This window comes from Thermostichus sp. MS-CIW-26 (assembly GCF_054059115.1).
This window is the reverse complement of sequence record NZ_JBSSBV010000002.1, coordinates 1-57,671: the sequence shown is the minus strand read 5'-3', so window position 1 is coordinate 57,671 and position 57,671 is coordinate 1. Positions and strand designations below refer to the sequence as shown.

Below are 57,671 nucleotides of genomic sequence, written 5' to 3'. Positions count from 1 at the left end.
TGGCCTTGGTCGGGGACAGTGCTTCCCACCGCTCGCGCGAACGATCCCCGGCCCGCTCAAGTGGCATGTAGTGCAAACAGGAGGAACCTTTGGCCACTCAACCCCTGCGTTCTGGCCCTGCGCGCGGCCCTATCTGGCAGATGGATTTCAACGCCGTCCCCCTGCGGGATGAGCAGAACCGAAGGGTTTGGGAGCTGTTGGTATGCGATCCCACCGGCCGGTTTCGCCAAGCGCAGTATTGCAGTAACCAAGAGGTGAATAGCACCTGGGTGGCACGACAGTTGCGGAGCTACCTCGAAGCGGCTCCCCAGCCTCCCTCGGCCATTCGTGTGTTTCGAGCCCGCATGAGTTCCATCCTGCAACGGGCCTGCGATGCGGTTGGGATCCCGATGCTGCCCAGTCGTCGCGTTTACACCCTCAAAGCTTGGATGCGAGAACGGGCAGAGCAGGTTTACCCTCAAGAGACTCAGTTTACCTACAGCCCCGAACCTCCTGTGGATCCGGATCCGCCGGATCCCATCCGTCTGCCGGACAAGTTGCAGGGAGAACGCTGGGCCTTCGTGACCTTGCGAGCTGAGGATCTGCGGGAAGCCGACGCCTGGCCGATAGAATTTGGCGAGCTTTTTCCGGTTGCCTGGGACACTTTGACGCCCGACACATTGGCACCAGTGGTGCGGAGCACCCTCATTCCCGGCTTGGTGATTACCTCGCAGCGGGCTTTGCCGATGGCAGCCTGGATGAGCGGTATGGAACCCGCCTACTTGAGTGTGGCAGACGGACGGCTACTGCTCGAGGCGGGCCTCAACGATTGTTATCTGTTTGCACAATTGAGAGATGAAACACTGCGAACAGAGGCAGAAGTCTTTGCCCAGCGCCAGCAGCAGGCCCAGGGGCTCCACTTTCTTGCCATTCAAACCGATCTCAGGGCCCAGTCTTTCGCCGGCTTCTGGCTGATGCAACATCCGCTGTAAGTAGCAGCCGTTACAGCCTGTTTGTAAATTACAGTCATTTCAAACTAGATTGAGACACTCCCCAAACGCTCCGCGCCGCTGCCGCGACCACCCCCAGCTCCTCTCCCAGAGGGAGAGGGGAGTTAGAGACCAATGCGACAGAAATGTTTCATTACCTGTTTAAAAAATGACTACACTACTTGAAATGACTGCGTTTTCGATTCAAACTAGGGCCCTGCATCCGCACCCAAAACCTTGAATGCGCAGGGCCAGAAGGCTTTTCAAGGACTCCGTCCCGCTGGCGCGATCAGTGGCCCAGGCGTCTCACCCTAACCTGAAACGACGCTATTCGCCAAAGAGAGAAGGGATCCTCACTAGGAAAACACAGCCTCCAGCGCCTGCAAGGTCTTTTTCACCTTGGCCTGGGCTGCCTCCACCTCGGGTTGGTCATAGGCTTTGGCGGCAAAGTCTAGTTGTTCTAAGCTGCGGCCCATCTCCTTAGCCAGGCGCAGCACTTCCCGCTTTTGTTTATCTGGCAGGGTAGCCGCCAGGCCGGTCAAGGTCTTACGAGTGAGTCCCATCGGCCCGTGGATGTAGGAGCGGATCTCCAACCAGTCCTCCGCCTCCACCAGGCTTTGCAGCCGCTCTACCTGTTGCTCCAGTTGTTGCAGCTCTCGGGGCAGGCCAGCAGCCGCTTGCACAGAAAGGGATCCCAGCCACAGCCCCAATGTCAGGATGGCAACCAGCAACACACTCCGCCAGCGACAGATCATCACATACCTCCCACATGCCTGCAACAGGCTTGACTTCTTGGCCATGATTGCCATCAGCTTTTTGGCAATCATTTGGTAATCAAATGAATAGTTTACCCGCTGGCTGCACCTCAGCCCCTTGGCTGCCTCTCGAAGAGCACAGCAAATCGGTTAGGCTAGGGATGTAAAAGAATGTAAATGGCACTCTCATGCAACGCATCATCCTCATGACCGGCAAGGGTGGAGTCGGCAAAACCTCGATGGCGGCGGCGACCGGCTGGCGTTGTGCCGAGATTGGCCTGAAAACTTTGGTGCTGAGCACAGATCCGGCCCACTCTTTGGCCGATAGCTTCGATCAGCCCTTGGGCCACGAGCCGGTCGAGGTCAAACCCAACCTTTGGGGAGCGGAGTTGGACGCCCTCAACGAACTGGAGCTGAATTGGGGATCCGTCAAAACCTACATTACCCAGGTGTTGCAGGCGCGAGGGCTAGATGGGGTGCAGGCACAGGAGCTGGCGATTTTGCCAGGGATGGATGAGATCTTTGCCCTAGTGCGGGTGAATCGCCATTACGACGAAGGCAAGTTCGATGTGTTGATCATCGACTCGGCCCCTACAGGCACGGCCCTGCGCCTCTTGAGCCTGCCGGATGTTTCGGGCTGGTACATGCGCAGGTTCTACAAACCCCTGCAGGGGCTGGCGCAAATGCTGCGTCCTATTGCCGAGCCGATTGTGAAGGGGCTGACCGGGATCCCGCTGCCGAATGACCAGGTGCTGGATGCTCCTTATGAGTTCTATCAGAAGATTGAGCGGCTGGAGCGCATCCTCACCAACAACCGCATCACCTCAGTGCGGCTGGTCACTAACCCCGAAAAGATGGTGATCAAAGAATCGCTGCGGGCCCACGCCTACCTCAGCCTTTACGGGGTGGCCACCGATTTGGTGATTGCCAACCGCATCTTGCCCGATGGAGTGGTGGATCCCTACTTTGCCGCCTGGAAGGCAGCCCAACAGAAATATCGCCAGGAAATCCACGAAAACTTTGCCCCCCTGCCGGTCTTCGAGATCCCGCTGTACTCCGAGGAGTTGGTGGGATGGGACGCCCTAGCCCGCCTGAAAAAAGACCTCTGGGGGGATCGCAACCCGGCGGACGTGCTCTATGCCGAGCAAACCCTGAATGTGGTAACCGACAACGGCCAGTACCGGCTGGATCTTTACTTGCCCGGGATCCCGAAAGAGCAGGTGGAATTGACCAAAACCGGGGATGAGCTGAACATCCGCATCGGCAACCACCGCCGCAACTTGGTTCTGCCCCAGACTTTAGCGGCCATGACCCCGGCCCGCGCCAAGATGGAAGAAGACTACCTGCGCATTCATTTTGCTGCTTGAGGCTGTAGCTGCTCTTGGTTGCGTCAGTGTTGAACGGCAACGGGGCAGCGTCAGCGCCAGATGGCACAATGAGGGTGTTCCCTACTTCTAAAGATGGATCGCCGAGGATCCCTTCTCAGAAGAGGATGAGATCATGCCGTTGCTTCGTATCTTCCTGGTGGCTCTGCTCATCGCTTTGACAGGTTGGTTTTCCCCTCCCGCCAGCGCCCTGCTCAACGACGACCGTTACGATGGCAACATCTTTGCCCTCTACGGGGCCAATGGCGGCATGATCCCCCCCCGCGTTTCCTTGAAGCAGGCGAAAGAGCAAGGGATCCCGGCCCTCCTCGTGTATTACATCGATGACAGTAGCGATTGCAAAAAATACGCCGCCACCATTGCCAACCTGCAGGTTCGCTACGGGCTGGGGGTCTATTTCATCCCCTATTCCGTCGATTCCCTCCTGCCCGGCGACGAGCGCGGCCAATACTACACCGGACAAGTGCCTCAAACCCTCCTCTTCGACCCAGAGGGAAATATCGTCTATCAATCCGTCGGCAACCGCCCCATCACCGAGGTGGAAAACGCTATTCGCGCCCTCTTCAAGTTGGATCCCGTTCCCCCAGGGCTGATCAAAGCCAAACCCTTCAACGAGATCCAAACCGGATTTGCCGGATCCCGTTCTCCCCAAGCCTACCCCCCCACAAAAGCCCAGCCGTGACGGCCAATCCCGATCCCTTTGATCCTCTCGAGGCTCTGCAGGAAAAACTCCAGAGTCTCCAGGCTCGTCTTGCCGACCTCAGAGAATTGGAGCGCATAGCCCAGCTTTCCCCTGAACAATGGGCCGAAATCCAAGCTGAAGCCAGTCAACTGGAGCAACGCCTGCAGGCTTATGTGCTAGAGGTGTTTAATCCTGTCCCCGCTACCTTTTGGCAGGTGGTACGCTTCGGCGGCCTTGGCCTGCTGCTGGGCATTGCCCTGCAGCGCTGGGTGCTGAGCTAGCCAGCACACCCCTTAAGATAAAAAAGCTCTTGGATCCCGGAGCCCTTGCCCATGCGCATGCGACGCCCTAGACCATTTAGTCTTGACCGCAAGACTTCGCGCTTTCTGCCTCTGCTGGGCCTGCTTTTGGCGCTGCTGACCCTCCTGCCCCGTTGTCTGCTGGTTGTCCAACCCGGCTACGAAGCCGTCATCTTCAACCGCCTCACGGGAGTGGAAATGACTCCCCGCCGCGAGGGGATCCATCTGCTGATTCCGGTGCTGCAGTTCCCCACCCTTTACGATGTGCGCACCCAAACCTACAACATGACCAGCCGAAGTGAAGAGCGCAGCGTCAAAGCCGACGATACCCTCACCGCTCTCACTGCCGATGGGCAACGGGTGGATCTGGATGTTTCGGTGCGCTATCGCCTGGATCCGGATCGGGTTCCCGAAATCCATCGCAATGTAGGCCCCGATTACCTGAACAAAATTATTCGCCCCGCCTCCCAAGCCGTGGTGCGCAATGTTATCGCCCGCTATTCGGCCATTGGCGTTTATTCTGAGCAACGAGCTGAAATCCAAGAACAAATTGCCGCTGAGCTCTCTCGCCTAATGCAGCCAGAAGGGCTGGTGCTGCAGAGCTTGCTCTTACGCAATGTGGAATTTTCCAAAGAGTTTCAGTCGGCCATCGAAGCCAAACAAATTGCCGAGCAAGAGAAGCAAAGAGAAGTGTTTCGCGTAGAGCAGGCTCAACTCATCAAACAACGAATGATTGTCAAAGCCAGCGGTGAGGCCCAAGCCATCGCCCTCAAAGGGGAAGCGCTGCGCAGCAACCCGAACGTCATCCAGCTCGAGTATGTCCGCAACTTGCCCGACGACATCCAAGCCATCGTCAGCGAGCAAAACACCATCCTCAATCTGGGGGACTTTCTCAACAAGTAATCGATTCGAGAGTCCCAAGTTAGGATTGGATCCATCCAGTTCAGGTGCATCCCCTCCAAGCCCGTTCTCAACAGACCATCAGCCCCAGCCCCTCTCCCAGAGAAGTGTTGCTGCTGTGCCCCTTAATTTCTTGATGGGCCGTAATTCTCGGCCTTTGCATTCATTTTGCATTCATAGAGAACCCAGCACTCTCCGGTACTCCGGGGGCCAAATACCGGGCCCGACACTCAACTGGCAAGCTGACGTAGGAACCTGGGGAGTTGACTGGGGCATCCACTCTCCGGAGCATCTGTATCAGACTAAACAGAAGGAGGCTGCCAGGATATCTAGGCTTTGTACAATTACTCACAAAGCCCTGGGTTGATGGGAGAAAACCCTTCCCTTTCCCGGAGCAGCTCAGTGTAAAGCCTGATGCTCTTTTTTCTCTGATGGGATTACCGTAGAGGTGTTGCTACTGGGATCCTGCAGTGACCAGCTTTTCCTGTGCCCAACTCGCCAAACTCGAGATGCCCAAGATGCCCGTGACAGTTGGGATCCCTGTCACACCTTCTGCGGATGAGGCGGATGAGACAGAGATCGGTCATCTTTTGATCGTCGATGATCAGCCCAACAGCCGCCTGCTGCTGGGGGATCTGCTGGAGAGCATTGGCTATCGGGTCAGCGAGGCCGAAAGCGGCAATCAAGCCCTGCAAATGTTGAAAACCTTCCAGCCGGATCTGATCTTGCTGGATGTGATGATGCCGGGGTTGGATGGGTTCGAGGTCTGTCGACGCATCAAAGCGAATGATGAGACACGCTTGATCCCGGTGGTATTGGTTACAGCGGCCAGCGATCGCAAAAATCGCGTGCGCGGTATTGAAGCTGGGGCAGATGATTTCTTGAGCAAGCCCTTTGACGAGTCGGAATTGTTGGCGCGGGTGCGTTCCCTCGTTCGCCAAAAGCACCTCAATGAAGACTTGGATCATGCTGCCCAGGTTTTGTTCGCCATTGCCCGCAGTGTGGAAAGCCGGGATCCCACCACCGGGGATCACTGTGAGCGCCTGGCACAAATGGCCAAGAGCTTCGGCGAGTTTTTGCATCTGCCCCGTCCCCTGATCAAGGTGCTGATGTGGGGAGGTTACCTGCACGACATCGGCAAAGTGGGCATACCCGATGCCATTTTGGGTAAAACAGGCAAGCATACGCCGGAAGAGTGGGAGGTGATGAAATCCCATGTCTTGATCGGGGAGCAAATCTGCCGCCCACTGCGCACCATGAAAGAGGTGTTGCCCCTCATCCGTCACCACCACGAGCGTTGGGATGGCAGCGGTTATCCCGACGGCCTCAAGGGGGAAGAGATCCCTCTGGTGGCCCGCATCTTTCAGATCATCGACATCTACGACGCCCTCACCTCAGAGCGACCTTACAAGCGAGCGTTCACCGTTCAAGAGGCCATAAGCATCTTGCGGGAAGAAACAGACAGGGGTTGGCGGGATCCCCAGTTGGTGGAGTATTTCTTTGAGTTTCTGCGATCGCAGGCGCTGGATTTGGAGTAGGCTAGATAGGGCTTGCTTGTAGTGTACCAGCAGGATAGAGTCTCTTGCCGGGTGCCGATCCGCTGCGCCGTTGTGTAGGCTGTCGCCAGTTGTTTCCTCGCTCACAACTGTGGCGGCTGGTCAGACAATTTGATTCCCACCAAGTGCTTTTGGATGAGGGTATGGGGCGTTCTGCCTATGTCTGTCGTCGGCTGGAATGTCTGCAGGCAGCCCGACGCAAGCAACAGATAAACCGAGCCCTCAAGGCACCGGTGCCTGACTCGTTGTTTCAACGGCTGCTGGATTCTCTTGAGCAGGATTGCCAGGGGCATCTCCTCCAAAAGCCTGAGCCTCAGAGGTATTCCCAAACATAGGTAAGATATTTAAACGCCCTTTTAGGTTCATCAGGTTGCGAACTACACGACAGCCCCTCTCAACTGTCAGAATGGGAGTTGGCCGGAAAACTGAGGTCAGGCTGGAGGAGCTGCAGAGAGGTTATTCTGGAGGCGCTGTTTCCACCTATTCTTTCCCTGGCTGCCCTACTGGATGTCCCCTGTGGATGTTGCCAGAGCAGCTTCAGACCTGGGTTCCCTTCAGGCCGGATCCCCGGAGGATTGCCGAGCTGTTCTCGATGCGCCGGAGGAAGCCCCCGCAAGCCCGAAAGGTTCGGCTCAACCCAATAACTTGGTTCCCATTGAGTTTGGATAGTAAAACTGACGAGAAGTAAAGGAGCAGAGGCTAGCAGACGAATGACCGATAAAGTTCGAATTTATGATATTGCCCGTGAGATGGGGCGTGACAGTCGGGATGTGCTGGAGGTTTGTGAGCAACTGGGGATCCCTTTCAAAACCCACAGCAGCACCATTTCTCCGGAGCAAGCTGAGTTGGTGCGCAGCAAGCTGGGCGCCCCCCACATTGTGAAACCTCCTCGACCCCGGCCCAAACCCCCATCTGAAAGCCTGCCGCCGGAGCCTCCTGCTGAAGCCAAAGTCGGTGAGCGCCCTCAGCAGAAAGTTCCCGGCACCGCTAGCGCGATCGTCGGCATTCGTCGGCCCGCGCCCGCTCAGCAGCCAGCTCCAGTTGGCGAAGCCAAGACTGCTGAAACTCTGCCGGCTGCCAAGCCCTCGCTGTCTCGACCTGAGCGAGTCTCCCCCGAAAAGGGATCGGCTGGTGGTGCTCAGCTCATAGGCCCACCGCGGCGGCAGGTTACCCCTCTTGTCCGCTCGTCTGAGGCCACCCAAAAGCCGGAGACTGTTTCTCAACCGGCAACCCCTCCCACTCCCTCTGAGTCTGCCACGGCCAAAGCCAGCGGCTCGGAGCCCAGTCCTGTGGCCAAGCGCCCAATTGTACTCTCGCCCCCTCAACGAGCTACCTCCGGGACAAAACCGCCGGCAGAGCGGCCTGAACCGCCGCAAAAAGCTCCCGAGCCCAGTCGCCCCAGCCCCTCAGAAGCACCATCCCCCAGCCACGCCCGCGTTCCTCAGCCTGCGGAAGAAAAAGCTCCTTCTCCTCCACCTGCGCAGCGCCCCCGTCCACAACTGGTGAGCGCACCCGTTCGCCCTGGCACGCGCTCCCCGGCAACCAAAGAAGACAGTGTCAGCAGCAGCAAAGTCGGTGAAGCTCCTCGTCCGCAGCGGCGGATGGAATTGGTGGGGCCCCCTACCCGTCCTGTGGCCAAGCCGGCTCCCCCTGACCCAGATGCTGCCTCTCCCTTGCCAGAAAGAATCCCTGGGGAACGTCCCAGCCCAGTGTTGGCGGAGGCTCCCGTAAGACCTACCCCACCCAAGGTCAAGCGCAAAACGGAAGAAGAAGAGGACGACGAGCTACAAGCTCTCAGTCGGCGGGCTGCCCGCGTCCAAGCCAAACGCAAACGCAGTCGGAGACGGGGGGAAGGAGATGGAGATGGTTTGGATTTGGATCCCATGACCATCATTTCAGCGGTCAAGCAGGCTGAGCTGAACGCCCTCAAGCCCTTGGCTCGCCCCACCGCCAAGCCTCCTTCCTATCGCCCACCCGCGGCAACGGCTGCTCCCCCTGCCCGCCCCCGCCCTGCTGCCCGTTTGCAGCAGCAACCTACCTCCGCTGAGGCTGGTGCTGCCGATCGCGCTAGCGGGACAGAGCCCTTGCCCGAAGAGAAGGTGTTGCTCTTGGATGGCAGCCTCACCGTTCAGGAATTGGCCCATCGCCTGCGCGTGGCCGAAACTGAGATCATCAAAACCCTCTTTTTCAAGGGGGTGATGGTGACCATCAACCAGGTCTTGGATGAGTCGCTGGCCGAGTCGGTGGCCAAAGAGTTGGGCTATGAGATTCGCCGACCCGAGGCAGAACCCGAGGCCAAAAAAACCGAAATGCTGGACGTGGAGGACATCGACCATCTGGTCTCGCGTCCGCCGGTGGTGACCATCATGGGCCATGTGGATCACGGCAAAACCACTCTCCTCGATGCCATCCGCGACACCAAAGTGGCGCAGGGAGAGGCTGGCGGGATCACCCAGCGCATCGGTGCCTACCATGTGGATGTGAACTTTGAAGGCCAGAAGCGGCGCATCGTTTTCCTGGATACTCCTGGCCACCAGGCTTTTACCGCCATGCGCGCCCGGGGAGCCCGCGTCACCGACATTGCGGTTTTGGTGGTGGCCGCCGACGATGGGGTACAACCGCAAACTCTGGAAGCGATCAGCCATGCGCGGGCGGCTCAGGTGCCGATCATCGTGGCCATCAACAAGATCGACAAGCCCGGCAGCCAGCCAGAGCGCATCAAGCAGCAGTTGGCGGAGCACGGCCTATTGCCAGAGGAGTGGGGTGGCGACACGCCCATGGTGGAGGTGAGCGCTCTCACCCGCCGTAACCTGGATGCTCTGCTGGAGATGATCCTATTGGTGGCCGATGTGGCGGAGCTGCAGGCCAACCCCAATCGTCCCGCTCGCGGCACGGTGATCGAGGCCCACTTGGACAAAGCCCGCGGGCCAGTGGCCACTTTGTTGGTGCAAAACGGCACCCTGCGGGTGGGGGATACCCTGGTGGCCGGCGCAGTGCTGGGCCGGGTCAAAGCGATGATGGACGACCGCGGCCAGCGGTTGCAGGAAGCTGGGCCGTCTTCGGCGGTACAACTGCTGGGCTTGGATGAAGTCCCGGCAGCCGGGGATGAGTTTCAGGTTTACACCGACGAAAAAGAGGCCCGTCGCATTGCCCAAGAGCGGGCGGAGGTGCTGCGGCAAACCCGTCTGCAACAGGCGCTGCTGTCTCGTCGCGTGAGCTTGGGTAGCGTTTCCGCCAAAGCCCAAGAAGGTCAGCTCAAGGAGTTGAACTTGATCATCAAGACGGATGTCCAGGGATCCGCCGAAGCCATCCAGACAGCGTTGCGGGACTTGCCCCAAGAGGAAGTCCAGTTGCGGGTTCTGCTGGCGGCCCCTGGCGAGATCACGGAAACCGACGTGGATTTGGCTGCGGCCAGCGACGCCATCATCCTCGGTTTCAACACCACCCTGGCCCCCGGCGCCCGCCAGGCTGCCGATGACAAGGGCGTGGATGTGCGGGAGTACGACATCATCTACAACCTGCTGGACGATCTGCGGGCGGCCATGGAGGGCCTGCTGGAGCCGGAAGAAGTAGAGGAGCCGCTGGGTCAGGCGGAGGTGCGCATGGTGATCCCCATCGGGCGCGGTGCGGTTGCCGGCAGCTATGTGCTCTCGGGCAAGGTGCAGCGCAATGCTCTGGTGCGAGTTCGCCGCAGAGGGGAGGTAGTTTACGAGGGACGTCTAGACTCCCTGAAGCGCTTCAAGGACGATGTGCGGGAAGTGGCTGCGGGCTTCGAGTGTGGGATCGGCATCGACAAGTTCCAATCCTGGCAGGAAGGCGACATCATCGAGGTGTACCAGATGGTCACCAAGCGGCGGACGCTGGCCTCTGTCTAGCTTCATCAAGGCACTTCAGGTTGGCCTGCCGGTCAGGCCTGTGTTCTCGGGCAGAGGATCCCAGACAGGGAGGGAAAATTTGAGCTGATCGCGTAAGCGGGACGGAGTCCTCAGAGGGGGGAATGGATGCAACAGAGCCAGAGACTGAGCCAGATGCTGTTTGTAACGCTGCGGGAGGATCCCGTTGAGGCCGAGCTGCCCAGCCACAAATTGCTGCTGCGGGGCTGCTTTATCCGGCGGCTCTCCCCAGGGATCTACACCTATCTGCCGCTCCTCTGGCGGGTGCTGCAAAAGATCTCGGAGATTGTCCGGGAGGAGATGAACGCCATCGGCGCTCAGGAGTGTCTTTTGCCCCAGCTGCAGCCGGCAGAGATCTGGCGGGAGTCGGGCCGCTGGGAGGTGTACACCCAGGCGGAAGGGATCATGTTTGCCCTTAAGGATCGCCAGGGACGTGAGCAGGCCCTAGGCCCCACCCATGAGGAGGTGATCACCTTGCTGGCCCGGGATCTCATCCGCTCCTATCGCCAGTTGCCGCAGACGCTCTACCAGATCCAGACCAAGTTCCGGGATGAGATTCGGCCCCGCTTTGGCCTGATGCGAGGGCGGGAATTCATCATGAAAGACGCCTATTCCTTCCACGCCAACGAGGAAAGCCTGCGCCAGACCTACCAGGATATGTACCGAGCCTATAGCCGCATCCTCAGGCGCTGTGGGCTGGAGTTTCGCGTGGTGGATGCCGATGCGGGGGCGATCGGGGGGCCATCGGCGGCCTCGCAGGAGTTTATGGTGCTGGCCTCTGCGGGAGAAGATGAGATCCTCTACACGCCCGATGGCTCCTATGCTGCCAATGTGGAAAAGGCTGTCTCCATCCCGCCACCAGCGGCAGAGTCTCCCTACACCGCCTTCCAGGTTCTGGATACGCCGGGAACCGAAACCATCGAGAAGCTGGCCGCTTTCCTAAAAATCTCCTCTACCCTGATCGTTAAAAACGTCCTCTACCAAGCCCTTTACGACAACGGCCTGCGGGTGGCAGTGCTGCTCAGCATCCGCGGGGATCAAGAAGTCAATGAGGTCAAACTGGCCAACCACCTCAGCCGCCTGGCAGAGCGCTACCAAGCCAGCAAATTGCTCAAGCTCGCCTTGGCCGATGCCGAGATCCAGAACAGTTGGCAGGGGGATCCCATCCCGGTGGGCTACATCGCTCCTGATTTGCCGGATAGCTGTCTGGGCCGGCAGAAAAACCTTGCCCCCCAGATCCTGCGCTTGGCCGACCAGACGGCAGCTCTGCTGCAGAACTTCGTAACCGGCAGCAACCACGTGGGGCAGCACGTGGTGGGGGCCAACTGGGGCGAGCAATATCCCCTGCCGGAAGTGGTGGATGTGCGCAAAGCGCAAGCGGGGGATCGGTGTTTGCTCAACCCCGACCAGATCCTGGAAACGGCCCGTGGCATCGAGATCGGCCATATCTTTCAGCTAGGCCTCAAGTTCTCGCTGCCGATGCGGGCCACTTTTACCGACGAGCAGGGATCCGAGCAGCCCCTGTGGATGGGCTGTTATGGCATTGGGGTATCCCGCTTGGCCCAGGCGGCGGTGGAACAGTCCCACGATGCCAATGGCATCATCTGGCCCGTGGCCATTGCCCCTTATCACGTAGTGGTGGTGGTGCCCAACATCTCCGACCCCGAGCAGATGAGCGTGGCAGAGAAACTGGTGCAGGATCTCGCTACTGCCGGCATCGAGACCCTCTGGGATGACCGGGACGAGCGGGCCGGCGTCAAGTTCAAAGATGCGGATCTGATCGGGATCCCTTACCGCATCACCACAGGGCGCAGCCTCAAACAGGGCAAGGTGGAACTCACCGAGCGGGCCAGCGGCCAAGCCACGGAAATTCCCATTGAACAAGTGGTGACCACCCTGAAAGAGCGGATTGAAGCAGCCCTAGCTGTGCCGGACTGAGCGTGGCTTCTCCTGAACCCGATGCTGAACATCTCCATTCTTAAAGAAGACGAATCCTATACTTTTCGCTCTTATTTTGAGATGCCCTACGAGCCGGATGAAATCTTGGCTCAGTTTGGCTATCGACTGGAAATTGGGGAGTGGACATGGCCTGTTGCCCCTGCTCCACCTCAAACCCCAGTTCTGAAAGATCGGATCCGACAATTGTTACCTTTGGTTAGCCTCACCAGCGAAACAGCGCGGCGGGAATTGCTGGTGGCTCCTGTGCTGACCGAAGTGGCTCTCCATTGTCGAGTTCCTTTGCGGCTGGAGTATCCCCTGATGGTCAACAATTGGTTGAAGGGCAGCCTCGATTATCTGTTGCGAGGGAAGAACATCCTGCTGGTGGTTGAAGCCAAAAAGGACGATCTAACGCGGGCCTTTGTGCAAATGGCTGTAGAAATGATTGCCCTGGCGCAGGTGGAGCAGCAGGCTCAGATCTACGGTGCAGTGACGATGGGGTCTATCTGGCAGTTCGGACAAATTCTTGCCCATCAGCAGGTGATCAAACAAGACTTAACGCTGTATCGGGTACCTGAGGAGCTGGAAACCATTGCCGGCATTCTCACTGCCATGGTCAGCAACCCCAGCCCATCGTGAATTTAGTGACCATAAGTCATGAATCAAAAAACAGTCTGGTTTGCCCTGAAGTTGATGCTGGCTGCCGCCGGGATCAGCACAGCCATCAAGTATGGTGGCCCTTACTTGGCCTTGCCGGAGCAAATGCCAGTGGTGGTCGGGATGATCGTTTTGCCCACCTTGATCATGGCCGGGATCCTGTGGCGCTGGCAAATGCAGTCTCCTCTATCCAAAACTCCCCTACAAGCCGGCAAGGGATCCCTGGGAATTGAAGATGATAGAGCCTTCACCCCCAGCCCTTCTCCCAGGGGAGAGAGGGAAGTCTAAACTGCTGGACATGGAAGGCTGCCCAGATCCCTTGATGGGTGGGGGGAAGGCTATCGGGATGGATTGGGATCCCTTGAACCCCTACTGCTGGGTAAGGCGCAGGGTTACCGTTGGGCTGGTTTGGTTGCCGGAAGTGGCCGTGAGATTCACCTGATACACCGTGCCAGAGGCCGGAATGGGAGGCCGAACGGTGATGGTGAAACGGCCCTGGGCATCTGCCTGCACCGTTTGGTTGGTCACGGTCTGTTGGGCGCTGATGATGCCCCCCAGAGAGGTCGAAGCCGTTACATTCACCCGCACCGAAGCATTGGGAGCTGTAGTGCCCTGCAGCGTAAACGAAGAGCCGGAAACCCGATCCCCATCCCGCAGGTTGGTGATCTGAGGCAAGAGTGGGCCAGGGGCGCTGACCGTGGCGGAAACCTCTTGGGTGGTCAGCCGCTGGATGCCCCCGGTGGCCCCTTCGATCAGGCGGGCCGGTTGTTCGGCGGTCATGAAGCGCACTTGGCCACCATTTTCCAGGCGGGCGACGACGATCCCTTCCCGGGTGGTATCTTTCGCCTCGATTAGGGCGTTCACTACATAGGTGCCGCTGGAAACTTCCTGAGCCGGCAAGGTTTGCACTTGCCGTCCATCTTGGATGAGGTAAACCGTCACCCGGCTGGAAGGAGTGCCTTTGACGGTAACCAGCAGGATTTCCCCGGCTGCCAAGGGGCGACTGCCGGCATTGTGATCCACCAGGTCGATGGAAGCGCGGACAGGGCTACCCACGGTGAAGCTCCAGGTCACGCGGCGGGTCACCCCCTGGGTATTGGTGAACTCCAGCAGAACTTCCCGGCGCCCCGGCGGCAGGGGTTGGGCAGGGCGATAGGTGAAGAAATCGCGGGTAATCACCGACTGGGAAGTGACGTCTTGGCCATCCAGGAAAACCCTCACCGTTTCCGGACGCACGCTGACTCCATCTTGGCTGCGAAAAGAAGCCGAGATTGGCGAGGTAGGTTCAACATTGGTGGCCGCTTGAGCTGGGCTGGGATCCGTAATTTGCTGAGCCCTTGCAGGCAAGCTCGACAACCCCACAACCGCAGCGCCAATCACCAAGGCCCGGGGAAACCAGGAATACAAGTTATCGCTCATGAGACCATCCAAGAAAAAGATAGAGTACAGACAGACTACACAGGCAACAAGCCCAGAGAAAGGCTAAACAGAGTCCAGGAGAATATCGGCCTCGATATCCTGTTCGCATCCTGTCACAGGGGATGGCCCCTGTCGATACGCCTAAACCTGTAAACTACCCGACTCCGACCGCTAAGCGGTACGGAGCGGGCTTTCAGTAGCCCTGAGCCTGCTCTGCTCTACCAGAGAACAAAACAGGCCCGAACCTCTAGGCTGGTTTACGACAGCCCCAAAAAGCGCAATCACGTTCGCACCATTAAAGTCCGCATCCCCTCCCCATCCACAGTGCTCACATTTGAACGACTTGCCACTGCGGTAGGACTGCGCAGGCTCGGGATGAATGTGCAAACACCGGTGGCAGGTCTGCGACGTGTAGGCAGGCGGCACAAGAACCAGAGGAACCCCCGCAATTCTCGCCTTGTATTCCAGAAATTGACGTAGTTGGTAGAACGCCCAACTGTTGGTCCTACGCCGCTCGGCTTTGCTGCGTGGCTGTTGATTGACCCTTTCCCGGATCCCTGTCAGGTCTTCCAGAGCAAGAGCGCTGTTGGTAGCTTTTGCCCTAGAGACAATAGCTTTGGAGATGCGATGATTGACCCACGCCTGAAAGCGCCTCTCCTTGCCAGACAGCCGTTGCAACAGTTGACGGCATCTGCGCCGCGAACTGCGTGTGCCCTTACTGGCTTTGCGTTGGAGTGCCGCCCTCAGCTTGGAGTAGTGGTCGCGGACTCGGTTCAACTGCTGTCCATTCCAATTGTCCCCCTCTGACGTATGGGCGATATCCGTCCTGCCCAAGTCCACCCCGATCACCTTGTCGGTATCTTGTTGCTTGGGTGGCTTTTCCTCTACGCAAATCTGGATGTAGTAGGAGCCGTCTTTACGCTCGACTAGCGTGGCGGCTTTTGGGTTGGAGCCAGCCAGCATTCCCCTCTGGTAGTTACCAATGGCCAGTCCAAAGCGCTCTCGCCCTTCCACCGTGGTCAGCGACACCGTCCAGTCTCTCTCACGAAATGAGAAGATGCGTGCGTCGTAGGTAACGAACCTACGCTTGAACTCTTTAACTGGACGGTTGCGCTGTCTCGCCACTTTGCGGGCGCCTGCCACCCGCCTGCAGACCTGCTGGGCCAAGTTGCTAGACAAGCCGAATCGGGCGCGAATCTCGTAGTAGCAAAAGGATTGCAGTTTGACCGCATTGACGATCTTCTCCGGCGTGTTCTGGTTGACCCAGTTCAGTGCCTGCACAAAGGCATCCATCGTCGCGTCCAATTTAGCGGCTTGCGACTGGGACACCTTGAGCTTGCAGGAGATGGTCAGGATTTGGCTCATAAGTTCATTGTACTTCATCAAAGGGCATTCCTCCCGGCACTGACCCTACGGGTACAGTGCGGGGCTCCTGCGCTAGTAAGCTGATCGGCTCTCTAATAGACTCAATCCCAGCGTCAAAACCGGGCAAAGTCAACTGCCATCTACCGTGTGGGATCCCATGTCCATCCTGGCAAAGGCCAGAAGATGACTGTAGGTGAGGATGTAAGGGATCCCTTTGAAGGATTTGACTTAGCTTGTGTTCGATGGGTAATCGATGGGTATCAGCTCATCTCAATTCACAAAAATAGCCCCTGTCGCTTGCAGATCGAGGCAGTGGTCGCCGGAGACATCGTTGACCAGGCGCACTTCTACAGTGATCACGTTGAAAGAATCCACGCTCACCTGGTAGCCCACAGGAGCCAACATCGGCGTGTTGATGGCCATGCAGTTGGGGATCAGCAGGTTGCTCAGGCGCAACGTTTCGCCGGCAGGCAGTTCCGAGACCTTCTGACGGGGATCGGTAAAGCCGTATTCCAAAGGCAGACCTGTGCGATTGCGGATCACCAGCTCGGCAGGTAGGTTGGGGTTAAAGCGGGCCACTGGGCGATCAAAAACCAATTGATCGACACCCACCGGTAAGCGCGGCAACGGCACTGTCTGAAAGGTAGGCTGAGCGGCAACCCAGAGGGATCCCTGCAACAACCCTCCGCCAACCCAGCCGCCCAGCAGAGTCGCCAACGTCAAAACCATTCTTTTGCTCCGTTCTGCATAGCTCATGGCTTTCGCCTCAGGATGTGCTTCCAGACTGGTGGGAGTGGATCCCTTGCCTGCTTGTATTGTTCCCAAAAACGGCTGGCCGGGCCAGATGGCTGCTGTTTTTTCCAGGGTATGCCCCAACCAGCTAAGATCCCGTGGGGGGGAAGTTAAGTTAGAGTTGGCAATGCAAAGGGAGGCATGGCCATGCCAGCAGAACCGAAAAAGTCGGAGAAAAACTTCTCGTGGAAGGGCAGTGCCGACGCGGGCCGGGCGCTGACGATTTTGGCTGCCGTGGGAGCCGCGGTGATTTTACTGGCGGGGTTCCTACAGTAGGCAAACAGTAGGCAAAGCTGTTTGTGTCTGCAGCCGGCACAAGCACCTCAGCACGGCGGCGGAAGCCAAAGTTTCTTCTTCAAGGCGATTTCAAGGCGATGGTGGCAGCCTGCTCGACTTCCAACTTGCCTTCAAGGATCATCCCCGCCATGGTTGAAGATGTCCTCAAGGCAAAGGTGTTGTCTGCGGGGCAGGAAGCCGCCCTCGACTGCGTTCTCCGCCATGGCTGCCCTACAGAAAGAAGCAGATCCGGATGCTTTGGAAGTCCTGCTGATTGGTTGATGCGAGGTTCGCTACGCCTGTCCGGGTCACGCCGCTGGGCAGCAGGCTCAACAGGGAAAAAAGCCCAGCAGAGAAGGGATCCCTGCTGAGCCCCTTGAAAGCGCCGAGGAAGGGGTAAAGTGCCCTCAGCCCAGCAGCCGGCGGGCAGTGTTGACCACGTTTTCCACCGTGAAGCCGAACTTCTCCATGCACACCGGGCCGGGGGCAGAGGCGCCAAAGCGGTCGATGCCAATGGCCACCCCCTCAAACCCCAGGTACTTGTGCCAGCCGAAGGTGGAACCTGCCTCGACGGAGACGCGCTTGGTGACGTTGGGGGGCAGAACGGAATCGCGGTAGCTCTGGGGCTGGGCCTCAAACAGCTCCATACAGGGCATAGAGACCACCCGCACGGCCCGGCCTTCCTGCTTCAGTTGGGCTGCAGCTTTCACCGCCAGCTCCAGTTCAGAGCCGGTGGCGATCAAGATCAGCTCTGGATTGGGGGCATCCACCACCACATAGGCCCCTTTGGCTACGCCTTCAACAGAGGTGCCCTCCACCGGGTTGACGGCTTGCCGGGTAAACACCAGCACAGAAGGGGTGGTCTTGGCTTCTAGGGCCACCTGGTAGGATCCCACCGTTTCGCGGGCATCTGCCGGGCGCAGCACATAGAGATTGGGAATGGCCCGCAGGGAGGCCAAAGTTTCCACCGGCTGGTGAGTGGGGCCATCTTCCCCCAAGGCGACGGAGTCGTGGGTCATGACGTGCAGCACCCGCACCTGCGAGAGGGCCGATAGGCGGATGGCAGGCCGCATGTAGTCGGTGAAGATCAAAAAGGTGGCGTCGTAAGGGATGAGACCTCCATGAAGCGCCATGCCGTTGGCAATGGCTCCCATGCCGTGTTCCCGCACCCCAAAGCGGAAGTTACGCCCCTCGTAAGAGCCGGCCTGAAACTCTGGGATCCCCTTTAGATAAGTCATGTTGGAGTGGGCGAGATCTGCGGATCCCCCCAGCAGTTCCGGCACCGCTTTGGCCAAGGCATTCAGACAAAACTTGGAGAGGTTGCGGGTGGATTCTCTGCCGGTTTCGGCAATGGGGGCCAGGGCTTCTTTCCAGCCCACCGGCAGCTCCCCGGCCATGATGCGCTTGAACTCGGCGGCCTCTTCGGGGTAAGCCTTCTCGTAGGCGGCGAAGCGCTCGTTCCACTCGGCCTCGGCCTTGGCCCCTTTTTCGATGGCCTGGCGGAAGTGGGCCAGCACCTCGTCGGGAATGTAAAACTCCGGCTCCAGAGGCCAACCCAGGTTTTGTTTGGTGAGCTTCACCTCTTCCGGCCCCAGGGGTGCCCCATGGACGCTCTCGCTGCCGGCCTTGTTGGGGGATCCGTAGCCGATGGTGGTCTCGACAATGATCAAAGAAGGCTTGTTGGTGACTTCCTTGGCTTTTTGGATGGCCTCGGCGATCCCTTTCAAGTCGTGGTTGCCGTCGTCTACCTTTTGCACGTGCCAGCCGTAGGCTTCATAGCGTTTGCCCACATCTTCCGTAAAGGCGATTTCCGTTCTGCCGTCGATGGAGATGTGGTTGCTGTCGTAGAGCATGATCAGCTTGCCCAGTTGCAGGTGGCCGGCCAAAGAAGCTGCTTCGGAAGCCACCCCCTCCATGTTGCAGCCATCGCCCAAGATCACGTAGGTGTAGTGATCCACAATGGTGTGGCCGGGCTTGTTGAAGCGGGCGGCCAGATGGGCCTCGGCAATCGCCAGCCCAACCGCGTTACCCACCCCTTGCCCCAGCGGGCCGGTGGTGACCTCTACCCCCGGAGTTTCAAAGTTTTCCGGGTGGCCGGGGGTTTTGGATCCCCACTGGCGAAACTGCTTGATGTCCTCTAGGCTCACATCAAAGCCGGTCAGGTGCAGCAGCGCGTACTGCAGCATGCAGCCATGCCCCGCCGAGAGCACAAAGCGATCCCGATCCACCCACTTGGGGTTGCGGGGGTTGAACTTCATGAACTGCTGCCACAACACATAGGCCATGGGTGCTGCTCCCATCGGCAGGCCAGGGTGGCCGGAGTTGGCCTTCTGAACAGCATCCACCGCCAAAAAGCGAATCGTATTGATGGCAAGTTGTTCCAGAGAGGGAGGAGCAGCGACAACCATGTGGGATCCCTATCGCTCGACATTTGCTTTCCAGTATGCCGTGTTTTGGGTCTTGCTTCCGAGGCGCTAGGGATCAATTGGGCCGGGAAATTGGCTTTGTCCAAATTCAAGGGGGCCAAATGACAGGCTAAGCTGAGTGATACCGTCGCCGCTGTTTCGTGCTGGAGCGCTTCTTTGACTGTTGTTTCTTCTGGTAGCAAACCCTCCTGGCTGCGGGCCAAGGCCCCTCAACGGGTGGGATCCGTCAAACAACTGCTGCGGGACTTGGGCCTAAACACGGTTTGCGAAGAGGCTTCCTGTCCCAACCTGGGGGAGTGTTTTGCCAACGGCACCGCCACCTTTTTGATCATGGGCCCGGCCTGTACCCGCGCCTGCCCCTACTGCGATATCGACTTCACCAAACGCCCTCTGCCCCTGGATGCCACTGAACCCCTGCGGGTGGCAGAAGCAGTGGAACGCTTGGGATTGCGCCATGCGGTGATTACGTCGGTGAATCGGGACGACCTGCCCGATGGGGGAGCCAGCCAGTTTGTGGCCTGCATTGCGGAAATCCGCCGCCGCATGCCCCAGACCACCATCGAGGTCTTGATCCCAGACCTATGTGGTAACTGGCAGGCGCTGCAGCAGATCTTGGCCGCCCGACCGACGGTGCTCAACCACAATACCGAAACGGTGCCCCGCCTCTATCGCCGTGTACGCCCGCAAGGGAACTACGAGCGCTCCCTCAAACTGTTGGAGTTGGCACGGCAATGGGATCCCGGCCTGTACACCAAGTCGGGGGTGATGTTGGGTCTGGGAGAGACAGCCGAGGAGATCTTGCAGGTGATGCGGGATCTGCGCCGGGTGGGTTGTGACATCCTCACGCTCGGCCAATACCTGGCGCCCAGCCCCAAACACCTGCCGGTGGAGCGCTACGTTCCCCCCGAAGAGTTCGACCATTGGCGACGGGTGGGAGAGGAACTGGGCTTTTTGCAGGTGGTGTCTTCGCCCCTAACCCGCAGCTCCTACCATGCCGAGGCTGTGCAAGAGTTGATGCAGCGCTTTCCCAGGAGGAGCTCCTGAGCGCTGGGGCCTCGCCGGCTGCCCGACCTTGTGGGTTGCGCGAGAGAAGACCCCTACTCTGAGATTGGCTCAAGGCCGGGTTTCAGGGCGGCTACAACGTCAGGGATCCCACCTTGTGCTCTATGAGCTGCGCCAGATCTTGCAGGAAGGCCGCTGCATGGGCGCCGTAGATGACACGGTGATCGCAGGTGAGGTTCACCTGCATTTGGGAACGGATGGCAATGGCTTTTTCCGGCGTCGCCACCACCGTGGGGCGAGAAGCGCCGATGGCCAAAATGGATCCCTGGTTGGGCGGCAAAATGGCATCGAAGCGATCCACCCCAAACATGCCCAGGTTGGAGAGGGTGAAGGTGCCGCTGGTGTACTCCTCTGGCTGCAGTTGCTTACGCCGCGCCCGCTCCACCAGATCCTTCCAGCGGCGGGAGATCTCATACAGATCCAGCCGGTTGGCTTGCTTTAGGACAGGGGTGATCAGCCCGCCATCCTCCATGGCCACGGCCACGGCGATGTTGATATCCGATTTGTAATGGATGCCGTTTTCTGTGTAGCTGGCATTCAAAAGGGGATGCTTCTCCAGGGTCAGGGCCACCGCTTTGACCAAGAGGGCCGTCAGGGTGACTCCTTTGGGCTTCACCTGTTGGTAGAGGTGATCCAGGCTATCGGTGGTGATGGTGTAGCCGACGTGGAACACTGGCACGCCCAGGCTGGCGTTCATATTGCGCACCACCGCCGCTTGTAAAGTGCTGAGGGGAACCGTTTCTCCCAAGGGGACAGCCGCAGGAGTTGGGGACGTAGGGGCTGGGGCAGAGGGGGCAGCCACTGCAGGAGCGGAAAGGGCCGCTGCCCGCTCCACATCCTCGGCCACAATGCGGCCCCCTGGTCCAGAGCCGCGCACGGTGCGCAGGTCGATCCCCAGGCTTTCCGCCAATTTTTTCGCCCGCGGGGAAGCCACGACCCGCTGGGATCCGGCGCCATCCGATCCATTTGGCAGTGTAGAGGTGGGGGTTGCCGCAGGGGCAGGACTTGTCGGCTGAGCTGCAGAGGCGCGGTCTGCGCTAGGTGGAGCCGCAGGGGTAACGCCAGCAGCGAGGGCTTTGGCTTTTTCCTGAGCTTGGGCCACTTCTGCCTCGCTTTCGGCAATCAGGGCGATGGGCGCGCCCACCGGGGCCGATGCTCCTGCCGGAATGAGGATGCTGGCCAGGATGCCGCTGTGGAAGGACTCCACGTCCATGTCCGCTTTGTCCGACTCCACCACCAGGATGTTTTCTCCTTTCTCCACGCGGTCGCCGGGGTTTTTCAGCCAGGTGACGATCTTGCCCGTTTCCATGGTGGAGCTGAGGGCCGGCATGGAGAGTTCGTGGATCATCGATGGGGATGGGAACACAGCAGAAGAGATTGTAACTCAGGAGACGGGATCCCCGCGCACGTCTCTGGGCCGGCTTTGGGCTCACCGGGTGCCAGCCGCTTCTGCTTCGGCCACCACCAGCAGGGTTTTCAACAGGGAATCGGGGTTGAGGCTGATGGAATCGATCCCTGCTTGCACCAGGAAGCGGGCGAAGTCGGGGTAGTCACTGGGGGCCTGCCCGCAGATGCCGATCTTGCGGCCATGGCTTTTCACCGTCTGGATCACCTGGGCGATCATCCGCCTGACGGCCTCGTTGCGCTCGTCAAAAAGGTGGGCCACCAGGGCTGAGTCGCGATCCAGGCCCAGAGTGAGCTGGGTGAGGTCGTTGGAGCCGATGGAGAAGCCGTCGAAGATCTGGCAAAACGCGTCGGCCAGGATGACGTTGCTGGGCAATTCACACATCACGTACACCTGCAGACCGTTTTCTCCCCGCACCAGGCCATGGCGGGCCATCTCTTCCAGCACCTTGTGCCCCTCTTCCGGCGTGCGGCAGAAGGGGATCATCAAGATCACGTTGGTCAGGCCCATCTCATCCCGCACCCGTTTCATGGCCCGACACTCCAAGGCAAAGCCCTCGCGGTAGCGGGGATCCGTGTAGCGGGAGGCCCCCCGCCAGCCAATCATGGGGTTTTCCTCGTGGGGTTCGTAGCGGGATCCCCCCAACAGGTGGGCATACTCGTTGCTCTTGAAATCCGACAGCCGCACGATCACCGGCTTGGGGTAAAAGGCGGCAGCAATGGTGGCCACCCCCTGGGCCAGCTTGTCCACAAAGTACTCCGGCTTGTCGGCATACTGGGCGGTGAGCTCTGCCAGGCGCGGCTCCTCTTTCACCGCCTGCTCGTAGTTGAGCAAAGCCAGCGGGTGGACCTGAATGTGGTTGGCAATGATGAACTCCAGCCGCGCCAGCCCCACGCCATCGCAAGGGATCCCGCTGAGGCCGAAGGCTTTTTCGGGGTTGCCCACATTCATCATCAGCTGGGTGCGGGGACGGGGCAGCTCCTCCAGCGGGATCTCCGTCACCTCATAGGGCAACAGGCCCGGGTAGACCCGCCCTTCTTCCCCTTCAGCGCAGGAGACGGTGATGGGCTCGCCGGAACGGAGCACCTGCGTGGCGTTGCCGCAGCCCACAATGGCCGGGATCCCCAGCTCGCGGGCGATGATGGCCGCATGGCAAGTTCTGCCCCCCTGGTTGGTGACGATGGCGCTGGCCTTTTTCATGATTGGCTCCCAGTCGGGATCCGTTTTTTCGGTCACCAGCACCTCGCCGGCCTGAAACTGATCCGAGCGGCGCACATCCAAAATGACGCGGGCTGTGCCCTGGCCAATGGCCTCGCCTACGGCCCGTCCCCGCACCAGAGGCTCGGGCTGCGCCCCAGGCTGGGTGAAGCGATAGGTGGTCAGCTGGTTGGCCCCTTTTTGCGACTGCACCGTTTCGGGGCGGGCCTGGACGATAAACAGCTCGCCGGTGATCCCATCTTTGGCCCACTCGATGTCCATGGGGGTGAAGCGGCCCCGCAGCGCCGAGTAGTGCTCTTCGATCAGGCAGGCCCAGCGAGCCAGCTCCAGGACTTCCTCGTCCTTGAGGGCATATTGCCGGCGCAGGCTTTCGGGGACGGCCACGTTTTTGGTGGAACGGGATCCCCCCTCGTCGTAGACCAGCTTCAGGGCCTTGCTGCCCAGCTTGCGGGAGAGGATGGGGCGCAGTCCCTGCTTGAGGGTGGGTTTGAAGACCACGTACTCATCGGGGTTGACGATCCCTTGCACCACGTTTTCCCCCAGGCCGTAGGCGGCGGTGATCAGCACCGCATCTTTAAAGCCGGTTTCTGGGTCGATGGAGAACATCACCCCCGAGCAAGCCAGATCCGAGCGCACCATCTTCTGCACCCCCACCGAGAGGGCTACTTGAAAATGGTCAAAGCCCTTGATCTGGCGGTAGGAGATGGCCCGGTCGGTAAACAAGCTGGCAAAACAGTGGTGACAGGCATTGAGCACTGCCCGCACTCCACGCACGTTCAGGTAGGTCTCCTGCTGGCCGGCAAAGCTGGCATCCGGCAAGTCTTCTGCCGTGGCACTGGAGCGCACCGCCACATCGGTGTCGGGGCCGTAGCGCTCGCACAGCTTTTGGTAGGCTTCGGCGATGGCCTGCTCTAGCTGAGGGGGGAAGGGAGTTTGCAAGATCAAGGTGCGGGCAGCCTTGCCCCGCTCGCGCAAATTTTGGACATTCTCAATGTCTAAGTCTTTGAAAATCTCCTGCAACTTCTCCTCTAGGCCCGCAGAGGCAATGAACTGGCGATACGCATGGGCGGTGGTGGCAAATCCTGTCGGCACCTGGATCCCCTTTGAGGTGAGCTGCTGCAGCATTTCTCCCAAGGAGGCGTTTTTCCCGCCCACCTGGGCAACGTCCCGCAGCCCCACCTCCGTCAGGGGCAAGACCAAAGGCGGCTCTGAGCCAAGCTGGGGTTGAGAGGGTTGCTGAAGCTGGGATCCCCTGGTTGCTCCATCCGACATGCCTTACCTCCTTCTTAGATCCATTGAGCCAACGCCAATTGCTGGGGTGTGCTGTGTTGTCGGCTTGGGATCGCTCCCGGCTCTCCTATGCCAACACTCGGCCCAACTCATTCTTGGTGGGCCATAGCCTCACTCTAGTCAGGATTTTCTGCCCCTTAAAATTGCCCAGGGATCCCCCCAAGAAGGCTTAGAAGGCGATGAGACAAGGCAGATCCCCCCACCACCTGCCTGCGGAAGTTGCTGCAAATCTTCGACCTTTTTTACTCAGTGCAAAAGTAGCCGGGCTGCCACAATGGTCAAAGAAGGCAATTTGGGCAACAACGGCATGGAGGGCCACAAGGAGGCTGCAGCAGACATTCGCCAGATCAGGGTGACGGAAAAACAGCAGGGCTTGCGGCTGGATCGAGGATTGGCAGAGCAACTGCCGGAGCTGTCGCGGTCGCGCCTGCAGCAGCTTATCCGCCAGGGCCAGGTTTGGCTCAATGGGCAGCCCTGCCGGGATAAGGATCGCCCCCTGCAAGCTGGGGATGAAGTCGAGGTGCGGATCCCGCCAGCCACCCCGACTGCCCTGCAGCCGGAGCCGATCCCCTTGGACATTCTTTACGAAGATGACGATTTGCTTGTGATCAACAAGCCCCGCGGTTTGGTGGTGCACCCCGCCCCCGGCCACGCCAGTGGCACCCTGGTGCACGCCCTGCTGGCCCACTGCCCCCATCTTTCAGGCATCAACGGCGAGCTGCGTCCAGGTATTGTCCATCGCCTTGACAAAGACACCACTGGTGCCCTGGTGATTGCCAAACACGATCAGGCCCACCAGCACCTACAAGCCCAGATCCAGGCCAAAACCGCCCGGCGCATCTACTTGGGGGTGGTGTTTGGCCGGCCGGCCCAAAGCCAAGGCACCGTCTCTGCCCCCATTGGGAGGCACCCGGTGGATCGGCAGAAAATGGCCGTCCTGACCCCTGGCCAAGGGCGAGTGGCGGTAACCCACTGGCAAGTGTTGGAGCGGCTGGGCAACTACACCCTGATGCAGTTTGAGCTGGAGACCGGGCGCACCCATCAAATTCGGGTGCATGCTGCCCACATGCGCCTACCCATTGTCGGGGATCCCCTCTACACCCAGAGCAAAACCAGCCCTGTTAAGCTGGGCGGCCAAGCTCTCCATGCCTGGAAGCTCTCCTTTGTTCACCCGCGCACAGGCCAGCCGCTGCAGTTTACCGCTCCCCTGCCGGAGGAGTTTGAGCGGCTCTTGCGGCAGTTGCGCAGCCAGGCGGGCTAGGCAGCCTCTGGGGTTTCCCCCTTGCTTTGCCTGGTCATTGCAAACGGCTGTGGAACAGCTGGTTGGTTGATCCCCAGCTCCCCTCGCCCGCAAGGGGTGAGGGTCAGCGGCGAAGGGTCTTCATCTTGTTTGAAACGAGTATGCCCAGTTGTCCCCACACCCGTGGGGGTGAACCTGGCCAGAGAAGAGAATTAAGACAATCTCACATCTGCTGGGATCCCTTGCGTGGATGGGTAACACTGGGACTAGGTCGCAGAAGCGGCGCGTAGCGCAATCTCAAGGAGCCGAACATGAGCAAGAGCTTGCTGGAGCAGTTGCGAGAGATGACCGTCGTGGTGGCTGATACGGGGGATATCAACGCCATCGAGAGCTTTAAGCCTCAAGATGCCACCACCAACCCCTCATTGATCACGGCTGCAGCCCAAATGCCCCAGTACCAGGGCATTGTCGATGAAACCTTGCTCAAGGCCCGCCAAGAGGTGGGATCCAAAGCTGAGCCGAAAGCCGTGGTGGCCCACGCCATCGATCAACTGGCCGTGGCCTTTGGCGTGCGCATTTTGTCCATCATTCCTGGCCGGGTCTCGACGGAGGTGGATGCCCGCCTCTCTTACGACACAGAAGCCACAGTTGCCAAAGCCCGCCATTTGATCGAGCTCTACAAGGCGGCAGGAGCGGATCCCAAGCGGGTGCTGATTAAAATTGCCTCGACTTGGGAAGGGATCCGAGCTGCCGAGATCCTGGAAAAAGAAGGGATCCACTGCAACCTTACCCTGTTGTTTGGCTTGCACCAAGCCATAGCCTGCGCCGAAGCGGGGGTGAAGCTGATCTCGCCCTTTGTAGGCCGCATCTTGGATTGGTACAAGAAACACACGGGCCGGGAGAGCTACCCTCCTGCCGAAGATCCGGGGGTGCAGTCGGTGACCCAGATTTACAACTACTTCCGCAAATACGATTTTCCGACGGAAGTGATGGGGGCCAGCTTCCGCAACATCGGGGAGATCATCGAGTTGGCCGGCTGCGATCTCCTGACCATCTCGCCCGCCTTGCTGGCGGAGCTGCAGAACACCGAGGGTTACCTGGAGCGCAAACTGGATCCGGAAAAAGCCAAGCAGATGGATATTCCCCGCCTGGTGATGGACAGAGCCACCTTCGACCAGATGCACCGGGAAAACCGCATGGCCTCAGAAAAGCTGGAAGAAGGGATCCAGGGCTTCTCCAAAGCGCTGGAGGTGCTGGAAAAACTGCTCACCGAGCGGCTGCAGAAGCTGGAGGGTGCCAAAGAAACGATTACCCACGCCGCCCAGGATGTCTTCCGCCTCTACGACTTGGATGGGGATGGCTTCATCACCCGCGAGGAGTGGATGGGGGCAGATCGCGTTTTCGATGCCCTGGATACCAACCAAGATGGCAAAATTACCCCTGAGGAAATGTTGGTAGGGCTGGGGGCAGCCGTTTACTTGCGGAATTAGCCAGCCCGCTTGGAAAAACCTCCGACCAAGCCCTATGGGCGAGAACTTTCGTCGCATCGGAGATGGGGTGGCCGCCCTGGAGGCGCAGGCCCGCCGCTGGATTGCCCAGCGTTTGCAGGGGATCCCTTACGATCCGCCGCCGGGGCCAGCGGCCAGGCAGGTGCTGCATTGGATCGAGACGGATCTGCTGCCGCGCCTGCAGCAAACCCCCCAGGAGCTGAAGAACCTGCTGCATGGGATAGGGGGCGGCTATGTGCCCAGCGGCCCTTCCGGCGCCCCCACCCGAGGCCGAGTGGACGTGTTGCCCACGGGGCGCAACTTTTACTCGGTGGACATTCGCGCCATCCCCACCCCCACCGCCTGGCAGGTCGGCTCACTGGCCGCCGAGCGGCTGGTGGAGCGCTATGTGCAAGAGCAGGGGGAATATCCCCGTCGCCTGGGCCTATCCGTTTGGGGCACTTCAACTCTAAGAACTGGCGGCGACGATTGGGCCGAGGCCCTGGCGCTCTTGGGGGTCAAACCCCGCTGGGATGGAGGACGGGTGGTGGACATCGAGATCCTGCCTGTAGCGGTTTTGGGCCGCCCCCGTGTGGATGTAACCTTGCGCATTTCTGGCTTCTTTCGCGATGCCTTTCCCAATCTGATTGCCCTGTTTGACCGGGCCGTGCAGGCCGTGGCTGACCTGGAGGAGCCAGAAGCCGACAATCCCCTGCGGGCCCACGTGCTGGCCGATACCCAGTACTGGCAGGAGCAAGGGATCCCAACGCAAGCAGCGGCGGAGCGGGCGCGGCTGCGCATCTTCGGTTCCAAGCCAGGGGCCTACGGGGCCGGCCTACAGGGGCTGATCGAGGCGCAAAACTGGGAAACAGAAGCGGATCTGGCCCGCGCCTACCTCAACTGGAGCAGCTACGCCTACCGGGCCGATGGCGAGGGAGAGCCGGCCCCCGAAGCCCTGCGGCGGCAATTGGCCCACCTGCAAATTGTGCTCCACAACCAAGACAACCGCGAGCACGACCTGCTGGACTCCGATGACTACTACCAGTTTCAAGGGGGGATGGTGGCGGCAGTGCGAACGCTCCAGGGCCGCAACCCGCGGATTTACTTCGGGGATCACGCCCGTCCCCACAACCCTAAGATCCGCACCCTGGCCGAAGAAATTGACCGCGTCTATCGCGCCCGCGTGATCAACCCCAAGTGGATTGCCGGCGTGATGCGCCACGGCTACAAGGGCGCCTTCGAGATGGCTGCCACCCTGGACTACCTCTTTGCCTACGACGTCACCACCCATGCTGTGCCGGATTTCATGTACGCCGGCCTGGCCCGCGCCTACCTATTGGATCCCCAAGTCCAGCAGTTCCTGCGATCCTACAACCCTTGGGCGCTGCGGGACATGAGCGAGCGGCTGCTGGAAGCCCACCAGCGGGGCTACTGGCAAGAGCAGGCCCTGGAATTGCTGCCTCAGATCGAAGCCCTGATGCTGGAGATGGAAGCCTACCTGGAATCCCGCTCTCCCGTGGCGAGAGAAGGTTAAGTTCTGCTAAGATTTTTTCATCCAAACCAGTTGTGGAGGGATCCCAGGCCATGAGCAAATCTGAGCTGTTGCGAGAGATTCTGGGGCCACTGTTGGAGGACTACCGCTACTGGTTTGAGCGTTCTCGCCGCTTTTTGCAGGAAGAGACCCTGGAATTTATCAGCCCAGAGGAGCAACAGTCCTTGCTGGAAGAGGTTTTGGCTGCCCAGGCGGAGCTACAGGTGGCCGAAGCGCTTTATCAGGCGTCCGATCAAGAGGTTGGCATCGACCCTGGGCTGATGGCAAAATGGCATCGCCTGCTTATGAAATGTGCCGAATTGGGCCGTCAATTTCGCCAGATTCACCCCTCCCCCGACCTGTAATGCTGCAGATTCTCTACCTCATCGCTTTTGTGGCCATTGCCTTTTTGGCCCTGCGCAACTTGGTTACCAATGTCATCACACTGGGCGTGGAAGAGCGCAAGGCCTCTCCTCGTCGTGCCCGCAAGCGGATCCCTCACCCAGAGCTGCTGGATGAAGATGGCAACCTCACCGAGGAGCCTCTACTGGTGATTCGCTCGGCCAGCTTGGAAGAAGCTCGCAGCCGTTTGGAAGATCTCTATTCCGGCTCGCCGGACGAAGATTAGGGGAGTTTCTTGGGCTTTCTCTCTTGGGCGTGGCTGCACTAGCCTGGGAAGGTACTGCGCGCCATTTGCCCGAGCGTCTGGTGGGCGAGTCAACGGAGATGGGATCCGACTTCAACGTGGAATCGGTGCTGGAGGCGGTGCTCGGCAAGCTGAAGGTTTTGGCGGAAACGGGACAAACCTTTGGTCAGCCGATCACTATTGGTGAGACGATTATTGTCCCTTACATGTCCTTGCATTTTGGCTTGGGTGGGGGAGGGGGTAACTTTGGAAAGACTGCTCCTGGCTGTCGCGGCAACGGCGGGGATCCGGCCAGTCTGTTCGGGGGAGCGGGGGGTGGGGTGCGCATCGAGCCGGTTGGCTTTCTGGTGATCCGAGGCGAGCGGGTGGAGCTGCTGACCACCGCCCAGAAGCCCGACCAGTGGAACCAACTCAGCGAGACTCTGGTGCCCCTGTTGCAGCAGTGGCTGCAAAATCGTGCCGGCAACTCCTGAAGGGACTAGCCGCGAATGGAGAGGCGGGATCCCTGGGGAGAGGGTTGTACCTCAATGCGGCGGGGGAAAGCATCCTGCAGGCTGGGGATGTGGGTAATCACCAAGATGCAGGCAAAGTCCGGGGCGATGGCGTTGATGGCAGCCAGCAGTTGGGCGCGCCCGGTGGCATCCTGGGATCCAAACCCCTCGTCGATGATTAAGGTTTGCAGGTCGGATCCCGAGCGCTGGGTGAGCAGGCGGGACAAGGCCAGGCGAATGGCGAAGTTGATGCGGAAGGCTTCTCCACCGGAGTAAGTCTCGTAGGGGCGGGTGCCGTGGGGATCGGCAATGAGAATGTCGAGGGTGTCATAGGGACTCCGTCCCGCTACGGAGGACAGCTTGGCCGGTGAGCAATAGCGTCGCCCGGAGCGCTGGGTAACCAATTGCAGGTGCAGGCGGTGTTGGGTAAGGCGGGCCAGGATCTGGTTGGCCTGGGCTTCCAGCTCGGGCAGGACATTTTCGACGATCAGGGCGGGGATGCCGTTGCGGCCGTAGGCATTGGCCAGCTCTTGGTACACCTGCTGCTGGCGGCGGGCCTGTTGCAGTTGCTGTTCCAGCTCGGCCTGTTCCGCCTGCTGTTGAACCGCCTGTTGTAGCCGTTGTTGGGCGGCCCCTATCTGAGACAGCACCTCATCCAGTTGCCGGCGGCGCTCCTGCAGGGTTTGGCGGATCCCTTCCAGCTGAGCAGGCAAAACCTCGGGATGCTCCGCCAGTTGTTGCTGAAGCCGTTCCAACTCTTGGGTGGCCTGGGCAAAGTGCCGGCGGCTTTCCTGTAGGCGTTGGGATAAGGCTTGGGTGCGGGCTGCCACCTCCGGCAGTTCCTGGCGGGCCACCTGTAGGGCTTGCAGGCGCACCGGCCAGAGTTGCGCTTGGGCCAGTTCGGCTTTCACCTGCTGGTGCAGGGATCCATCGTAGCCCAGGTGGTTTAACGCCTGTTCCACCTGAGCCAACCGCTCCGCCAGGGGAGAATCCGATCCCACTGGCGGGACGGAGTCCTTGGATCCCACCTGTTGCAGGGTTTCCAGTTGTGCCTGTAGGGAGGCGATTTGCTCCCATAGGTGAGAGCGGCGCTCCTGGGCCTTGCGGAGTTCCTGAGAGCGGCCCAGTGCCCAGCGCCAGCGCTCCAGTTCTCCTCGTTGTAAGGCGTGCTCGCGCTCGTCATAGCCCAGTTGTTGCAGGGCCTGCTGGATCTGCTGGAGCTGTTGCCGAGCTTCTTGAGCGTAAGCTTCCCGGTCGAGGATTTCCCTCAACTCTGCCGCTTCTGCTTGCCAGAGCTGGATTTGCCGGCGGCGTTCCTGCTCGGCTTCCCACTGCTGTTGCAATCGCCCTTGCAGATGCAGGCGCTCATCCCAGGTGGCCAGTTCTTGGCTGAGACGGCGGTATTCTGCTTGCAAGAGTTCAATCTCCCGGTCGGCCACCGCCAGTTGTTCGCGGATAACAAACAGTTCGCCGGCAATTTCCTCTTGACGCTCGCGGTGTTTTTTCAGCACCACATCCCGCAGGCGCGGGCTGAGGGGACGGGCGCAGAGGGGGCAAGTCCAGTTGCGACGGCGTTGCGGAGCCATAAAGCCGGATCCCTGCGGCTCTGCTGTCGGCGTTGCAGGGGATGGCTCGGCAGGCTGGCCGACAGAAGATAGGGCCAGGGATCCCTTCTCTTGTTCGGCTGTCTCCTCGACAAGGGCCGTCACCCTCGCCAAAGTGGGGATGGGGCGGCGCTCTCCCTGATCTTGTTCGCCTCGCGGAGCACTTTGAACGGGAAACGCCTCTTGACCTTCATCCCAGCTGGTCACCAACAGGCGGCAGCGTTCTTCCTCCTGTTGCCACTGTTGCTGGAGAACCCGCTGGCGTTCCTGGAGCTTTTGCACGAACAGCCGCCGTTCTTGGACTTTTTCCAACACCCGCTGCTGGTAGAGACGCCGTCGCTCCAGCTCTGCCAAGGCGGCCTCTCCTTCGGCGATTTTCTGCTCCAGTTGCTGCTGCTGTTGGGCTAGAGTTTCCTGGCTTTGTAGTTGCTGGCTGAGAAGCTGAACGCGGGCTTGCAGGCGTTCCCGCTCGCGGCGGATTTGCTCTTGCCAATGCTGTTGCTGCTGGAGAAGGACGGCGGCTTGAGCTTGGGCTTGGTTCAGGGCCTGGAGACGCTCTTGAGCTTGCTGGTAGTGGCGCAGGCCGATTTCGATGCGCTCCTGTTCTGCCAGCAATTGGGCATCGGCTTGGGCCTGGGCTTGGCAGGTGGCCAACTCCTGTTGCAGCCGTTGCATCTTGCGCAGTTGCTGCTGTTGCTGCTCTGCTTGCTGGGCTTGCAGCTTTTGGCGTTCTTGGAGCAGATGCTGCTGTTGCTCGAAGAGGTGGTGGAGATGGCGATCTTGGGCCATCAGGGCTTGGTAGCGTTCGTAACCCGCCAGGATGTCTTCACTCTGGGCGATCAGCTCTTCCAACTGGAGCAGGTGCTGTCGCTGGGCACGCCACTGTTGCTCGGTGTGCTGTAGGTTGGTGCCGAGCTTTTGCAAGTGTTGGGTAAGGTGTTGGTGGCGCTCCTGCAGGATGCAGCGATGTTCGTAGAGGCGCTCTAGGGCTTGCAATTCCTGCTGTTGCTGGGCTAGGAGCTGCTGCAGATGAGTTTGCCGTTGTTGGAGTCGCTCCAGCTCGGCTTGGATTTGGCCAACGTGGGCCTGTTGTTGGTTGAGCTGCTGCAGGCGCTCTTGGAGCAGATCGGCTTTGAGTTTGGCACTGCGCGCCTGTTCCCGGCAGCGGTCGGCCAGCAAATCGTACTGCCCCAACTTGAGCATGTCGGCCAAGATCTGCTTGCGCTCGCCAGGACGCTTCAGGGTGAAGGCATCCGCTTGTCCTTGTCGCAGATAGGCAGAGTGAATAAAGGTCTCGTAGTCGAGGCTGAGCTGACTTTGAATGGCCTGTTGGGTGGCGCGCATGCCGCGGCGGGTTAGGCTGCGCCAGCGAGGTTGGCCGTCGGTTTCTCCGGTTTGAATTTGCCACTCCAGGGATCCCTCGCCCGATAGATGACGGCTGCGCAGGATGCGGTAGGTTTGTCCTCGGGAGCGGTAGATCACCTCTACCCAGGCTTCGCTGGCCCCCTTGCGGATGAGATCGCTGTCATTGCTAGCCCGGCTTTGCCCCCAAAGGCCCCAGGTGAGGGCATCGAGCAGGGCGGACTTGCCTGCCCCATTGGGGCCACAGATACAGGCAGTATGGATCCCGCGCAGATCCAAAACGGCGTGAGCGTAACAGAGAAAATTGTGCAAGGTTAGGCGAACCGGGATCACGGAAAACTCTGAGGGGCTCTGGTTGCCAGAAAAAATGAGGTTGAGCCATTTGATCCAGAGTATCGCGTCAGCGGTGGGGAGCAACAATGAGGAGTGAGAAGTGAGGAGAGAGGAGTGAGGATACTGATACATTCACGCTGAACTCTCCTGAACATGGTTCAGGAAAGAAGCGATCGCATCCTGCCCATCTCTGAGCAGGAAGGCGGTATCCCGCAAAGCCCTGAGGAATACCCCCCGAGCGCTTTCCCCCTTCACTTCCCGGCAACCGTTGCGGTGGACTCAAGGATCAGGGGGAAACTTGGTCTACTATATCCCTCTCAATGACTTTTGCCAAACCGCCTAAAGCTCAGTAAATTCAGCAAAGTTCAGGGTTTTGGGGGTTAGAGGCATGCTCCCTTCTCACTACTCTCCGTTCTTTTCTCTTTTCTCTCTTGTCTCTCTTGAGAGGGGATCCGGTCGCAGCAGCCGCTGACACAGTTGGGCAATCTGGGTGGGGCTAGCCTCATCCAGCCAGCGGTGAAAGGCTTGGGATTCCTGAAGGCGGCCCATCAGCAAGGTGGGGATCTGCTCCGGGCCGTCCAGTTCCGCCAGCCATTGCCGGGGAAAGCCGGTTGCCGCAGCCAGATCCTCGGGATCCCGTCGGCCTGCTTGCCACAGCGCTTGCAGTTGGGCAATCTGCTGGGGGATCTGCTCCCAGGGGGAGGCAGAAGCGGCCAGGATCAGGGTTCGGGGCTGTACCTGTTGCAGCAGTTGTGCCAAGTCCGCCGGTAGCCAGGGCCAGCGGGCCAGTACCAGCTCTTTCCCTTTGGGTGGTGGAACAAAGTTCTCGGCCTCCTGCCCGTCGTAACAGATGGCCCCCTGCTGCGAATCCGGCAGGGGTTTCTGCCGAAAATCTTGGATCTGTAGGCGAGGGGCGGAAATGGTGGGTGCCTGCCACTCTCCCGCAGGGCGCACCGCCAGCACTTTGCCCTGCCAAGGCTGTCTGCCCCGGTCATCCGCTTCCAACTGGAGGGCGATGTCCAAAGCTTGGCATTTTTGCCAACGCTCCAGCTCTTCTCCGGCCTGCCAAAACCACAGAGTACGGGATCCCGGCGAGCCTTGGAGTTCAAACTTGAGGTGGCGGCCATTGCGGGAGACTCCCAGGTTGGAGCTATTGGGACGGAAGTTCATCAAGGCAACGACGGGGTTGGGATTGCCGTGCCCAAAGGGCTGCAGAAGCTGCAATTGCCGATACACCTCATCCAGCTCTGCCACCCCATCCCGATCCTGAGAGACCAGTAGCTCCCAGTCGAGGATAATCTCCACCGCCAAGGCGCGAGCCTGCTGATCCGGGCTAACCCGCGCGGCCAGCTCCCGCTGCAACGCCAGTTGCACAGTGGCCAGGCAAGCCAGATCCACTTGGATCCCGGCGGCCATGGGGTGTCCGCCTCCCCGCCGCAAGAGGGGGCGCACGGCCTCGATGGCCTCCACCAGGTTCACCCCTGGCAGGGAACGACCCGACCCATGGCCCAGCCCTGTGGCTTCGTCTTTGGCAATCAACACCGTCGGGCAGCGGTACTGCTCCACCAAGCGCGCCGCCGCGATCCCCAGAACCCCTGGGTTCCAGCCGGCTTCCGCCAGAACAATGGCTCCTTCCCGGGTCAGATCCAAGCTCTCTACCTGTTGGCTGGCCTCTTGGATCACTTGCTGGGTGAGCTGCCGGCGCTCTTCGTCAAGGGCAACAAACCGTTGCACCAGCGCCTGGGCCCGCTCTGGATCGGAGGTGGTCAGCAGCTCCACTGCTAAGCTGGCGTCTTCCAAGCGGCCAATGACGTTCAACTTGGGGGCGATGCGAAAAGCAATATCCTGGGTTGTCGGCGACCTCTGGAGCTGGCCGTTGCTAACCTGGGCCAGCAGAGCTCGCAACCCCGGGCGCTGCGTACTGGCCAGCACCGGCAGGCCCCGCTGCACCAAGTAGCGGCACTCCCGCTGCAACACCGCCACATCGGCCACAATTCCCACCGCCACCAGATCCAGGTGCTGCTCGACACCAGGGATCCCTAGGGCTTGGTAGAGCGCCTCCGCCAACTTGTAGGCCACTCCCACCCCCGGCAAGAAGCGCAGCGGATGTTCAGCCGGCAATCGCAAGGGGTTGACCACCGCATAGGCAGCGGGCAAGGGATCCGGCAGCATGTGGTGATCCGTCACGATCACGTCCACCCCCTGGGCTTGGGCCATGGCAATTTCGGCAGCATTGCCTACCCCGCAATCCACCGTCAGGATCACTTGGCAGCCCTGGGCCAGCACCTGCTGTAGCCGTTGAGGATTGAGCCCGTGCCCCTCGGTGCTGCGCAGCGGTATGGAGAACTGGACTCGGAAGCCCAAGGGTTGTAACGCCGAGAGCAGGAGACTGGTACTGGTGACACCATCGCAGTCAAAGTCCCCCCAAATGCACAGGGTCTCTTCCCTTTCCCGTGCTTGCAGCAGCCGCGCCACCGCCTGCTCCAGATCCGGCAGGGATGCTGGTGGTGTGGGGGAATAGTGTTCGGGATCCGCGAAGGCCCGCGCTTGCTCCCAAGTGTGCAGACCCCGCAGGGCCATCACCTTGGCCGCATACTTGCCGTATTCCCGGCTCAGTTGCGGATTGAACTGGGGGGGAGTGGGCAGCAGCTCCCAGCGGTATTCCATGCAAGCTCGACAGGGATAAAGGTTCCTAGGAGCCTATCAAAAACTGCCTGGGGAGAAAAGCAGCTTGGGATCCCCAAGAAGGCCTGGTGACCTGCTTATTGACAGCAGTGAGAAGCCACACAGCAGGCGGAAGGGTGCTCGTGATTGTGGGTGGCACAGGCTTCGCTGCAGTAGAGTTGGCCTTCGTAGCGATAGCCTTGGCTGCTCTCGAAGCTGCAGTTGCAGTGTTCACAGGCGCAACGGACAAGGGTGCTGGCAGACATGATTTTCTCTCCTTCTTTCTCGTTTTTTCCTAGGGATCCTCTTGTCGAAGATCCGCGTCTCTACACCCTAGCGGTTGCTCAGCAACGATGCTGAAACAAGAATCAGAATCATTTTTGGCACTTCACCGATTACAGCCTATGAATTAGGATACAAGTATCCAAGAGAAAAGAGAGATATATACCAACCTATTTGTTAGATTTATCCCAAAGAGTTGTGGCAGCTTATCAGGCAGGCAAGACCTCCACTCGCCAGGTAGCGGAACAGTTCATGGTAACCCAAAGAACACTGCACCACTGGGTGCATCAGTATCAACAAACTCAGGATTTATCCCCCAAGAAAGTCGGCACAAAGCGAGTAGGTATTCTGGAACAACACCGGCAAGAAGTTATGACGGTCATTGAAAGGCGCCTGAACTATTATCCGTGGTAGTATCAAGAACTGCTACGAGAGCAACTGGATACTGATGTGAGTGCTGTTACGATAGACAACTTTTTAAAAAAGCGAGGAATGACGCCAAAAAAGAATTACCGCAGTGTAAAAATCAGAGAAGAGGAGGTGCAAAGGCAACAATTAGCCTATAGCTAAGAAGTCAAGAATATACCAGTGGAAGATATAGCTATTCTAGACCAGACAAGGGTGTGAGAGGCAATGGAACGGAGGGGTATCTCGGAGTTTACGCAGTCAAAGAGCTTACAGTTACCGTCAGAGATGCAAAGGGAAAAAACATAAGATTATTGAAGCTATTTCCTGGAGAGAGGCAGTAGGCTGTTGTGTTATCAAGGGTGGAGTGCGGAAGAGCAATTTTCTGGAGTTTTTGCAAAGTGACTCATGTCCGGAATTGGATGCGCGGAAGGTGGTGATTAGAGTTCGGAAGTGGAGGGTTTGATTCAAGGAACAGGTGCGCGGATCATAGACCTGCCTGTGTATGCACCAGAGTTGAATCCGATTGAGAAGATGTGGTCGGTATTGAAGCCTTTTATCCGGCAGTTTTCCAGAGCCGGGAAGTATGGGATGGAGCAGATAGCAGAGACCTCTTGACTACTCATCAATCCATTCTGCTTCCGAAGTTGGTTTGCTAGGTGTTGCTACTGTGCCCCTTGATTCCTTAACAGGCTGTACTGCTCCATTGCAGCAGAGCCAAGCCCTGATCCACCAGCTCAGGGCAGAACGGGCCGAGGCCGACCAGCGCATTGTCCAACTGGAGGGATCCCTGCAAGCCCGCCAAGAAGCCTTGGAGCAAGCTCAACAACAACTGAAAACGATGGGATCCCGCCTCAGCGCCCTTCAACAGCAGCAGGCCAACTTGACGGTGGAACTGCGAGACGCGCGAGAGCTGCTAGCGGCCTATCGGCAGAGCCTGGAGTCCCTGCAAGAGAATCTCAAGATTGAGCAGAAAAGTGCTCCGCACCGCTAACGCGATCGCAACCGTCTGCTGCAGGTGAGTTACGAACAGCAAAAGCTGATCGCCGAGGCAGCGCAGGCTCAGTTGAGAGCAGCCAACTTCTCTGGTTCAACCGCCAAAGATGAGCCAGCACGTTCGCGTGAGCGAAACACAGTCCTTACGAGGAGACTGGAGGAACCTGCGACCGATGCCGGGGAGCTTCCCGCCAATTCTGAGGACACGCCGACGGATCCTTTGCTGGCGGAACTCACCCCCTGGGCCAGGCATCTGTTCCAAAACTTGCAGGCAGCGGGCTTGCTGGATCGGCCCCAGATCCAAGACATCCTCAGCCGCTGGCAACAGTCGGGGGGCAAGCTGACCGCGGTCATTGGCGAGTGTACCGGCCTGAAGGCAACCACGGTCGCGGTAGCGGTGCGGTTCCCGGTAGGGTGCCGGAGGCATAGCACTTTCAAGTTCTTTGCGGATGGGGGGTATTCTGCCCGTTTGTCGGGGTGCCGCATGGTGGGAGAGTTTCTCAGGGCTGCCGACTTGTTGGCTGCTGAAGTGCTGGAGTCCTTGCCGCCGATGGATGAATCTTCGCCCCACTGGGGGGATCCCTTGGTGGAGCGGGGGTTATTGCGACCGGAGACGCTGCAGTATTTTCGCAAACATTTTCTGCCAGCTTCTGCCAACGGTTGACCAAAAAAACTGGGTTTAGCGCTCCGCCCTTGAGGGCGGCTTTGTGTTATGGTGCCGGTTGAACTCCGCCAACTTGAATAGGGCGCAGTGTCAGCAGGGAAAGTATCTGGGAGTTCATCCCAGTGGTTGGGGTCATGGCATCCCTCATCATTGGCAAGGGCGGTGTAGCCCAGGAAGTAGGAATCATCCTGCGACCTAGAAGGAATTCTTGCCCTTTAGGGCAGGAAGAAGGTCAACTCGTCCTCTCCTGCTGAGATGATGCAACGACTCTGTCCGAGTAGCGCGAATGGAGTTGCAGCCGCCGAGACCGCTGACCGGGTGAAGGTCTTGCCTCCGCAGCACATTGTCGGGCAGGAGATGGCGGCACGACTGCTTGTGGCGGCCCTGGAGAAGGGGCGGGTGACTTCCAGCTACTGCTTCTTGGGCCCCCAAGGGGTGGGGCGGAAGCTGATGGCCCGTTGGTTTGCCCAGGCCCTCTTGTGCGAATCCAGCTCCGGGATCCCTTGCGGCAAGTGCTCCCACTGCCGTTGGCTGCTGGCGGGCAACCATCCCAATCTCCACTGGGTCAGCCCCACCTACCTGCACCAAGGCCGCCTAATTGCGGCAGACTCCCCGGAGGCGCAAACCTTGCAACGGCGCTCGCCGCCCCAAATTCGCCTGGAGCAGGTGCAGGGGGTATCCCGCTTCTGTGCCCGCAAGCCGATTCGAGCCCAGCGAAAGGGCTCCGCCCCGCTAAAGGACTCCGTCCCGCTTACGCGAAAGGACTCCGTCCCGCTTACGCGATCGGGAGCGGTGGTGGTGCTGGAGGGAGCCGAAACCTTGGCGGAAAGCGCTGCCAATGCTTTGTTGAAAACCCTGGAGGAGCCAGGCCCAGCCCATATTATACTCATCGCCCCCCAGGCGGCCTCGCTGTTGCCGACGCTGTTGTCCCGCTGCCAGATGGTGCCTTTTCGCCGCCTCAGCCCAGAAGAGGTCGACCGGGTGCTGAGTGGGTTGGGTTGCCCAGATCTGGCAGGGATCCCTCGATCCGAGCTGATTGCCTTGGCCCAGGGCAGCCCCGGCTTGGCCTTGCTGGCCCACCAGCACCTGCAGCAGATCCCGCCGTCGCTCCTTGAGGAACTCAAACGTTGGCCCTGGCACTCTTCTCTCCAGCAGGCATTGGAATTGGGCAGAGCGGTGGCCAGTTTGGAGCTGCCGGCACAACTGTGGCTGATCGATTATTTGCAGCAGCATTTTTGGGCACAGGGATCCCGTCAGCCGTTTGCGCCAGGGGTGCAGAGGGCCATCCGGCAGTTGGAACGCATTCGCCAACACCTGTTGCAACTGGTGCAGCCCCGTCTCTGTTGGGAGGTCAACCTTGCCAGCATTAGCCCGGGTGGGTGATGTGGTAGCTGCCGTCGGCTTGTACCCAGGCGATCTCCGGGATCCGACATTGGCGGGCATAGGCTTCGATCTCTTCAGGGGCCCGATCCAGCAATTCCAGCTCCACCGCCTCCGTTCGCGTCAGCGGTGCGGTGCACTCTTCTCGCCAGCGGGCGGCCAAGGCCAGCGCCGCCGGGATCCCTGCCGGCACCAGGGGCACCACCAACCGTTTGCAGCCCATCTCCTCGGTTTGGGGATCGGGGGGCAAGAGCCGCAGCAGCGTATCCGGCAGAAGGGTAAAGCCAATCCCCGGCTGCGAGGATTCCGTGCCGCCGCCAGCGCGACTGGCCTGCTGAGGGCTGTAGAGGGCGTACAGCCGGTCGTAGCGCCCCCCCAGAGCAATGACCTCCCCGCTCGCCACCGCCTGAAAAACGATACCGGTGTAGTAGGCCAGGGTTTGCAACAAGCTCAGATCCAGCACCACCCGCACCCCATGTTCCTCCAGCACCTGGCAGAGCTGCCGCAGATCCCGCAGCCGCTCAGGCGGCACAGGCAACTGAGCCAGGTCAGAAAGAACTGAGCCGGGCTGGCCCCGCAGCCCCAGAATCTGCAAGCCAATCTGGCGGGCGGCTTCCGGCAGAGGGGCCGATTCCAGGTAAACGTAGTCGAGCTGGGCAATGGCACGGCGCACTGCCGCTTGAGCCGTGGGGGCAACGGCGCTGAGCAAACTCTCGGTGAGGCTGACATCTCCCAGCAGCAGCGTCCAGGCGGCCTCCGTCCCGTTTACACAAGAAGAGATGCCGATCGAGCGAATGCAATCGGCCAGCAGCAGCAGAATCTCGGCATCTGCCAGCCATCCCCCTGCCCCGATCAGCTCCACTCCGGACTGAAAAAACTCCTGGCTACTGTAGGATCCCTCCTCCCGCCGGCTGTTGCGAAAAACGCTGCCGTGGTAGTAGAGCCGCAACGGCAAAGGCCCACCGGCTAGACGGGTGGCTGCCGCCCGCACAATGGAAGCAGTGAACTCGGGGCGCAGCCCCAGCATCGTCCCTTCGCCATCCCGCAGTTGCAGCACCGACTCAGCGCGGATGGATCCCCCCGCCAGCAGCGTTTCCAGCCGCTCTAGGGTGGGAGTGATGATGCGCTGGTAGCCATGGCGCCGGAAAACCCGGGTCAGCTGAGCCTCCAGCTTCTCCCGCCGTTGTACCTCCCGCGGCAGGAGATCCCGGGCACCGCTGGGGGGGCGCAGGCTGCTGGAGACGGTGGAACTGGCCTCAGGGCGGGGATCCCAAAAGTGCTCCGCACCGCTACCGCGAGAGTGCTCCGCACCGCTACCGCGACCGTACACAGGGCTGCTCCAGCAGAGGATCCTGCTGCATCATACCGGATGTTGGAGGTCAGCTGGGATCCCGGGGAAACTCAGGCCACTCCCAGATGGGATCCGTGGAGCGCACTCGGTGCATTCCTGCTTCCGCAAAGCGGGCGAAAGCGGCCTCCGCCTGTTCGCTGAAATCCACAACGCCGGGGATCACCACCGCCGAGGTGCAGTCCTCCAGAAGATAAACTTTCTTGGCCAAGCTGGGATCCGTGGCTTGGATTTCCTGCAGCAGGTCACTCACCGTCCAGGCCACGCAATGGCTTTTGGCTTGGCCAGCCACGATCAGGGCGTCAAACTGCAGCAGGTGGCGGATAAGAGGCTCATTTTTCTCGTCGATGGGATCCCCTTCCGGCCCAGTCAAGACCTCCGGGCTAAGCACGGAATAATTTTCCGTCAAGGGATTGGCTCCCTTGAGCTGCAGGCTGGGCTGGCTGCAGCGGGCCATGCTGTGAAAGAAAATCGCCTCCTCCACCGCTGGCACCAGGGCATGGCCAATCCCCCCCAGCATGGAGTGGTAGGGCCAGACGATGAGGGGATATTTTCCCCCCTGCTCCAACTGCTCGGCGTAGTGCAGAGCGTAGACCTGCAACCGCGTCAGATCCCCCTGGGTGAGGTTGGCAGCCATGGCGGGGTTAACCCGCCAGCGTCCGCAGCGGATATCGGCTGCCGAAATGGCCGTGGCCGGCTCAGGATGGGCTCCCTGCGCGTCCACCCAAAAGACGGGGTGGAAGATCTGCATGGCCGTGTGGGTGTCGAGAGTGGCAATGATCTGGGTGAGGCAAGCCAAATTGCGGTAGATGAACTGACAAAGCCGTCGATTGTCTTCCACCGCTCCCAATCCGCCGGAACCGGCCACAAACAACTCAAAGCCGGGAATGCAAAAGGTGTTCTGCACATCAATGAGCAGCAAGCCCACCCGCACCCGATCCGCCTCTGCCGGCGGGATCCCTTGCTCCTTGGCCCAGAGCTCGGCTTCTGCTGCCCGCTGTTGGTAGGGCACGCGCCAAATCTCTCCCACCCGCTCCGGATCAAAGTGGGGGGGAAGGCCCGCTGGAGCCTTAACAGTTAGCTCCTGTAGAGTGGTATGCATGGCGTTCTTCCGGTGGGGGCTGGATTGACCAGGCTTGCACCCGCTCGATAGAGTTGGACGGGTAACACTTATGGTTGGTTTCACTATAAGTTGGGGGCAAGATTTTGTCCAGATGGCCGCCTGTATTTCTGGCTGAGTTTGGGTTTGGTGTCTTGTCGAGGCCGATTTTTAGGGTTTTTTGGGGTTGTGATGCTTCTGGTGGATCCCTACAAGCAGCCTTACTTATGGTAAGTTTCACTATAACCTTCGCAACAGCTCTCTGCTCGATCCCGCCGTTCCCCACTGGCTTCTGCCCCGAGGTTTTTCATGTTGAGCCCTGATTTCTCGTCGTTGCGGCCCCAAGACTATGGCCTGCTAACCGACCTGTACCAGTTCACCATGGCCGCCTGCTACGTGGGGGAAGGGCTAGAGTCTCAGCCCGCTGCCTTTGAGCTGTTTGTGCGGCGGCTGCCCACCGACTATGGCTACCTAATCGCCATGGGGCTCACCCAGGCAGTGGACTATCTGCAGCAACTGAGCTTCGCCCCCGAGGCTTTGCGAGCGCTGCGGGAAACGGGCATTTTCGCCGATGCGCCGGAGCGCTTTTGGGAGCTGCTGGCCCGCTGCCGATTTGAGGGGGATGTGTGGGCGGTGCCGGAAGGAACCGCCATTTTCGCCAACCAGCCCCTGTTGCGGGTGGAAGCCCCCCTCTGGCAAGCCCAACTGGTGGAAACTTACTTGCTGTCCACCTTTAACTACCAGACCCTGATCGCCACCAAGGCGGCCCGTATGCGAGATGCAGCAGGGGATGAGGCCATTTTGTTGGAGTTCGGCACCCGGCGAGCTTTTGGTCCCCAGGCGGGGCTGTGGGCAGCCCGGGCGGCTCTGGCGGCAGGGTTCAATGCCACCTCCAACGTCTTGGCAGCCCTGAAATTGGGGCGCAAGCCGGCAGGGACCATGGCTCATTCCCTAGTGATGGCCATTGCTGCTCTCTCGGGAGACGAAACCCGCGCCTTTCAATCCTTTCGGCGCTACTTTCCCCAGGCTGCGCTGCTGATCGATACCTACGACCCCATCCAAGGGGCGCGCACGGCAGCCCAGCTCTTTGCGGCCAGAAGCCCAGATCAACTGGGATCCCAGGGGGAAATCGGCGGGGTGCGCATCGACTCGGGAGATTTGGAAGATCTCTCTCGCCGGGTGAAACAGATTTTGCCTCAAGGAGCCCCGGTGTTCGTCAGTGGGGATTTGGATGAATACGAGATCGAGCGCCTACATCGCTCCCAAGCCCCCATCAGCGGCTATGGAGTGGGCACCCGCCTGGTAACTGGAGAAGGCGTAAACGGGGTGTACAAATTGGTGGAAATCAATGGGATCCCAGTGGCCAAAGCTTCCTTTGCCAAAGCCACCCTTCCCGGTCGCAAGCAGATCTTTCGCGGCCCTGAAGGAGACTTGTTGGGCCATGCTGACGAGCCCCCGCCTCCTGGCTACGAACCGCTCTTGCGCAAAGTTATGGAAAAAGGGCTGCTGCTGGATCCCTTGCCGGATCTGGAAGCCATTGCCCGCACCAGCCGCGCCTCTGTGCTGTGCCTGCCCCAGGGAGTGCGACAACTGCGCCAGCCGGATCCCTGGCCCACAGCCCTGACTGCCGCTTTGCAACGGTTGAAAGACCACACCCTTGGCCAGGAATGTGCCTCGGCGGGCCCTGCCTGAGGAGAAGGAGTCCCGCTGCACTATAATGTTCTAGCTTCAAGGTCTCCGCTTTGAGGTTTGAGTTTTGCCATTGGACTTGAGCCTCAGGCCATTTTGATTTTTGGTGTTTTCCTAGTCTTTGCCCCCAGCTCTATGACCCAACGTGCCCTAATTACCGGCATCACCGGACAGGATGGCTCCTATCTGGCCGAGCTGTTGTTGAAGAAAAACTACGAAGTTCACGGCATCATCCGCCGCGCCAGCACCTTCAACACCGACCGCATCGACCACATCTACGTGGATGCCCACAACCCCCAGGCTAGGCTATTCCTTCACTACGGGGATCTCACGGATGGCACCACCCTGCGCAGGATCCTGGAACAGGTGCAGCCGACGGAAGTGTACAACCTGGGGGCCCAATCCCACGTGCGGGTGAGCTTTGATGCGCCGGAATACACCGTCGATGCAGTGGCCATGGGCACGCTGCGTCTTCTAGAGGCCATCCGCGACTACCAGCAGCGCACCGGGATCCGGGTGAAGTTTTACCAGGCAGGCTCCTCGGAGATGTTCGGCCTAGTGCAAGAGATCCCGCAAAAGGAAACCACCCCCTTCTACCCGCGCAGCCCCTATGCCTGTGCCAAGGTGTACGGCTACTGGCAGACGGTCAACTACCGCGAAGCCTACAACCTCTTCGCCTGCAACGGTATCTTGTTCAACCACGAAAGCCCACGGCGAGGGGAAACCTTTGTAACCCGCAAGATCACCCGCGCCGTCAGCCGCATTGTGGCCGGCAAACAGGACAAGCTCTACCTGGGCAACCTGGATGCCAAGCGGGACTGGGGCTACGCCAAAGACTACGTCGAGGGGATGTGGATGATGCTCCAACAACCCCAGCCGGATGACTATGTGCTGGCTACCGGGGAAACCCACACTGTGCGCGAGTTTGTGGAACGGGCCTTCGCGCTGGTGGGCCTGCCGATTACCTGGAAAGGCTCCGGCCAAGCCGAACAGGGGTTGTACAAAGACCAAGTGTTGATCGAGATCGATCCCCGCTACTACCGCCCAACCGAGGTGGATCTGCTGTTGGGGGATGCTTCAAAAGCCAAGCGAGTCCTAGGATGGGAGCCCAAGGTGAGCTTCCCGCAGTTGGTGGAGCTGATGGTGCTGGCCGACTTGGAAGCCATCGGCCTGGATCCGGATCCCATCTTGGGGGAACGGCGCACCCTCAACGGCTTGCTTAGCGAAGATCGCGCTTTCATCCGCACCCAGCTGGGGGTTCACTACGACTGACAGGGTGAATACAACGGTGGAGACGGGATCCCAAAAGACAGCCTTGACCCCTTGTCCAAAGCAGGAACTAAACGCTTAATATAGTAGATCGCCGATTCTTTTGGTGCCTCGTCCTCTTGCTCCCCAGCTGACCATCTCTTGCTGACTTTGTTTGCTGATTTCGGAGAAATGCCCGCATGTCCCGCTACACAGGCCCCCGCCTAAAAATTATTCGTCGCTTCGGGGGACTTGATCTGCCCGGCTTGACGCGCAAGCGCCCCAAAAATACCAACCCGCCCGGTATGCATGGCGCCGAGCGCAAGAAAAAATCCGAATATGCCATTCGCTTAGAAGAAAAGCAGAAGGTGCGCTTCAACTACGGGCTGAGCGAGCGGCAGATGATCCGCTACATGCGCAAGGCACGGCGCTCCAAGGGATCCACCGGTTTGGCCTTGCTGCAAATGCTGGAAATGCGGTTGGATTGCATCGTGTTTCGTCTGGGCATGGCTCCAACCATTCCGGCAGCTCGGCAGCTCGTGAGCCACGGCCACATAGAGGTTAACGGCCAAAAGGTAACCATTCCCAGCTATGGCTGCAAAGTGGGGGATGTGATTACAGTAAAAAACAAGGAATCTTCCCGCAAGCTGGTGGCCGCCTACGCGGAGTATCCGGGGTTGTTTTTGCCGGACTACCTGGAGTTTGACAAAGAAAAGCTGCGCGGACGCATCAAGGAATTGCCCCCCCGCGAGCAAATTTGCGCCCCGGTCAACGAGCTTTTGGTGGTTGAGTTCTATTCCCGCAAGCTCTAGGGATCCCCTTTTGTGGCCATTGCAAATTGCGGGGGAATTTTGGGCAGTTTGACGTTCTCCTCACCCTTGAGGCCGGGGGATTTTTCACGGTTTGTTTTTTGTAGCGTTTCCCCTGCTCATCGCTCCTGTTGGCGATGCGTAGCGTTAGCTAGACCGCCGGGAAGCCCCGCCCTCTGTTAGTGACTAGTGGCTAGTCACTATCCACTCACCACTATCCAGGGTGAGGGTCGGGATGAAAGGCGGGGACACTTTGGTTTTCAATGGACTGGCCTAAAACCGAGACGGTAACCCCACCGCATGAAGCAATAAGGTAGGATTCATTCCAGTAGATTACCCTTGCCTCAATGAGAACTGCTTACCAGTACCGTTTGCGACCTACGCCCAGCCAGATTGCTTTGATGAGCGAGTGGCTAGACTTGTTACGGAAGCAGTACAACTACCGCTTGGCAGAGCGCTTTGCGTGGTGGGAACACAATCGCTGTGATAGCAATGCTTGTCCCTTAATCTGTCACTTGCCTGAGCTGAAAGACAGTCCCGGTTTCTACTCCCAAAAACGGGACTTGGTGAAGACGAAAGCCCTGTTTCCGCAGTACAGAGCAGTCCATTCGCAAGTCCTCCAGAACTGCATAGAGCGAGTGCACAAAGCATTCGACCGCTGGCTGAAGGGGGACGGTAACGGCAAGCGGGCAGGGAAACCCAGATTCAAGGGAGTTGGGCGGTATCGCTCCTTCAGTTTCCCCCTGATGCAACAGGACTGCATTTGCGGGCAGTTTATCCATCTGCCCAAAATCGGTGCTGTTCGGATAATTCAGCACCGTCCTTTGCCTGACGGTTTTGTCATCAAGACTGCTACCATCACCCGCAAGGCAGACGGGTGGTATGTGACCTTGAGCCTGCAAGATTCGTCCGTCCCTGAGTTTACTCCTGAGTCTGCAACGCTGGAAAACACTACAGGGATCGACGTGGGGCTGGACTCCTTTTTGGTGACCGACGCGGGGGAGTCTGTTCCAGTTCCCCAGTATTACCGCAGAGCCCAAAAGCGGTTAAAGAGACTGCAGCGGGCAGTGTCTCGCAAGAAGAAAGGGTCAAACCGCCTATGGCTAGTGACTAGTGGATAGTGACCAGTGGATAGTGAATAGTGACTATCCACTAACCACTATCTCAGCGCAAAGATTTTCATGACAAAACAGCGAACTGGCTGGTAAGCAAAGGCAAGCATATTGGGTACGAAGCCCTGAATATCAAAGGTATTGCGAGGACGAAGCTAGCAAAATCTACCTATGATGCTGGGTGGGGACAATTTCTGCAAATGCTGGCAGTCAAGGCTGAAAGAGCTGGGCTGAGGGCGATTGCAGTGAATCCCAACGGCAGCAGTCAAAACTGCTCTCGGTGCGGTCAAAGAGTACCGAAAGCGATTCAAGACAGATGGCATTCTTGTTCCCATTGTGGGCTAGAACTAGGGCGCGACCACCATGCGGCCATCAACATCAAGCACAGGGCGGTGGGGCATCCCGTTCTTTTCGCGTCAGCGGGACGTAGTCCTTGAAGCCCGCACTCTCTCGCTTTGGCGGCGCGGAGCGCTTTGCGTCAGCATGAGTGTGGGAGTATGTCACGCTGAAGAAATCTACAGGGATCCAGTTGGGGACATGTCGAATCCTGCTGCTGTCCGAGACTTGTCTGCTAGCCTGAAGATCGGCCAGGTGGCTCTAGCAGCCGGCTTGCCTGTACGCACGGTGCGCTACTACGAATCGATAGACCTGCTGAAGCCAACGGTGGAACGGGCGGAGTCCAGCTATCGGCTGTTCGACCCTTCGGTTTTGGTTCGTCTGGCCTTTATCCGCCGCTGCCAGAGCCTGGGCCTGAGCTTAGAAGAAATCCGCCAAATCCTGGATGTCCACGACCGAGGGGAGCAGCCTTGTCCAGAAATTCGCCAGCATCTGCAAGGCAAGCTGCAGGAGATTGAACAGCGAATTGCCGATCTGCAAGCGCTGAAAAGCCAAATTCAAGGTCTCCTCTCCGATTGGCAGATCCCCCCTGCGGCTGCTGATGAAAAAGAGGTGATCTGCCCGATTTTGCAAAAACCAGAGGCCAGGGGCGGCAAGGGCAACAGCCGTTACTCCACCGTTACCGACTTAGCCAAGTTGCGCGGCTGATCCACATCGGCTCCGCGGCGCAAAGCCATGGCATAGGCGAACAACTGCAGGGGGATCACGTTCAGAACCGCCGACAACAGGGGTGTCGTGCTGGGCACCTCGATGATGTGGTCGGCTTTCTCCCGCACCTGGGTGTCTTCGGGGTTGATGAGGGCGATCACCCGTCCCCCCCGCGCCCGCACCTGTTCGATGTTGGAGAGCATTTTTTCGTAGACGGGATCCCGGGTGGCAATGCACACCACCGGCACCCGCTCGTCGATGAGGGCGATAGGGCCATGCTTCATCTCCCCTGCCGGGTAGCCTTCGGCGTGGATATAGCTCACCTCTTTCATCTTCAAAGCTCCTTCCAGGGCAATCGGGGCGTTAACCCAGCGGCCCAGATAGAGCATGTTGGCAACATGATGGTACTGCTCCGCCAGTTGGTCGTAGAGGGCGGCGTCCTTCAGCATCAGGCTGATCTTGCCCGGCAGCTCAATCAAGGCTTGCAGGTGGGCTTGGATCTGGGCCGGGCTGAGGATCCCTTTGGCTTGGGCCAGTTGCAGGGCCAGCAAATACCCCGCCACCAACATGCCAGTAAACACTTTGGTGGAAGCCACGGCAATCTCCGGACCGGCATGGATGTAGAGAACCCCGGCATCCGCCAGGCGGCTGGCCTGGGATCCGATGGCGTTGACAATCGCCAGGGTCGGGATCCCTTGGGTGCGGGCCTCGCTCATGGCTGCCAGCGTATCGACGGTTTCTCCCGACTGGGTTAAGGCCAGCAACAGGTGGTTGGGGCGCAACACCGGCTGGCGGTAGCGAAACTCAGAGGCGTAATCCACCTCTACAGGGGTACGGGCCAAGCTCTCGATGAAGTACTTGAGCACCCAGCAGGCGTGCCAGGCAGTACCACAGGCTACAGCGTGGATGTGCTCGATGTGGGCCAGTTGCCCCTCAGAAAGCGTTAGCCCCTCCAGTGTCACCCGGCCCTGTTCCAGATCCACCCGCCCCCGCAGCGTATCGGTGGTGGTGCGGGGCTGCTCAAAGATCTCCTTTTGCATGAAGTGCTTGTAGCCTCCCTTGGCGGCTGAGACGGGATCCCAGGCCACGGTGATGCTGGATTTGCGCAGCTCCTCGCCGGTAATGCGCAGGTAGCGCACTTGGGACTCCGTGAGAACCGCCATTTCCCCATCTTCTAAGAACACCACCTTGCGGGTATGGCGGACAATGGCAGGCAGATCGGAGGCCACGAAGTTTTCCCCTTCTCCCTCTCCCACCACCACGGCTCCGGCATTGCCCAAACGGGCTGCGATCAGCCGATCCGGCGCCTCCCGATCCAGAGCCACCACGGCGTTTCCCCCCCGCAGTTGCCCCATGACCTGGCCAAAGGCCGCCTCAAAGGAGCCCAGCTCTTCGGTGTAGAGACCCAGCAGTTGGGCGATCACTTCCGTATCGGTTTGGGAGCGAAATGGGATCCCCCGCTCCAAGAGGCGCTCCTTCAGCTCCAGGTAGTTTTCCACAATGCCGTTTTGGATCACCACAATGCGCCCGCGCTCGTCGCACTGGGGGTGAGCATTTTCTTCGGTCACGCCGCCGTGGGTGGCCCAGCGGGTATGTCCGATCCCTACCTTGGCGGTGGGCATGTTGGCGGTGAGCTTCACCAGCAGGTTGTGCAGCTTGCCGGTGGCGCGGACAACTCTCAATCCTTCTTCGGGATCCACTGTGGCAATGCCGGCAGAATCATAGCCCCGATACTCCAAGGTGCGCAGGCCCTCCAACAGGATGGGGGCAGCCCACTGAAAACCCACGTAGCCGACAATGCCACACATTCCTCACACCTCAACCTCAGTCGCGCCAGCGTTGCGTAGCAATACAGGCAACACCTTATCCGCAAAGCCTACCCCAGGTTGGGGATCCCTTCAACGGCTTTGGCCGCCGTTGTTACCTCAGCGGGTCATCTCAGGGATCCCAGACTCCCGCTAGAGAGAGGGGAAAGGCAGCCAACTTATGGGGAAGTCTGCGGCTGCCATCCTTGGGATCCAGGGGCAACTCCCTGGGCAAAAGAGACGGGCGCAAAATTGAACTGATAACCTTCGGCCACCGCGGGCTGGATCCCATCTTCCCCAGGGACGCTGGAGACCAAGTTGCTCAGCCCCAATACCAACTCTCGAATGCCGCGGCGAAACTGGGGATCCCCGGTCAGCTCGTCGATGTCGGCGGTGATCTTTTGCATGTTTTGAAAGGTGATGCGCGCCGAATCGAGGGTTTGGCGCAGAGTAGCTAAAGTGCCCGGATCGTTGAGGCTGGCGGCAATCTGCCGCAGATCTTCGGTAGCTTGGGCCACGTTCTCCGCAGCCGCTCGCACCTCGGCCAGGATCTGGCGCACATCGGCCTGGAGTTGTGGATCGGTAACCAGCGGGCGCACCGCGCTCGACATGGCCTGGAGATCGGCGCTCACCTGCTGGATGTTCTCCAGAGCGGCGTTAAGGGAAGTGCGGTTTTGATCCACCAGGGCGGTGAATTGATCGGCAGCCGCTTGCAAACTGCGGGCAGTTCCCCCCACAGCTCCAGCCGCGTCTTGGATGGCCGTGGCAGCGGTCGTGAATTGCAACAAGTCCAGATCTTCGGTGCGCAGGGCAGCTACTCGCTCTTCCACGGTTTCTGAGAGATCGGCCACGCTATTGGCGACGCGGGTGAGCCCTTCTAGGGTGGCGTTAAGGGTGTCGAAGAGCTCATCGTCGTTGATCCGTGTGAGCAACTGATCCAGCCGGATCAATAACTGGCCAAAATCCACTCCAGGTTTGCCCTCCACCACATCCCCATCGCAGATGATTTGACTGCTGTCGCAATCCGCTGCCAGAGGGGATCCCGTTGCCGCCTGACCCCTCCCCTGGGGCAGGATGTCCATCACCGTTTCCCCCACCAACCCCGTCTGTTTGGTTACAAACAGGGCGTTGCGGGGAATAGCCAAAGGCTGGTCAATGGCCACCTGCACCTCCACTTGATTGGGTTGAGGCGTGATACGCTCCACCCGACCTACGGTTACCCCCCGCAGCCGCACGCTGGATCCCTCTGTCAGGCCGACCACGTTGGTATAGGTGACGGTAAATTGAAAGCCGCGACTGCCAAAGCGCAGGTTGTAGATCCACAAAAACAGGCCGGCAAAGCCCAGCGCCCCCGCCAGGATCAACAGGCCCACTGCCCCTTCTCGTACTGCTCGCGAACGCATCACCTCACACCTGCCCCGCCACTTGAATCGGCCCTTCTACGCTACCGCTGAAAAACTGCCGCACAAAGGGGTTATCGCACGTTTCGATCTGCTGCACGGATCCCTCCCACTGCACCCGCCCCTGGGCCAACAACACAATGCGGTCGGTGGCGCGGTAAATGGTGCTGTGTTGGTGGGTCACCACAATGTAGCTCTCACAGGCTTTTTTCACCTGCTGCAGCTCCCGGATGAGATCTTCAATTACCGTGGAGGCAATGGGATCCAAGCCCGCTGTGGGCTCGTCGTACAGCAGCAATTGGGGCTCATCCTGGGGCAGAGAAGGATCCTCCATGATGGCGCGGGCGAAGCTAGCCCGTTTGCGCATCCCCCCCGAGAGTTCTTCTGGCAGGTTGTGCTCTTTGCCCGCCAGTCCCACCGCCTCCAGCTTGGCGGCCACCAATTCCTGAATACGGGAGCGGGGCAACTGCGAGTGCTCGTAGAGCAAAAACCCCACGTTTTCTTCCACCGTCAGGGAGTCGAAGAGGGCGGCCTGCTGAAACACCATCCCTACTCGCAAAGGGGGAGTTGCATGATGGGCTTGAATCTCCGAGAGCGGGATCCCGCACCAGAGCACTTCTCCAGCGTCTGGCTCCGTTAGGCCGGCAATGATGCGCAGCAGCGTCGATTTCCCGGTGCCCGAAGGCCCCACCAGGCCCAGGGCCTCACCCCGGTACACCTTCAGATCCACGTGGTCAAGCACCACCGTCGAGCCGAAGCGCTTGGAAACTTGGCGCAGCTCCACCAAGGGGGCAGTGCTCTGCACTGCTGGCATGCTCAGAACCTCCGCCCTCGCCAAAGGCTGGAGCCTATTTTCCGCGGCCTGCTGCTCCTTTGGGCTGTCTATGCTGCTTCTGAAGCACTTGACCAATGATTTCAAGCAAAACTGGGGGCTCAGGATGCTTCCCTCCTTGAGTCGGCTTCACTGCTAGTTTAGGAGTCGGCAGGGGCCGAGGCAATGAAGCAGCCCACAGCCCTATCAAGGCAGATCAGGGATCCCTGGCGATAGGCCCAAGCCGTACCTCTCCTCTCCATTCTCTCTGCTCTGGGGCTCAGGGGCGAGGTCTTCCTCAAGGGCAGTCACCCAACCGGAGGGGACGATTTCCATCTCGTCTGTAACCCCTGCTCTTTTCTCTTCCCTCTTCTCTCCGTCAGCCAGCTCCGGCTGTTCATCCTGCTCCGAATTGAGTTTCACGCGCCGCGAGAAACCCCAGACAAATAGGGGGATCACAGCCACCACCATCCCCCACTCCGGGATCTCGATTTGGGGGAAAAACACCTCCAACAACATGGTGCTCCCCACCAAGGCGATGATGGCAAAAGCGGCGTCTTCCAGGTGAGAGAACTCGTCCAACCAACGCAAAAACAGAGAAGCCATGTAGCGCATCAGGGTAATGCCGAGAATGCCGCCGAGGATAATGACCCAAGCCTTGCGGGAGACGCCCACCGAAGCGGCGATGCTGTCGAAAGAAAAGACCAGATCCGTCAGTTCCACCATCACCAGGGTCTGCCAAAAATTGGCGTGGCGGGTGATGTCCTGTTCTTGGCCTTCTTCCTCGCCCCGAAAGTGCTGCCAGGCCAGCCAGAGCAGGTAGCAGGCTCCCAAGAATTGGGCGGGCGGATACTCCACCAACCAAACTGCCGCGAAGACAATAGCAATGCGAAAGCTGTAAGCGCCAATGATGCCCCAGCGCAAGGCCCGATTTTGTTGCTGAGGGGTGGGCAGATGCTTCACCAGAGCTGCTAGGGCAACGGCGTTGTCCGCAGAGAGGGCGGCCTCCAAAAACACCAAAGCCACTACCAAGAAAATATCTGTCCAGGTGAAGGACTGAGTCATCCCTTGCGCCAGGATCAAGGTCGCTCCCATCGCATCTGTTGCATTTTTGACAAGTGTTGCATCAATTAGCATATTCGCGCGTTTTGTCCGCCCCAGTCAGTCCAACACAGCAGTTAACCAGCGTAGGAACTCTCCCCATCTTCGGATAAAGGTACCCCAGAAAAAGGCATGAACCCAGTTAGGTGACCAGAGGCAACACCCTCAAACTCCCGAAGGATGGGAAAGAGAAAGCCCAAGCCTAAACTATGGCCTGAGTATAGCCTGTTTGGCTCAGGATCTATTTACAATTCTTAACCTTCCGAAATCTGTCGATTCCCTGTTGGATCTCCAGTGGGGCCGCATGAACTCAATCGAGCTGCCAGCCGTTGTCCGCAACGCAGGATCTGGCCTGCCAGAATCGCCGCCCCAAAACCGTTATCAATGTTCAGCACTCCCACCCCCGCTGCGCAGGAGTTGAGCATAGTGAGCAGGGCAGCCAAGCCTTGAAAGCTGGCCCCGTAGCCAATGCTGGTGGGCACAGCGATCACCGGACAATCCGCCAGACCCGCCACCACGCTGGCCAAGGCCCCCTCCATGCCCGCCACCACGATCAGCACGTCTGCTTGCAGGGCCGCCCGGTTGTGCAGCAGCCGATGGATCCCGGCCACCCCCACATCCCAGAGGCGCTTCACCTGAAACCCAGAAAGCTCGAGCGTGAGGGCGGCTTCTTCTGCCACCGGTAAGTCGGCAGTGCCGGCGGAGATCACGCTGACCTGTCCAGGATGGCTGACCACCTGCCGGGGCGGGATCCAACACAAGCGGGCCAACTCGGAATACTGGGCCTGGGGCAAGCGGCTGCGGATCTCGGCATACACCTGGGCTTCGATGCGGGTGGCCAAGGCCAGGGATCCCCGCTGGTGGAGTTGCTCCAGGATCTGGGCAATCTGATCTGGGGTCTTGCCCGGCCCCCACACGGCTTCGGGAAAGCCCGTGCGCAAGGGACGGTGGTGATCCACATGGGCGAAGTCTCCCACCGGCTCAAAGGGCAGAAAGCGACAGGCTTGCAGGGCTTGCTCTGGGGTGAGCTCCCCTTGGGCCACCGCCCGAAACAGATCCTGCAGCGCTGTCGTAGAGGGGGGGGTCATGGAGGATGAGTTAATCTGCAACACTCGGCTTGGATCTTGCCTGGATTTATTGGGCCAAAGACCCGCGCGGGAAAAACAACACCGGATGCCAACTTTGCCGCAAAATCTCGCCGGTTAGGCTGCGAACCGACCACTCCCAGAAGCTGCCCACGTGGGGGGAGGCAGTGGCGATGGCCGTCATGTCTTCATCGGCAGCAGTAGCTAGGATCTCTTTGAGAGGGGATCCCACCCGCACCAGGGTGCGCAGCTGTACGGGCTTCACCTGCTCGCTCAGGGGTTCAAGCACCTGGGCCAGGTCAGCCTCGGCTTTGCGTTGGAGCACCTCCACCGGAGTTCCTTGGTTGCGGCGGGCGCTGGGATCCACCACGTAGAGCAGGGTAAGCGTCTGGCACTGGGAAGTACCGGGCAGCAGGTGGCCGAGATGGTTCAGCAACTGCTGACGCGGCTGCTCAAAGTCAAAGGGCACCAAGAGGCAGCGAAACAGGTGGCGGCTGCGCAGGCGCAGTTCCTCCAGGGTAAAGGTAGCCAGCAGTTGGGGGCGCATCACCAGTAGAGGGATTTTCAGCTTCGGCAACAGCGTCATGGTGGTGCTGCCGAACAATTTTTCGGCGAGCAGGTTGTGGGTACCCATGCCTGTAATCAGCAGATCGGAGCCATAGGTTTGGATGCCTTTTAGGATTAGATCGGCTGGCCTGCCCGCCTGCACCAGAGCCTCGACTTCCAACCCTGCTGGGATCGGGTTCAGCAGCTTCTGCAACTGGGCCTGCTCTGCCTGGACTTCGGGGGTAATGTCGTCGGGAATGCCGATGTCGTCCTCTTGCCAATCTACGCTGCGGACGAAGGTGACGCGCTCGATGCCATTGCTGTGCAGATCTTCTAGACACTTGCCAAAACGCTGCAGGCCATCTCGGCGGTCGGTGGCAATTAACACGTTTTTAAACATATCGTTTTGAGCATTAGGAGAGAGGGTAGCCGGCTCAAGAGCAACGCTTTGGCCCGCAGCGATCCTAAGCTAACACCTTGCGGGGTTGTTCCCAAGGCAGCAGCTCCGGATCCCTCTTCAGCGTCGATTGCTCACCGGTTGGGATCCGCCAGGTTGCGAAACTGGGTGTACTGGCTTTCGAACAGCAGGCGCACGGTACCGGTGGGGCCGTTGCGATGTTTGGCAATGATGACCTCGGCAATGCCGCGATCGCTGGTGTTGGGATCGTAGTATTCCGGGCGATAGATCATCATCACCAGATCGGCATCCTGCTCGATGCTGTTGTGAACTAGCAGACCGTTGGCCACGAAGTTGTGGTGGCGGGGCATTTCGACGTCGTAAACCGGCTGAGGCTCCCCCGGCTCGCTGATGAACACCACCGGATCCCAGATCAGCCCCTCCTGCACTACCACCGCCACCTCTTCCTCCAATTGCAGCTCGTCGAGGGTTTTCCAGCCGTCTGGGGTCAAGAAGGGATGGTTGCCGGTGGCGCGAATGGAAAAGTTGAGGCGGGTCTTCAGAACACAGGTGGGCTGCCGACCACTGCAAAACACTTTCACAGGCTGTTGGGGCACCAAGCGCCCGCGCCCGTTCAAGCTGAGCAGGCGGGGCAGTTCCGCCGAAGCCGGCAGGGCCGCCAGTTGATCCAGCCGCCAGATCTTGCCGCGATCCGCATCCATCACCTGCGTATCCCCGGCCAGACAGCCCGATTCCCGCAGATCCGCCAGCTGTGGACGTTTGTCGGAGCGAGACTCAACAGCTCGACTGAGCTGAGAAAGCACCAGCACCGGCACCATCAGCTCTTTGGCCATGGCCTTGAGGCCACGGGTAATGCGCGACAGCTCCTGCACCCGGTTGTCGGCGGCGGATCCCTGCATCAGTTGTAGGTAGTCGATCAACACCATCCCCAACGTTCCCCCCTGTTCCGCCTGCAAACGCCGCGCTTTGGAGCGAATTTCTGTAACGGTACAGTCGGGGGTATCGTCGATGAACAGGGGCAATTGCGATAAAAAACCAATGGCTTGGCCCAGGCGCTGCCACTCGTGTTCGCTAATGCGCCCAGAACGCAGACGGCTGCTGTCGATGCGGGCTTCGCTGGCCAAAAGCCGCTGCACCAGTTGCTCTCGTGACATTTCCAAGCTAAAGATAGCGACCGGCTGCTTGGTGTAGGCAGCCACATTTTGGGCAATGTTGAGGGCCAGGCTGGTTTTCCCCATCGAAGGCCGACCGGCCAGGATCAACAAATCGGATCGCTGCAAGCCCTGGGTCAGGTTATCCAGGTCGATGAATTTGGTCGGGATCCCAGGGAGCTGAGCCCCACTCTGGAACTTCTCTTCCAAATCCGAGAAGATATTGACCAAAACCTCAGAGGCCGGGATGAGGCTACGCTGCACCCGCTCTTGGGTGAGTCGAAACACCTCCTGCTCGGCTTGATCCATCACCTGAGATAGGGGTTGGCTGGTATCGTAGGCCAAACGAGCCAAGGTATTGCTCACCTGGATCAACTGGCGGCGCATGTATTTATCCATCACCAGGCGAGCATACTGGTCGATGTTGACGCTGCTGACGGTTTGCTCTAGCAGGCGACGAATCGCCCCCGTTCCCCCCACCCGCTCCAGAAGATGATGATCTGCCAACCAGGCAGACACAGTCATCAAGTCGGTGGGTTGGCCTTGGCTGTGCAGTTGGAGGGCAGCCCGGTAAATCTCTTGGTGGGCAGAGATGTAGAACATCTCTGGTCGCAGAAACTCCGCGACCCGCACCAACGCATCCGGATCGAGGAGAATGCCCCCCAGGATTTCCTCCTCGGCTTCAATGTTTTGAGGAGGAAGCCGATCCCCACCCGTTAAGTCGTAATCGCTGATCACCGCAAGCCAGGATAGGAAAATCAACCCAGCCCTAGGGCAACCGGCCTCTCAGCCAAGCAGGCCCACTCAGCAGGTAGGCCAAGCTACAGGCTGAGCATACCCGCTTGTTGCCTAAGGCAAAAACCCTACTCACCCCGGGATCCCTCACGGGAACTCAGGGATCCTCGAAGGTGAGTCCTCATTCGGGAGTAACCTGAATGCGCAGCGTAGCGGTAACTTCGGGGTGTAGCTTCACCTGCACGGGATAAACCCCGGTTTTTTTGATTTCCTCGTTGAGGAGAATGTTGCGGCGGTCGATATCCAGGCCGCTGGTAGCCAGCACCACCTCGGCAATATCGCTGGTGGTAACCTGCCCGAATAGGAGATCGTGTTCTCCCACTTTCTTACGGATGACGAAGCGACCAATGGTCTCCAGAGCGGTCTTGTAGTTTTCCGCCCGTTGTTTTTCTGCCAGTTTACGAGCCGCTTCCTGCTCCAGACGCATCTGCTGCTCTTTCAATATGCCAGGGGTAACCCGCACCGCCATCTGCCGTGGGAAGAGGTAGTTGCGAGCATAGCCGGGCTTGACGTTGACAATCTCTCCGGGCTTGCCCAGCCCTGGGATCGCCTGGCGCAGCACAACCTGCATGTTACGTTTCGACATTGGGAAGACACTTCTTTTCTCGACAGCCCTCCATTCTAGAGGCTCAGCAGGTTCATCGTCAGCCCAGAGTGCCATAGCCACCAGCCCGTCGGCATAGGGGATCCCTTCTCAGCTAGAAATCGCAGGAGCCCCGCACTGTACCCGTAGGGTCAGTGCCAGGAGGAATGCGCTTTGATGAAGTACAATGAACTTATGAGCCAAGTCCTGACCGTCTCCTGTAAGCTCAAGGCGTCCCAGTCGCAAGCCGCCAAAT

At 59.5% G+C, this 57,671-nt stretch carries 45 protein-coding genes and 4 pseudogenes (1 of these 49 running past the window's edge); 28 read left to right on the top strand and 21 right to left on the bottom strand.

Going from position 1 to position 57,671, the window contains the following annotated elements; all coding sequences use genetic code 11:
* Positions 1-71: the final stretch of a VOC family protein gene (locus ACVWZU_RS01170; RefSeq protein ID WP_414382198.1), read on the top strand. It extends 406 nt beyond the left edge of the window; 71 of the gene's 477 nt are visible here — the last part of the coding sequence; its start codon lies beyond the left edge, outside the window; the stop codon is at positions 69-71.
* A gap of 18 nt (positions 72-89) precedes the next feature.
* Positions 90-971 (top strand): Tab2/Atab2 family RNA-binding protein, encoded by an 882-nt coding sequence (locus ACVWZU_RS01165; RefSeq protein ID WP_011432767.1) that lies wholly within the window; start codon positions 90-92, stop codon positions 969-971.
* Positions 972-1,324: 353 nt separating this feature from the next.
* Here the strand turns inward: ACVWZU_RS01165 and psbQ are convergent, their stop codons facing one another.
* On the bottom strand, positions 1,325-1,768 hold the full coding sequence (psbQ, locus tag ACVWZU_RS01160) for a photosystem II protein PsbQ (protein ID WP_414349863.1): 444 nt from the start codon (positions 1,766-1,768) through the stop codon (positions 1,325-1,327).
* 143 nt (positions 1,769-1,911) lie between these two features.
* On the opposite strand from psbQ, the gene ACVWZU_RS01155 reads away from it, so the two are divergent.
* From ACVWZU_RS01155 to ACVWZU_RS01110, 10 genes are all read left to right on the top strand, one after another.
* Positions 1,912-3,090: a TRC40/GET3/ArsA family transport-energizing ATPase gene (locus tag ACVWZU_RS01155; protein WP_414332153.1), complete on the top strand. Its 1,179-nt coding sequence runs from the start codon at positions 1,912-1,914 to the stop codon at positions 3,088-3,090.
* A gap of 133 nt (positions 3,091-3,223) precedes the next feature.
* Positions 3,224-3,790: a thylakoid membrane photosystem I accumulation factor gene (locus ACVWZU_RS01150; RefSeq protein ID WP_414388589.1), complete on the top strand. Its 567-nt coding sequence runs from the start codon at positions 3,224-3,226 to the stop codon at positions 3,788-3,790.
* A complete protein-coding gene (locus tag ACVWZU_RS01145; protein ID WP_041436379.1) occupies positions 3,787-4,071 on the top strand; it encodes a hypothetical protein in 285 nt (94 codons plus the stop codon). The genes ACVWZU_RS01150 and ACVWZU_RS01145 overlap by 4 nt, the downstream gene beginning before the upstream one ends.
* A gap of 51 nt (positions 4,072-4,122) precedes the next feature.
* Complete coding sequence (locus ACVWZU_RS01140) at positions 4,123-4,992, top strand: prohibitin family protein (protein WP_148202707.1); 870 nt, start codon at positions 4,123-4,125, stop codon at positions 4,990-4,992.
* A 515-nt stretch (positions 4,993-5,507) separates the two neighbouring features.
* Complete coding sequence (locus ACVWZU_RS01135; protein WP_457442928.1) at positions 5,508-6,527, top strand: HD domain-containing phosphohydrolase; 1,020 nt, start codon at positions 5,508-5,510, stop codon at positions 6,525-6,527.
* Between the two features lie 44 nt (positions 6,528-6,571).
* Positions 6,572-6,880 (top strand): YlxR family protein, encoded by a 309-nt coding sequence (locus tag ACVWZU_RS01130; protein WP_457442926.1) that lies wholly within the window; start codon positions 6,572-6,574, stop codon positions 6,878-6,880.
* A gap of 375 nt (positions 6,881-7,255) precedes the next feature.
* Positions 7,256-10,420 carry a translation initiation factor IF-2 gene (gene infB / locus ACVWZU_RS01125; RefSeq protein WP_457442924.1) on the top strand — a complete coding sequence of 1,055 codons (3,165 nt, stop codon included), beginning with the start codon at positions 7,256-7,258 and terminating at the stop codon, positions 10,418-10,420.
* A gap of 126 nt (positions 10,421-10,546) precedes the next feature.
* Positions 10,547-12,376 carry a proline--tRNA ligase gene (locus ACVWZU_RS01120; RefSeq protein ID WP_457442922.1) on the top strand — a complete coding sequence of 610 codons (1,830 nt, stop codon included), beginning with the start codon at positions 10,547-10,549 and terminating at the stop codon, positions 12,374-12,376.
* 21 nt (positions 12,377-12,397) lie between these two features.
* Positions 12,398-13,015, top strand: coding sequence for a hypothetical protein (locus ACVWZU_RS01115; RefSeq protein ID WP_414382213.1), 618 nt, complete (start codon positions 12,398-12,400; stop codon positions 13,013-13,015).
* A gap of 18 nt (positions 13,016-13,033) precedes the next feature.
* Complete coding sequence (locus tag ACVWZU_RS01110) at positions 13,034-13,321, top strand: hypothetical protein (protein ID WP_457442920.1); 288 nt, start codon at positions 13,034-13,036, stop codon at positions 13,319-13,321.
* Positions 13,322-13,402: 81 nt separating this feature from the next.
* Here the strand turns inward: ACVWZU_RS01110 and ACVWZU_RS01105 are convergent, their stop codons facing one another.
* The 4 genes from ACVWZU_RS01105 to tkt form a co-directional block, all read right to left on the bottom strand.
* Positions 13,403-14,452: a hypothetical protein gene (locus ACVWZU_RS01105; protein ID WP_414344338.1), complete on the bottom strand. Its 1,050-nt coding sequence runs from the start codon at positions 14,450-14,452 to the stop codon at positions 13,403-13,405.
* Positions 14,453-14,623: 171 nt separating this feature from the next.
* The gene (locus ACVWZU_RS01100) at positions 14,624-15,817 is read right to left on the bottom strand and encodes an RNA-guided endonuclease InsQ/TnpB family protein (protein WP_457443027.1); all 1,194 of its coding nucleotides are present in this window, start codon (positions 15,815-15,817) and stop codon (positions 14,624-14,626) included.
* Between the two features lie 270 nt (positions 15,818-16,087).
* Entirely contained in the window at positions 16,088-16,693 is a 606-nt protein-coding gene (locus ACVWZU_RS01095; RefSeq protein WP_457442918.1) for a hypothetical protein, read from the bottom strand.
* Positions 16,694-17,292: 599 nt separating this feature from the next.
* Entirely contained in the window at positions 17,293-19,293 is a 2,001-nt protein-coding gene (gene tkt / locus ACVWZU_RS01090; protein ID WP_457442916.1) for a transketolase, read from the bottom strand.
* Positions 19,294-19,467: 174 nt separating this feature from the next.
* Between tkt and lipA the strand changes: the two genes are divergently transcribed.
* Positions 19,468-20,355, top strand: a complete 888-nt coding sequence (gene lipA / locus ACVWZU_RS01085; RefSeq protein ID WP_414413025.1) for a lipoyl synthase — start codon at positions 19,468-19,470, stop codon at positions 20,353-20,355.
* 91 nt (positions 20,356-20,446) lie between these two features.
* On the opposite strand, the gene ACVWZU_RS01080 is transcribed toward lipA, so the two are convergent.
* Together ACVWZU_RS01080 and ppsA are read right to left on the bottom strand one after the other, a co-directional pair.
* Positions 20,447-21,721 (bottom strand): dihydrolipoamide acetyltransferase family protein, encoded by a 1,275-nt coding sequence (locus ACVWZU_RS01080; RefSeq protein WP_457442914.1) that lies wholly within the window; start codon positions 21,719-21,721, stop codon positions 20,447-20,449.
* A gap of 81 nt (positions 21,722-21,802) precedes the next feature.
* A complete protein-coding gene (gene ppsA / locus ACVWZU_RS01075) occupies positions 21,803-24,268 on the bottom strand; it encodes a phosphoenolpyruvate synthase (RefSeq protein ID WP_457442912.1) in 2,466 nt (821 codons plus the stop codon).
* Between the two features lie 325 nt (positions 24,269-24,593).
* On the opposite strand from ppsA, the gene ACVWZU_RS01070 reads away from it, so the two are divergent.
* The 6 genes and pseudogenes from ACVWZU_RS01070 to ACVWZU_RS01045 all read left to right on the top strand — a co-directional run bounded on the left by ACVWZU_RS01070 (position 24,594) and on the right by ACVWZU_RS01045 (position 29,663).
* Positions 24,594-25,547: an RluA family pseudouridine synthase gene (locus ACVWZU_RS01070; RefSeq protein ID WP_414331111.1), complete on the top strand. Its 954-nt coding sequence runs from the start codon at positions 24,594-24,596 to the stop codon at positions 25,545-25,547.
* A 290-nt stretch (positions 25,548-25,837) separates the two neighbouring features.
* Positions 25,838-27,016, top strand: a complete 1,179-nt coding sequence (locus tag ACVWZU_RS01065) for a transaldolase (protein WP_457442910.1) — start codon at positions 25,838-25,840, stop codon at positions 27,014-27,016.
* Positions 26,988-28,547, top strand: a pseudogene (locus tag ACVWZU_RS01060) (cobaltochelatase subunit CobN); the annotation flags it as partial. The gene ACVWZU_RS01065 and the pseudogene ACVWZU_RS01060, both read left to right, overlap by 29 nt.
* A 50-nt stretch (positions 28,548-28,597) precedes the next feature.
* A complete protein-coding gene (locus ACVWZU_RS01055) occupies positions 28,598-28,909 on the top strand; it encodes a DUF2605 domain-containing protein (protein ID WP_457442908.1) in 312 nt (103 codons plus the stop codon).
* Entirely contained in the window at positions 28,909-29,172 is a 264-nt protein-coding gene (locus tag ACVWZU_RS01050; protein WP_414344596.1) for a DUF2973 domain-containing protein, read from the top strand. Before ACVWZU_RS01055 ends, ACVWZU_RS01050 begins: the two co-directional genes overlap by 1 nt.
* A 65-nt stretch (positions 29,173-29,237) precedes the next feature.
* On the top strand, positions 29,238-29,663 hold the full coding sequence (locus ACVWZU_RS01045) for a GerW family sporulation protein (protein ID WP_457442906.1): 426 nt from the start codon (positions 29,238-29,240) through the stop codon (positions 29,661-29,663).
* A 5-nt stretch (positions 29,664-29,668) separates the two neighbouring features.
* On the opposite strand, the gene ACVWZU_RS01040 is transcribed toward ACVWZU_RS01045, so the two are convergent.
* The 3 genes from ACVWZU_RS01040 to ACVWZU_RS01030 all read right to left on the bottom strand — a co-directional run bounded on the left by ACVWZU_RS01040 (position 29,669) and on the right by ACVWZU_RS01030 (position 35,910).
* Positions 29,669-33,112 carry an AAA family ATPase gene (locus tag ACVWZU_RS01040; protein WP_457442904.1) on the bottom strand — a complete coding sequence of 1,148 codons (3,444 nt, stop codon included), beginning with the start codon at positions 33,110-33,112 and terminating at the stop codon, positions 29,669-29,671.
* A 270-nt stretch (positions 33,113-33,382) separates the two neighbouring features.
* Positions 33,383-35,647, bottom strand: coding sequence for a single-stranded-DNA-specific exonuclease RecJ (gene recJ, locus ACVWZU_RS01035; protein WP_457442902.1), 2,265 nt, complete (start codon positions 35,645-35,647; stop codon positions 33,383-33,385).
* A gap of 95 nt (positions 35,648-35,742) precedes the next feature.
* Complete coding sequence (locus ACVWZU_RS01030; protein ID WP_083757636.1) at positions 35,743-35,910, bottom strand: hypothetical protein; 168 nt, start codon at positions 35,908-35,910, stop codon at positions 35,743-35,745.
* Positions 35,911-36,088: 178 nt separating this feature from the next.
* Between ACVWZU_RS01030 and ACVWZU_RS01025 the strand changes: the two are divergent.
* The 4 genes and pseudogenes from ACVWZU_RS01025 (at position 36,089) to ACVWZU_RS01010 (ending at position 39,374) form a co-directional block, all read left to right on the top strand.
* A pseudogene (locus tag ACVWZU_RS01025) lies at positions 36,089-37,012 on the top strand (IS630 family transposase).
* Positions 37,002-37,325 (top strand): hypothetical protein, encoded by a 324-nt coding sequence (locus ACVWZU_RS01020; RefSeq protein ID WP_457442900.1) that lies wholly within the window; start codon positions 37,002-37,004, stop codon positions 37,323-37,325. The pseudogene ACVWZU_RS01025 and the gene ACVWZU_RS01020 overlap by 11 nt, the downstream one beginning before the upstream one ends.
* A gap of 24 nt (positions 37,326-37,349) precedes the next feature.
* Positions 37,350-37,991, top strand: coding sequence for a hypothetical protein (locus tag ACVWZU_RS01015; protein ID WP_457442898.1), 642 nt, complete (start codon positions 37,350-37,352; stop codon positions 37,989-37,991).
* A gap of 255 nt (positions 37,992-38,246) precedes the next feature.
* A complete protein-coding gene (locus ACVWZU_RS01010; RefSeq protein WP_457442896.1) occupies positions 38,247-39,374 on the top strand; it encodes a DNA polymerase III subunit delta' in 1,128 nt (375 codons plus the stop codon).
* On the opposite strand, the gene ACVWZU_RS01005 is transcribed toward ACVWZU_RS01010, so the two are convergent.
* Complete coding sequence (locus tag ACVWZU_RS01005; protein WP_457388616.1) at positions 39,358-40,701, bottom strand: ATP phosphoribosyltransferase regulatory subunit; 1,344 nt, start codon at positions 40,699-40,701, stop codon at positions 39,358-39,360. The two genes, ACVWZU_RS01010 and ACVWZU_RS01005, sit on opposite strands and share 17 nt — an antisense overlap.
* Positions 40,702-40,750: 49 nt before the next feature.
* Positions 40,751-41,821 carry an isochorismatase gene (locus tag ACVWZU_RS01000; RefSeq protein WP_457442894.1) on the bottom strand — a complete coding sequence of 357 codons (1,071 nt, stop codon included), beginning with the start codon at positions 41,819-41,821 and terminating at the stop codon, positions 40,751-40,753.
* A gap of 306 nt (positions 41,822-42,127) precedes the next feature.
* Here ACVWZU_RS01000 and ACVWZU_RS00995 point away from each other — a divergent pair, with 306 nt between their 5' ends.
* From ACVWZU_RS00995 to rpsD, 3 genes are all read left to right on the top strand, one after another.
* On the top strand, positions 42,128-43,510 hold the full coding sequence (locus ACVWZU_RS00995; protein WP_011432726.1) for a nicotinate phosphoribosyltransferase: 1,383 nt from the start codon (positions 42,128-42,130) through the stop codon (positions 43,508-43,510).
* A 132-nt stretch (positions 43,511-43,642) separates the two neighbouring features.
* The gene (gene gmd, locus ACVWZU_RS00990; RefSeq protein ID WP_414344822.1) at positions 43,643-44,779 is read left to right on the top strand and encodes a GDP-mannose 4,6-dehydratase; all 1,137 of its coding nucleotides are present in this window, start codon (positions 43,643-43,645) and stop codon (positions 44,777-44,779) included.
* Between the two features lie 176 nt (positions 44,780-44,955).
* Positions 44,956-45,567, top strand: coding sequence for a 30S ribosomal protein S4 (gene rpsD / locus ACVWZU_RS00985; RefSeq protein ID WP_011432724.1), 612 nt, complete (start codon positions 44,956-44,958; stop codon positions 45,565-45,567).
* A 211-nt stretch (positions 45,568-45,778) separates the two neighbouring features.
* Here rpsD and ACVWZU_RS00980 read toward each other — a convergent pair.
* Positions 45,779-45,898, bottom strand: a pseudogene (locus tag ACVWZU_RS00980) (IS200/IS605 family transposase); the annotation flags it as partial.
* Positions 45,899-45,911: 13 nt separating this feature from the next.
* Between ACVWZU_RS00980 and ACVWZU_RS00975 the strand changes: the two are divergent.
* A pseudogene (locus ACVWZU_RS00975) lies at positions 45,912-47,113 on the top strand (RNA-guided endonuclease InsQ/TnpB family protein).
* A gap of 100 nt (positions 47,114-47,213) precedes the next feature.
* Positions 47,214-47,720 (top strand): heavy metal-responsive transcriptional regulator, encoded by a 507-nt coding sequence (locus ACVWZU_RS00970; protein ID WP_457442892.1) that lies wholly within the window; start codon positions 47,214-47,216, stop codon positions 47,718-47,720.
* On the opposite strand, the gene glmS is transcribed toward ACVWZU_RS00970, so the two are convergent.
* From glmS to rplI, 8 genes are all read right to left on the bottom strand, one after another.
* Positions 47,681-49,528: a glutamine--fructose-6-phosphate transaminase (isomerizing) gene (gene glmS, locus ACVWZU_RS00965; RefSeq protein ID WP_457442890.1), complete on the bottom strand. Its 1,848-nt coding sequence runs from the start codon at positions 49,526-49,528 to the stop codon at positions 47,681-47,683. The two genes, ACVWZU_RS00970 and glmS, sit on opposite strands and share 40 nt — an antisense overlap.
* Before the next feature lie 176 nt (positions 49,529-49,704).
* Positions 49,705-50,928, bottom strand: a complete 1,224-nt coding sequence (locus ACVWZU_RS00960) for an MlaD family protein (RefSeq protein WP_457442888.1) — start codon at positions 50,926-50,928, stop codon at positions 49,705-49,707.
* A gap of 4 nt (positions 50,929-50,932) precedes the next feature.
* Positions 50,933-51,739, bottom strand: coding sequence for an ABC transporter ATP-binding protein (locus tag ACVWZU_RS00955; protein WP_414329809.1), 807 nt, complete (start codon positions 51,737-51,739; stop codon positions 50,933-50,935).
* 204 nt (positions 51,740-51,943) lie between these two features.
* Complete coding sequence (locus ACVWZU_RS00950; RefSeq protein WP_414374009.1) at positions 51,944-52,831, bottom strand: TerC family protein; 888 nt, start codon at positions 52,829-52,831, stop codon at positions 51,944-51,946.
* Positions 52,832-53,091: 260 nt separating this feature from the next.
* Complete coding sequence (gene larB, locus ACVWZU_RS00945; protein ID WP_457442885.1) at positions 53,092-53,925, bottom strand: nickel pincer cofactor biosynthesis protein LarB; 834 nt, start codon at positions 53,923-53,925, stop codon at positions 53,092-53,094.
* Positions 53,926-53,971: 46 nt separating this feature from the next.
* Positions 53,972-54,868, bottom strand: coding sequence for a universal stress protein (locus ACVWZU_RS00940; RefSeq protein WP_457442883.1), 897 nt, complete (start codon positions 54,866-54,868; stop codon positions 53,972-53,974).
* A gap of 131 nt (positions 54,869-54,999) precedes the next feature.
* Complete coding sequence (gene dnaB / locus ACVWZU_RS00935; RefSeq protein WP_457442881.1) at positions 55,000-56,775, bottom strand: replicative DNA helicase; 1,776 nt, start codon at positions 56,773-56,775, stop codon at positions 55,000-55,002.
* Positions 56,776-56,953: 178 nt separating this feature from the next.
* Positions 56,954-57,418: a 50S ribosomal protein L9 gene (gene rplI / locus ACVWZU_RS00930; protein WP_414329820.1), complete on the bottom strand. Its 465-nt coding sequence runs from the start codon at positions 57,416-57,418 to the stop codon at positions 56,954-56,956.
* Positions 57,419-57,671: the final 253 nt, after the last annotated feature.

Bases quoted from the DNA above. Each gene is read 5' to 3' on its own strand.
- rplI (WP_414329820.1), bottom strand. From the start codon at position 57,418: ATGTCGAAACGTAACATGCAGGTTGTGCTGCGCCAGGCGATCCCAGGG.
- ACVWZU_RS00960 (WP_457442888.1), bottom strand. From the start codon at position 50,928: ATGCGTTCGCGAGCAGTACGAGAAGGGGCAGTGGGCCTGTTGATCCTG.
- ACVWZU_RS00970 (WP_457442892.1), top strand. From the start codon at position 47,214: ATGTCGAATCCTGCTGCTGTCCGAGACTTGTCTGCTAGCCTGAAGATC.
- ACVWZU_RS01140 (WP_148202707.1), top strand. From the start codon at position 4,123: ATGCGCATGCGACGCCCTAGACCATTTAGTCTTGACCGCAAGACTTCG.
- ACVWZU_RS01110 (WP_457442920.1), top strand. From the start codon at position 13,034: ATGAATCAAAAAACAGTCTGGTTTGCCCTGAAGTTGATGCTGGCTGCC.
- ACVWZU_RS01040 (WP_457442904.1), bottom strand. From the start codon at position 33,112: ATGTATCAGTATCCTCACTCCTCTCTCCTCACTTCTCACTCCTCATTG.
- ACVWZU_RS01100 (WP_457443027.1), bottom strand. From the start codon at position 15,817: ATGAGCCAAATCCTGACCATCTCCTGCAAGCTCAAGGTGTCCCAGTCG.
- ACVWZU_RS01000 (WP_457442894.1), bottom strand. From the start codon at position 41,821: ATGCATACCACTCTACAGGAGCTAACTGTTAAGGCTCCAGCGGGCCTT.
- ACVWZU_RS01080 (WP_457442914.1), bottom strand. From the start codon at position 21,721: ATGATCCACGAACTCTCCATGCCGGCCCTCAGCTCCACCATGGAAACG.
- rpsD (WP_011432724.1), top strand. From the start codon at position 44,956: ATGTCCCGCTACACAGGCCCCCGCCTAAAAATTATTCGTCGCTTCGGG.
- ACVWZU_RS01055 (WP_457442908.1), top strand. From the start codon at position 28,598: ATGAGCAAATCTGAGCTGTTGCGAGAGATTCTGGGGCCACTGTTGGAG.
- ppsA (WP_457442912.1), bottom strand. From the start codon at position 24,268: ATGTCGGATGGAGCAACCAGGGGATCCCAGCTTCAGCAACCCTCTCAA.
- tkt (WP_457442916.1), bottom strand. From the start codon at position 19,293: ATGGTTGTCGCTGCTCCTCCCTCTCTGGAACAACTTGCCATCAATACG.
- ACVWZU_RS00995 (WP_011432726.1), top strand. From the start codon at position 42,128: ATGTTGAGCCCTGATTTCTCGTCGTTGCGGCCCCAAGACTATGGCCTG.
- ACVWZU_RS01115 (WP_414382213.1), top strand. From the start codon at position 12,398: ATGCTGAACATCTCCATTCTTAAAGAAGACGAATCCTATACTTTTCGC.
- ACVWZU_RS00955 (WP_414329809.1), bottom strand. From the start codon at position 51,739: ATGCCAGCAGTGCAGAGCACTGCCCCCTTGGTGGAGCTGCGCCAAGTT.
- ACVWZU_RS01065 (WP_457442910.1), top strand. From the start codon at position 25,838: ATGAGCAAGAGCTTGCTGGAGCAGTTGCGAGAGATGACCGTCGTGGTG.
- infB (WP_457442924.1), top strand. From the start codon at position 7,256: ATGACCGATAAAGTTCGAATTTATGATATTGCCCGTGAGATGGGGCGT.
- psbQ (WP_414349863.1), bottom strand. From the start codon at position 1,768: ATGGCCAAGAAGTCAAGCCTGTTGCAGGCATGTGGGAGGTATGTGATG.
- ACVWZU_RS01155 (WP_414332153.1), top strand. From the start codon at position 1,912: ATGCAACGCATCATCCTCATGACCGGCAAGGGTGGAGTCGGCAAAACC.
- ACVWZU_RS01030 (WP_083757636.1), bottom strand. From the start codon at position 35,910: ATGTCTGCCAGCACCCTTGTCCGTTGCGCCTGTGAACACTGCAACTGC.
- larB (WP_457442885.1), bottom strand. From the start codon at position 53,925: ATGACCCCCCCCTCTACGACAGCGCTGCAGGATCTGTTTCGGGCGGTG.
- ACVWZU_RS01050 (WP_414344596.1), top strand. From the start codon at position 28,909: ATGCTGCAGATTCTCTACCTCATCGCTTTTGTGGCCATTGCCTTTTTG.
- ACVWZU_RS00950 (WP_414374009.1), bottom strand. From the start codon at position 52,831: ATGGGAGCGACCTTGATCCTGGCGCAAGGGATGACTCAGTCCTTCACC.
- ACVWZU_RS01120 (WP_457442922.1), top strand. From the start codon at position 10,547: ATGCAACAGAGCCAGAGACTGAGCCAGATGCTGTTTGTAACGCTGCGG.
- recJ (WP_457442902.1), bottom strand. From the start codon at position 35,647: ATGGAATACCGCTGGGAGCTGCTGCCCACTCCCCCCCAGTTCAATCCG.
- ACVWZU_RS01010 (WP_457442896.1), top strand. From the start codon at position 38,247: ATGATGCAACGACTCTGTCCGAGTAGCGCGAATGGAGTTGCAGCCGCC.
- ACVWZU_RS01105 (WP_414344338.1), bottom strand. From the start codon at position 14,452: ATGAGCGATAACTTGTATTCCTGGTTTCCCCGGGCCTTGGTGATTGGC.
- ACVWZU_RS01150 (WP_414388589.1), top strand. From the start codon at position 3,224: ATGCCGTTGCTTCGTATCTTCCTGGTGGCTCTGCTCATCGCTTTGACA.
- glmS (WP_457442890.1), bottom strand. From the start codon at position 49,528: ATGTGTGGCATTGTCGGCTACGTGGGTTTTCAGTGGGCTGCCCCCATC.
- gmd (WP_414344822.1), top strand. From the start codon at position 43,643: ATGACCCAACGTGCCCTAATTACCGGCATCACCGGACAGGATGGCTCC.
- ACVWZU_RS01070 (WP_414331111.1), top strand. From the start codon at position 24,594: ATGGAGGGCCACAAGGAGGCTGCAGCAGACATTCGCCAGATCAGGGTG.
- ACVWZU_RS01135 (WP_457442928.1), top strand. From the start codon at position 5,508: ATGCCCGTGACAGTTGGGATCCCTGTCACACCTTCTGCGGATGAGGCG.
- ACVWZU_RS00940 (WP_457442883.1), bottom strand. From the start codon at position 54,868: ATGTTTAAAAACGTGTTAATTGCCACCGACCGCCGAGATGGCCTGCAG.